Origin of the sequence: Pseudomonas sp. DWP3-1-3b3 (assembly GCF_049896305.1) — a bacterium.
GTDB classification, from domain to species: Bacteria; Pseudomonadota; Gammaproteobacteria; order Pseudomonadales; family Pseudomonadaceae; genus Aquipseudomonas; species Aquipseudomonas azotoformans_A.
The window spans coordinates 57,672-108,361 of the sequence record NZ_JAFCUA010000015.1; the positions used below are offsets into that span (position 1 = coordinate 57,672).

Consider the following 50,690-nt stretch of genomic DNA (forward strand, 5'->3'; position numbering starts at 1 on the left):
CACCGGCCAGTGGTGCGAGGATCGGCGCCAGGCCGGTGACCAGCATCAACTGGGAAAACGCCTTGGCCGAGCCGACCGCGTCGCATTTGTCGCTGACCACTGCGCGGGAAATCACCATGCCGGCGCAGCCGCCGAGGGCTTGCACGAAACGCGCAGCGATCAACCACTCCAGGGTCGGCGCAAAGGCGCAGGCAAATGAAGCCAGGGTAAACAGCGTGACACCACTGAGCAGCGGGCCGCGTCGCCCAAAGCGGTCAGCCAATGGGCCGTAGATCAATTGGCCGATGGCCAGGCCAGCGAAATACACCGCCAGGGTCAGCTGGATGTGTTTTTCATCGGTCGCGAAAGCCTTGGCCATGGCCGGGAAGCCGGGCAGGTAAAAGTCGATCGCCAACGGCGCGAAGGCGCTCAAGGCACCCAGAATCAGGATTATGCGAAGGTTCATCGGGCACCCAAGTGAGACGGCAGCCCGATAGTCTAGCCGCGCTTGGGTGCATTGAACACGATAGCTCGCTAACTATTTATTCGCGTCAGGCAAGCTTGGCGCTGTAACCCTCTTCAGTGATCGCCGCGATCACTTGTTCGGCAGACAGGCGGCTTTCGACGCCCACTTCCTTGGCCGCCAGGTCGACCTTCACGCTGGCCGCCGGGTCCTGGCTCTGCACGGCCTGGGTCACCGCTCGAACGCAATGGCCGCAGGTCATTCCTTCAACGCTGAATACTTGCATGACATGACTCCTTTGATGAGGTTGGACCCAGTCTCGACCTTGCCACGATGGCAAGGTCAAGTTCTGAAAACTTCTGCCGGGCTGGTATTTGGCCGCTTCTAAGGCCAAGCTTCACCCATCTTTGATTCACACCACGGAGCATTCGCCATGCGCTGGTCATTTTTTGCCCTTGCGGGCCTGATGAGCTTGTCGGCCGCCGTGCCTCAGGCCTTCGCCGCAGAAGACTATGCGGTGCTGATCATTTCCCGGGAACGCCTGGAAGTGCCGACCAACTGCGAGATCGGCCTGTACCTGAATGACCAACTCGCGGGCCGGCTGTTCCAGGAACAGGCTACATCGTTCAACTTACCGGCGGGAAATCTATCGTTGCGCCTGAAGCTGCTGCCGGGCCAATCCCCTGGCTGCCTGCCGGGGATGCTGGCGCCACCGGCGCAGAACATCACGCTCAAGGTCGGTGACGTGCGCAAATTGCGCATTGCCCAGGGCCCGGATGGGATGTACCTCAAAGCCGCCAAACTGGAATACTGAAGGCGCTTGACCTTCCCCACAGGTCAAGGTTGATCCTAGGGGCAACTTCTCTTGGAGGACTGCCCCATGAATGGATCCACCACCTTTGACCTGCCCATCAGCGGCATGACCTGCGCCAGCTGTGCCGGCCGGGTCGAGCGTGCGCTGGGCAAGGTGCCGGGGGTGCAACGCGTCAGCGTCAACCTGGCCAATGAGCGCGCCCATATCGAAGTACTCGGCCAGATGGACCCCGGCGTGTTGATCGCCGCCGTCGATAAAGCCGGCTATACCGCCACCCTGCCCCAGAGCGAAACCGCCACCGACACGGATCAAGCCCAGCGCCTGCACCGCGAGCGTTGGTCGCTGCTGCTGGCGATCCTGCTGGCATTGCCGCTGGTGCTGCCGATGCTGGTGGAACCGTTCGGCCTGCATTGGATGCTGCCCGCCTGGGTGCAGTTCGCCCTGGCCACCCCCGTACAATTCATCTTTGGCGCACGCTTTTATATCGCCGCCTGGAAAGCCGTGCGTGCCGGTGCTGGCAATATGGACCTGCTGGTGGCGATCGGCACCAGCGCCGGTTACGGCCTGAGTATTTATGAATGGCTCACGGCGCACCCTGGCATGGCGCCGCACCTGTACTTCGAAGCCTCGGCGGTAGTGATCGCCCTGGTGCTGCTCGGTAAATACCTGGAGAGCCGCGCCAAGCGCCAGACCGCCAGCGCTATCCGCGCCCTGGAAGCCTTGCGTCCAGAGCGGGCGACTCGGGTGATTGAAGGCCGTGAAGAAGATGTCGCCATCAATGCCCTGAAACTCAATGACCTGGTGCTGGTAAAACCCGGCGAACGCTTCCCGGTGGACGGTGAAGTCGTCGTGGGCCAAAGCCATGCCGACGAAGCCCTGATCAGTGGCGAGAGCCTGCCCGTACCGAAACAACCCGGCGATCAGGTGACCGGTGGCGCCATTAATGGCGAAGGCCGCCTGCTGGTACGCACCCTGGCCCTCGGCGCTGAAAGCGTACTGGCGCGGATCATCCGCCTGGTGGAAGACGCCCAGGCCGCCAAGGCACCGATCCAGAAACTGGTGGATAAAGTCAGCCAGGTATTCGTTCCGGCCGTGCTGGTGCTGGCGTTGGTGACCTTGGTGGGCTGGTGGCTGTATGGCGCGCCCCTGGAGACCGCGATCATCAATGCCGTCGCCGTGTTGGTGATCGCCTGCCCTTGCGCCCTGGGTCTGGCCACGCCGACCGCCATCATGGCCGGTACAGGCGTTGCCGCGCGCCACGGCATTTTGATCAAGGACGCAGAAGCCCTGGAACGCGCCCATGAAGTGAGCGCGGTGGTTTTCGACAAGACCGGCACCCTCACCTCCGGCGCGCCAAAAATTGCGCACCTGGCGGCCGTGGATGGCAATGAGGCCTTGCTGCTGCAGCAAGCCGGCGCGTTGCAACGGGGCAGTGAACACCCGCTGGCCAAAGCCGTGCTGGATGCCTGTGATGAAAAAGGGCTGAAGGTGGCTGACGTAACGGCGAGCCAATCCCTGACCGGACGCGGCATCGCCGGCACGCTGGAGGGTCTGCAACTGGCCCTGGGCAATCGTCGCCTGCTGGAAGAAAGCGGCTTGAACGCAGGCGAGTTGGCCGAATCAGCCAAGGCTTGGGAGGCCGAAGGCCGCACCTTGTCCTGGCTGATCGAGCAAGGCCCACAACCCCGTGTGCTTGGGCTGTTCGCCTTTGGCGACACGCTCAAACCCGGCGCGTTGGAAGCGGTGGAGCAACTCAAGGCTCAGCACATCAGCAGCCATTTGCTCACCGGTGATAATCGCGGCAGTGCCCGCGTGGTGGCCGAGGCGTTGGGTATCGACGACGTGCACGCCGAAGTACTGCCCGCCGACAAAGCCGCAACCGTTACCGAGTTGAAAAAAACCGGCGTGGTGGCCATGGTCGGTGACGGCATCAACGACGCCCCGGCCCTGGCCGCCGCTGATATCGGCATCGCCATGGGCGGCGGCACCGACGTGGCGATGCACGCCGCCGGCATCACCCTGATGCGCGGCGATCCGCGCCTGGTGCCGGCCGCTCTGGAGATCAGCCGCAAGACCTACGCCAAGATCCGCCAGAACCTGTTCTGGGCCTTTGTGTATAACCTGATCGGCATTCCCCTGGCGGCATTCGGCCTGCTCAACCCGGTGTTGGCCGGCGCGGCGATGGCCTTGTCCAGCGTCAGCGTGGTGAGTAATGCGTTACTGTTGAAGACGTGGAAGCCCAAGAACCTGGAGGATCAGCGCCCATGAACATCGGCCAAGCCGCACGCCAGAGCGGGTTGAGTGCCAAGATGATTCGCTACTACGAATCCATCGGCCTGCTCAAAGCCGCGCATCGTACCGACAGTGGCTATCGCGTATACGGGCAGGATGACTTGCACACCCTGGCGTTTATCAAGCGTTCGCGGGACCTGGGATTTTCACTGGAGGAAGTCGGCAAGCTGCTGACTCTGTGGCAGGACCGGCAACGGGCCAGCGCCGACGTAAAAGCCTTGGCGCGCCAGCATATCGATGAGCTGAACCAGAAGATTCTGGAGTTGGGGCAACTGCGCGATACCTTGCAGGACCTGGTAGAGCACTGCCAAGGCGATCATCGGCCGGATTGCCCGATCCTCAAGGAGTTGGCGTCGGGCGGTTGTTGCGCCTGATGGAATCTATCTGAATACATGCAAAACCACATGTGGGAGCGGGCTTGCTCGCGAAGGCGGTGGATCAGTCAGCTCATGCACCGACTGACACTCCGCTTTCGCGAGCAAGCCCGCTCCCACAGTTTTGATCTTCATCTACCCAAGAATCATTGCATCCAAGGCGGTGGCGGTGGCTCGTCCGGCACCTTGCTCGGTGGCGCATCATCCGCCGCGCGAATCGCCTGACGACGCTCCTCGTCCAGCCGTGCCGCTTCGATCTCGCGGATCACTCCGCCGACATCCGCCAGCTCTTCCGGCTCGTCGAACTCGCCGGTCAATACACTGGCCGGGTGCAGGGTGCCGGCTTCGTACAGTGCCCACATTTCCTTGGCGTACTTGGTCTTCTTCAGCTCCGGGGCAAAGCGCCCGAAGTAGGACGCCATGTTGCCCACATCGCGCTCCAGCATGCTGAAGGCGTGGTTGTTGCCCGCCGCATCCACCGCCTGGGGCAGGTCGATGATCACCGGGCCGGTCGGCGTGAGCAGCACGTTGAACTCGGACAGGTCACCGTGCACCAGGCCGGTACACAGCATCAACACGATCTGGGAAATCAGGAAGGCGTGGTATTCGCGCGCCTGGTCCGGTTCCAGCGTGACGTCGTTCAGACGCGGCGCCGCATCGCCGTACTCGTCGGCCACCAACTCCATCAGCAGCACGCCTTCGAGGAAGTCGAACGGCTGGGGCACGCGAACGCCCGCACCGGCCAGGCGGAACAGCGCCGCCACTTCGGCGTTCTGCCAGGCATCTTCGGTTTCTTTCTTGCCGAACTTGGAGCCCTTGGCCATGGCCCGGGCCTGCCGGCTGTTACGGACCTTACGGCCTTCCTGGTATTCGGATGCCTGACGAAAACTTCGTTTGTTCGCCTCCTTGTAAACCTTGGCGCAACGCAATTCGTTGCCGCAGCGCACCACATAAACAGCTGCTTCTTTACCACTCATGAGTGGGCGCAGCACTTCGTCGACCAGACCGTCTTCGATCAGGGGTTCAATGCGTTTAGGAGTCTTCATCAGCTTTTATTGTGGGTCCTTTATTACCAAATACGCGTATGGCACTCGTTATACGGCAATCAGCGCGTCGGTGGGAGGGGCTACCGACCGTTGATCACTCAAGAATGCAACCAATAGGCCAGTTTCAGCGTTCAATGATCGCCGTAACGCCCTGCCCGCCTGCCGCACAGATGGATATCAGCCCGCGGCCCTTGCCCGCCGCATCCAGCAACTTGGCCAGATTGGCGACGATACGTCCACCCGTGGCGGCAAACGGGTGTCCGGCGGCCAAGGAGCTGCCCTTTACATTGAGCCGGCTGCGGTCGATGGCGCCCAGGGGGGCGTCAAGCCCCAGACGTGTCTTGCAATAGTCCGCGTCTTCCCAGGCTTTAAGCGTGCACAACACTTGGGCAGCGAACGCTTCGTGGATCTCGTAGTAATCGAAGTCCTGCAACGTCAGACCGTTCCTCGCCAGCAAGCGCGGCACCGCATACACCGGCGCCATCAGCAGGCCTTCGGCACCGTTGACGAAATCCACTGCCGCCGCTTCGCCATCGCGCAAATACGCGAGGATCGGCAAACCGCGCTCCTTAGCCCAGGCTTCACTGCCCAAGAGCACCAGCGAGGCGCCATCGGTGAGCGGCGTCGAGTTGCCGGCGGTGAGCGTGCCTTTTTCGCTGCGCTCAAAAGCGGGCTTGAGGGCGGCGAGTTTTTCCAGGGTCAGGTCGGGGCGCAGGTTGTTGTCGCGGGTCAGGCCCAGAAACGGGGTGAGCAAATCGTTGTGCCAGCCTTCGGCGTAGGCGGCGGCCATTTTCTGGTGGCTTTCCAGGGCGAGCTGGTCCTGCTCGGCGCGGGGGATCTGCCAGGTTTGCGCCATCAATTCGCAGTGCTGGCCCATAGACAAACCGGTACGGGGTTCGCCGTTGCGCGGCAGTTCCGGCTTGAGGTGATGGGGACGAAGTTGTAACAGGACTTTTAATTTATCTGCCACGGATTTGCTGCGGTTGGCTTGCAACAGGATCTTACGCAGGCCTTCATTCACGCCAATGGGCGCGTCAGACGTCGTGTCCACCCCGCCGGCAATCCCGCATTCGATCTGGCCGAGGGCAATCTTGTTGGCCACCAGCAACGCTGCTTCCAGACCGGTGCCGCATGCCTGCTGGATATCATAGGCCGGGGTTTGCGGCGACAGGCGCGAACCGAGCACGCACTCGCGGGTCAGGTTGAAGTCGCGCGAATGCTTGAGCACCGCGCCAGCGGCCACCTCGCCCATGCGCAGGCCGTGCAGGTTGTAGCGTTCGATCAGGCCTTCCAGGGCGGCGGTCAGCATCGCCTGGTTGCTCGCCGTGGCGTAAGGGCCATTGGAGCGGGCAAACGGAATGCGGTTACCGCCGATGATCGCCACACGGCGCAATTGAGTCATGGAAAGCTCCCTTATGGTTATGGGTGGAATCATTCAGCCTAGCCTAGGCTCAATCGAACGAGTGCCACCCCGGGGTGGTCAACCCTTTGAACCCCAGCCTTCGGAGAGCGTTCCATGTCTGACCGTTATATCGACTTCGCCAACTCAAGCCTCGGCCATCGCCTGGTCGCCGCCCTTGGCCTGCCGTCACCGGTACGCCTGGAACGCTGGCAAGCCGGGCGCCTGCGTCCGGTGGAAGGTGCATTGCTGCTGAGCGGCGGCGCGCTGGCGAGCAACGTACAGGCGTTTGCCCACAAGCTTACCGACGCGATTTATACCTACGGCACCGAGACATCGACGTGGATCCCCGGACACGGTCCCAAGCTCAAGGCCGTGGTGTTCGACGCCAGCGAGTTGCAACACACCGATCAACTCAAACAGCTGCGCGAATTCTTCCAGCCGCTGCTGAAAAACCTGGATAACAGCGCGCACTTGGTGATCCTCGGCCGCGCGCCGGAAAGCCTCAGCGATCCCTTCGCCGCCAGCGCCCAGCGCGCCCTGGAAGGGTTCAGCCGTTCGCTGGCCAAGGAACTGCGCAATGGCGGCGTGTTGCAATTGCTCTACGTGGGCGACGGTGCCGAGGATCAATTGGAAGGTGCGTTGCGCTTCTTCCTCTCGCCCAAGAGCGCGTATATCTCCGGCCAGGTCATTCGCCTGGAAGCTTGCGCCACACCTGTCGAGGACTGGACGCGGCCCCTGGCCGGGCGCAAGGCGCTGGTCACCGGTGCTGCCCGAGGCATTGGTGCCTCCATCGCCGAAACCCTGGCCCGCGACGGTGCCGAAGTGATCCTGCTCGACGTGCCCCAGGCCAAGGCCGACCTCGAAGCCCTGGCTGCGCGCCTGGGGGCACGCACGGTCGCGCTGGATATCTGCGCCGCAGATGCCGCCAGCCAATTGATCGAACACCTGCCCGATGGCCTCGACATCCTAGTGCACAACGCCGGCATCACCCGTGACAAAACCCTGGCCAACATGACCCCGGAATACTGGGACGCGGTGCTGGCGGTGAACCTCAATGCGCCACAAGTACTGACCCAGGCGTTGCTCGACAGCGGCACCCTGCATGACAACGCCCGCGTGGTGTTGCTGGCGTCGATCAGCGGCATTGCCGGTAACCGTGGGCAGACCAACTATGCTGCGAGCAAGGCCGGATTGATCGGCCTCGCCCAAGCGTGGGCACCGCTGCTCAAGGCGCGCGGCATCAGCATCAATGCGGTGGCCCCCGGCTTTATCGAAACCCAGATGACTGCGCATATTCCATTTGCCTTGCGTGAGGCCGGACGGCGCATGAGTTCGCTGGGCCAGGGCGGCCTGCCGCAGGACGTCGCCGAAGCGGTGGCGTGGCTCGGCCAACCGGGCTCCGGTGCGGTCAGCGGGCAAGCGCTGCGGGTGTGTGGGCAAAGCCTCTTGGGAGCATAAGCATGCAATGGAAGACGCTAGGCACTACGCCATTCCTGCCGCCGCTGTATTGGCGTGCGGCGCTCAAACGCAAGATCACCGGTAACACGCTGCCCGAGCAGGGGTTGCGCTGCCGGGTGAGCATCGATCCCAAGCAGATGGCGGCGTATCGTAAGGTCTGCGGTTTTGCGCAGAGCCCGATCCTGCCGGCGACCTATCCGCATATCCTGGCGTTCGGGTTGCAGATGCGACTGCTCACCGACAACAGTTTTCCCTTCCCGCTGCTGGGGTTGATTCACCTGAGTAACCGCATCCGCATTCATCGCCCGCTCGGGGGGGTGAGTGAGTTGTCTGTCGGTGTCCACACGCAGAACCTCAGACCCCATCCCAAAGGCGCGACCTTTGACCTGATCACCACCGTCGAGGACTCACTCGGCCTGCTATGGGAAGCCGAAAGCCGCATGCTGTGCCGGGGCGTGAAGCTGGAAGGTGAACCCGAGGATGACACCCAACCCTGCCCCATCCAGGTCAACGAACTGACCCGCTGGAAAGCCCCCGCCGATATCGGCCGCCGTTATGCACGGGTTTCCGGCGACTACAACCCGATTCACCTCAGCGCCATCACCGCCAAGCTGTTCGGTTTCCCCCAGGCCATTGCCCACGGGCTGTGGAACAAGGCGCGCACCCTAGCCGCCCTTGGCGAACACTTGCCCGCCGCCAATATCGAGATCAGCGTCGAGTTCAGAAAACCCGTGCGCCTGCCCGGTGAAGTGACGTTATTGGCCAGCGCCGCCGGTTCCAGCGGTGAGTTATGGTTGAAAGGCGCTGGCGATATTGAACATATGGTAGGCAAGTGGCGGCCGATCGCCTGAAATAACTCGATTAATTGTATATATACACCCTAAGTACTAGCGGACTTTTTCAGGTCCGCTTTTTTATTCAAGTCACTGATAATCAAGATATATACATCTTGATACATCCCAGGCTTATACCCTTGGTATTAGTCACTTAAACGGTACACCTGCGCCGTATATAAATCGTTAATACCAAGTAGAGCATTGAGCGAAAGCACCGCCGGGGCTGTTATAGCCACACGGACAAACATATCGCTATCCCCAGAAATAGCGAGTGTTTGAAGACAACCAAGGTTGTACAGGTGCAAGGAACTCAATCATGAAAACTCAAGTCGTGTTTTGGAAAGCAAGTACCGCGCTGGCCCTGGCAGTAGCACTGGCACTCGGCGGCTGCAGCAGCGGTGGCGGTGGGCATCACAGTGGCGGATCTTCCGATGCCGGCGCTGGCGCAGGTGGTGGTACAGGCGGCGGTACCGGTGGCGGAACTGGTGGCGGCACCGACCCTGGCACCACCCCCGGCGGCGGCTCGACGCCATTGGTCACCGCCACGGTGGTCGACACCCTCGGCGATACCGTGACCGGCCTCGGCGGCACCGTGCGCAGCCTGGGCACCACCCTTGGCAGCCTGCCAATCGTGGGCGCCACTGCCGGTGGCCTGGTCAACGCGACCGGAAACGCCGTCGGCAGCATCGGCACTGGCCTTTCAGACGGCCTGGGTTCGCTGGGCACTGACAGCAATGCACTGGGCAAAACCGTCGCTGGCGTGGCCAACGGGGTTTCCGACCTGGGCGATGGCGTGACCGTCACCGGTACTAACGTTGCTACCCTGCTGGGCAATGTGCCTGTAGTCGGCGGCGCTGCACCGGTCGTCGGCAATGTGGTGGGCAAGGTCGGCAATGCCGTGACCATGCTCGGCGACACCCTCAGCACCGCCAGTACCACTGGCCCACTCGGTTCGGTCACCAACACCGTAGGCGCGAAAGTGTTGGTGCCGGTGGTCTCCCTGGTGGAAAACACCACCGGTAAAGTCGGCACCGCCACCGGTCTCGACAAGCCCGTGGGTGGCCTGCTGCAGAAAGTCGGCGATACCGTCGACGGCCTCGGCGATAAAGTCGCTGGCGCAGGCGGCACCGGCAACCCTGTGACCGGCGCCGTAGGCAACGTGCTCAATGGTGTCGGCACCGTGGTCGGCAAGGCCGGTGGTTATGTCGACCCGGATGCAGATAGCAATGGTGGCGGCAGCGGCGGTGGGACCGGCGGCGGCACTAACCCGCTGGGCTTGCCTGAACTCATCGGCGGCATCATCGCAGGCGCTGGCAGCGGCCTGGATGCGGGCAGCACCAATGGCGTGGTCAGTGCGACCGGCGTGACCGGCGTCAAAGCCGGCACCACCGTGGCCTCGCTGGGCACTCTCCTGGGTGGCAGCGGCACGCCCAACACGGCGGCAGGCGCCCCCGTTGCCGGGCTGACCAGCCAGATCGGCGGCGCACTCAACCCCGTCACCAGTGGCGTGCAGAGCTTGACCCAAAACGTCGGCAATGCCACTGGCCTGGGTGGCCCGGTCAACGGCCTGGTCACGAATGTCGGCGGCGCCGTCAGCGGCCTCGGCGGCAAAATCAGCGGCACCAATGCCAACCCGGTCACCAACGCCCTGGGCGGCACCGTGACCGCAGTGGGTGGCACCGTGGCGTCAATTGGCGGCCTGGTCACCGGTGGCACCAATACCGGCGGCGGCTTGCTCGGTGGTGGCCTCAATGTGGGTGCTGGTGCCTCGGCGGGCGCCGGGGCAGGCGCCAGTGCAAATGGTGGTCTTCTGGGCGGGCTGTTGGGTGGCCTGACCGGCAAAAAATAGAATTGCACCTGGCCGATTAGACGGCCTCACCTACAGCGCCTACGCTTGGTTGAGACGAGAGACCCCACTAAGTCTCTCGTCTTTTTTATGGGTCAGTGATCGATCCCTGAAAGTCCCCCGAACCGCGCCCCCAGAGCCCGGCGGGAATCTGCGAAACGCTGCAGCAATTTTGACCATGGAGTGTCCTATGCGCGCTTTGACGCCGTTGTTGTTGCTCACCCTCAGTGCTTACGCCCACGCCGATACCCTACCCAGTTTCCTCAACAGCAACGACACCATCCGCAACCTGCCCGTGCCCAACCTGCCCGCCGACGCCTACCGACCGGCCGCCACACCGACCCAGGTTCCGGTGCCAGCGGCGACCGCCGGGCAACCGCTGCTGATGGACACCAAAGTGACCATCCGCAAACTGCAGATCGACGGCGGCACGGTGTACCCGCTCAAGGAAGTCGCCCAGGTTTTCGAGCCGCTGATTGGCCATGAAACCAACCTGGCGCAACTGATCGAAGCCACCCGCAGCATTACCCGCCGTTACCAAGAGGACGGCTACCTGCTGTCCTATGCCTACCTGCCGGAGCAACGCTTCGAAGGTGGCCTGGTACACGTGGTGTTGGTGGAGGGTTATATCCGCGATTACCAAGTGCAAGGCGACACCGGTTCGGTCTCGTCCTACATCGACAAGCTGGCGGAAAAACTCAAGGCCGAGCGCCCGCTCACGCGCAAGACATTCGAACGCTACACCACGCTGATGAGCGCCATCCCTGGCCTCACCGTGCAAGCCCTGGTGCCGCCACCCAACACCACCGATGGCGGCGCGCATATGCAGGTCACTGCCAGCCGCAAACCCTTTACCACCAGCATGAGCCTCAATGAAGCCAACCGCGGCGGCACCCAGGCGCTGCTGACCGCCACCAGCAACTCGTGGACGTCCATGGGCGAACAACTGAGCGTCAGCGGCCTGTTCCCACCGGGCGAAGACAAAGAGCATTACTACCGCGCGAGCTACAGCCAATTCATCAACGCCGAGGGCACCCAACTTGCGCTCTCGGGCGAACGCTACCGCGCCGATCCCAAGACCGGGCTGCAATTGGGCGACGGCCTGGAACTCAAGCCACACCAGGAAATCGACCGTTACTCCATTGGTCTCAGCCACCCCTTTATCGCCTCGCCCAGCGAGTCATTGAGCCTGGGCACGCGCCTCTACGCCGTCGACCAGACCAACCGCTACAAGATCGACGGTTTCCCGCAACGCTTTGAACTGGAAACAGACCTGCGCGCCCTGGCATTCGAAGGTGACTGGCGCAAGGCCGACACCACGCAGTTGCGCATCATCAGCGGTGGCATCTACCAAGGCATCAATGGCCTGGGCGCCAAGGCCCGCACGGATTTCGGCGGCCTCAAGCAGGACCTCGACTTCTTCCGCCTGCGCCTGTCCGGCGTGCAGAGCAACAAGCTGTTCGATAACTGGCAAGGCGTGCTATCCGGCGCGCTCTACTGGAGCAACGATTACTTGCCCGACAGCGAACGCGCCACCTTCGGCGGGCAAAGCTTCGGCCGCGGCTATCCGGATGACCAGGGCACCGGCGACAAGGGCTGGGGCCTGGCCTACGAGGTCAACTACAGCTACAACCGCGCCGGCGACTGGGTGAGGATCCTGCAACCCTACGTGGTGTTCGACCGCGCCAAGACCTGGTTCAACGACGTGCCGGTCAAAGGCAACGACCTGTCATCGGCGGCGCTGGGCCTGCGCTTTGGTGATGCCAAGTACTACAACATCGCGCTGGAAGTCGCCAAGCCGATGTCGGACGTGGCATTGGACAGCTACGATCGGCGGCCGCGGTATTCGTTGAGTTTCAGCTACCAGTTGTAACCGGACCCTGTAGGCGCCTGGGATAGCGGCGCCTACAGTCTGGTTTTGGGGAGAGGAAACAGGTTGTTCAAGGTATCGATCAACCGCACCAGGTAGATCGGTTTGCGAAACAGGTCCAGCACCTGCAGGCGCAGCATGTCGCTCACATCATCCATTTCCGCATGGCCCGACATCACAATCACCGGCAGGTGTGAGCGTGAGGTGTGTTCGCGCAGGCGCTTGATCAAGGAAATGCCACTTTCCTCGGGCATGCGCAGGTCCGTGATGACCAGCGCGATGTCCGGGTGAAGTGTCAGTTCTTGCAGGGCGAAGGTGACGGAAGTGGCAGTGAAACAGACAAATCCCTCGTTTTCGAGGGATTCGGCGAGTTCGATAAGAGCATCCTCTTCGTCGTCCACCAATAGAATTTGCTGGCGTGAAGAAGACGCGCTCATGGCATTACCTGCAAAAGGGGATAGTCATAACGGCAGCCAAAAATCAATCAAGTCCCCGTCGGCATGCCGGAAGACATGTTAGTGAAGATTGTCTTTATCTTAGTTCCCAGCCCGGTCCCGGCACCCACAATAACGAGCGCGACTAACGCCACGACAATGGCGTACTCAATACCTGAAGCTCCCTCTTTGCGGCTGAAGAAAAGTTGCGTATGGACATAAAGTTTCAACACCAGGTCAAGGAACATAAGACTTCTCCCTAAAACGCCACTGGAAGCCGGAACGGCTCTAGTACCAGATGATCGCGGCGTGCTACTAGAGCATTGTCAACAAACCTCAGCCTCACAACTGTAATAACGGATTAATCACAAAGTATTAGTCGTAACGTTGACGCCATAAACCCCCACCCTGAAAGGCTGCTTTTATAGTTCAGATAAATTTTTCCTGGGGTAATGGCATTTCGTCCTAGCTGAGCTACCTTCAAATAGCCAAATCGTTAGATGTTCATCACAGCCAGGTTGCGGATTAACCCATTCGAATTAATCGGGTGTGCAGTGCAACGGGAAAGGGAGAGCCGTCATGAACAGTCGCATCAGCATGGTCCTGGCCGGCTTGCTGCTGATCGGGGCCTTGATCGCCGGGTACTGGGGGCTTGTTCTGAGTCGCGCACCGGAGCCTGTCGCAGCCCCTGCCACACCTGTCGTTTCTGTTGATCACACTGCCGCTGCCGTTGAAGACCCAACCCGCCAACCGGTGGTGGTCTTGGTGCATGACGTGCCTGCCTTTATGCCACTGACCGCCGCCGACCTGGCCGTCGAAAAACTGCTCACCGCCCCCGCCGGCAGCCTGACCCAGCTCGACCAGGCCATCGGCCGCACGCCCCTGCGCACACTGGGTGCGGGCACATGGCTCACCGAAGAAAGCTTCAGCGCCGGCGGCCCGCTCGCGCGCATGATCCGCCCGAACGAGCGCGCCCTGGCCGTAGCGGTGGATGAAGTGAGCGGCGCCGGAGGTCAATTGACGCCCGGCGACTACGTGGATGTGCTGCTGTTCCTGCGCCAGGATACCGACAACGCCGAACAGTCGGCGCAGATCGTTCTTCCGGCCATGCGCCTGCTCAGCGTCGGTGACCAATTGGGCCTGGCCAACGATGGCAAACCTGCGGTTCCTCCTCCGGCCACGCCTGAAGAACGCGTCCAAGCTGCCCAACGCCGAGCCGGCGCACGCACCGTGGTGCTGGCCGTGCCGGAGCCACTGTTAAGCCGCCTGATGCTCGCGGCCCAAGCCGGTGTGTTGCGCCTGGCCGTGCGCAGCGCCGAGGAGCAACTGCTCAGCCGCTACTGGGCCGGGGAAAGCGATGCGTCAGAGCGATTGGAAAGCGCCAACCGCGACCTCTACCAATTCACCCAACTGGCCCTGGTCGGCCCGCCCAAACGCGTCGCCCAAACCTCCACCGCTGGGCCCGGCGTACGCCGTGGCATTGAAGTGATTCGCGGCGCCCAAGCGGCGCCACAAACTCCGTGATCGAGCAAGGATGCCTTGAATGAGCCATCGCTACGCACCCCTGTTCACGCAACTGGCCTGGGCCCTGATGCTGTCGAGCCTGCCGGTCGGCATGGCCGTGGCGGCGCCGGGCAACTGCAGCGCCTTGGGCCAGTTGCCCGCCGTGGTCGAGGTGGGAGAAGGCCTGCAACAAGAGCTGCAATCGCCAGTAGCCATCACACGCCTGGCCATCGGCGACCCGAAAGTCGCCGATGTGCGGGTCAATGGCGACCGCAATTTTCTGCTGACCGGTGTCTCGTCCGGCGCCACCAGCCTGATGGTGTGGACCGCCTGCGCCAGCACGCCGCGCCAGAGCATGGTGTTCGTCAAGGGCAAGGCGACGTCGGCGTTGACCAGCTTGTCGCTGTCGCCGTCGGAAGACCCGTCGCTGCCCAGCCAGGTGCAGACGGATATCCGCTTTGTCGAGGTCAGTCGTACCAAACTCAAGGAAGCCAGCACTCGGCTGCTGGGCACGGGCGCGAACTTTTTCCTCGGTAGCCCCAACCTGTTGTCTCCCTCGGAAGGCGTGTTCAAACTGCCGGTGAACACCGAAAGCTTCAACGTCGGCTTTGGCGGCGGTCGGGTCAAAGCCATGATCAACGCCCTGGAACGCAGCGGCTTTGCCTACACCTTGGCGCGCCCGAGCCTGGTGGCCATGAGCGGCCAGAGCGCCTCTTTCCTGGCGGGCGGCGAGGTGCCGATCCCGGTGCCCAGCGCCGGCAGCGACACCATTTCCATCGAATACAAGGAGTTCGGCATCCGCCTGACCCTGACCCCCACGGTGATTGACCGCAATCGTATTTCCCTCAAGGTGGCGCCAGAGGTTAGCGAGCTGGACTACAGCAACGCCGTGCAGATCCAAGGCATCCAGGTGCCCGCCCTGACGGTGCGCCGCACCGACACCAGCGTGTCCCTGGCCGATGGCGAGAGTTTTGTGATCAGCGGCCTGATCAGCAGCAACAACCGCTCCACCATCAACAAGTTTCCAGGGCTGGGTGACATCCCGATCCTCGGTGCGTTTTTCCGCGACTCCAACATCAGCCGCGAAGAAAAAGAACTGTTGATGATCGTCACGCCGCACCTGGTGCAACCCTTGGCGGCCAATGCCCAACTGCCCTCCTTGCCGGGCGAGAAACTGCGCAGCTACGACCCGAACTGGTTCCGCTTGTTCTTCCTGGAAAACGGCAACTTCGACCGTCGCAGTGGACTTTCCCAATGAGCGATAGCCTGAGCCAGACCTTCCTCGCCATCACCCGCAACACCACTGACCTGGAGTGGCTGCAGGGCGCCCTGGCGCCCCTGGGCCAAGTCGTCAGCGCAGGCACCGGCAGCCTCGACGAACTGCTGGCGCTGGTGGACGTGACCTTCGCCAACCTGGTGTTCGTCGGCCTGGACCGCGAAAACGTCGTGGCCCAGAGCGCACTCATCGAAGGCGCACTGGAAGCCAAGCCGATGCTCGCCGTGGTCGCCCTGGGCGATGGCATGGACAACCAGTTGGTCCTGAATGCGATGCGCGCCGGCGCCCGCGATTTCGTCGCCTACGGTTCGCGCTCCAGTGAAGTGGCGGGCCTGGTGCGACGCTTGAGCAAGCGCCTGCCCACCGTCACGCCCAACACACAGCTGGGCGGCCTGACCGTATTGTTTGGCACCCAGAGCAATGCCGATGGCGCAATGTTGGCCACCCACCTGGCGCTGGTCGTACAGAAAAGCGGCCAGCAAACCCTGCTGCTCGACCTCGGCCTGCCGCGCAGCGACAGCCTGGCCCTGCTGGGCCTGGAAAGCACCTTCAATTTCGGCGATGCGTTGCGGCATTTGCGCCGCCTCGATACCACCCTGATCAACAGCGCCTTCACCACGGCCCTGGGCGGGCTGCGCATCCTGGCCTACGCCACCGGTGACGAACCGCTCAAACTCACCAGTGCCGCCGAACTGTTCATGTTGCTCAGTGCGCTGCGCCAACATTTCCAGCACATCGTTGTGAACATTACCGGGCAACCCGACAGCGAAGCCCTGCGCACCTTTGTCAGCCACTGCGACAAGCTGCTGTGGTGCACCGACCAGAGCGTGTTGGACTGTCGCCGCAACCTGGCGATACTCAACCGTTGGCGCGAAAAAGGCATGAAACTCGATCACGCCAAGCTGGTGGTGGACCGCTATATCAAGGCGTGCGCACCCGACACCGAAGCCCTGGAAAAAAGCTTCGGCCTTGAGTGCATCGCCGTGCTTCCCCTGAGCGCCGAGCTGCGCCTGAATGTGAAAAACCAGGGCCAGACCCTGTTTGCCCTGGCCCCGCGTGAACCCTTGACCCAAGCCGTGCGCACCTTGGGCGAGCGCCTGGCGAAGCGATCCGAAGGCTTGGCAAAACCTTCAATGCGCTGGTTTGAACGCATCCTGGGGTCGGGACGATGAACGGCGAAAAACTGTTTGGCGGCCCGGCCCGCACTGCCGGTGGCAACAGCGATCACGATGGCTTGAAGCTGGTGCTGCACCGCTACATCATCGACGCCATCGAGGAGTCGGGTAAGAACCTGCTCGAAGGCACGCGCCAGTCCCTGGCGCAATTTGTCATCGACAAGGTCTCCGAATACATCACGCGCATGCGCCTGGCGATCTCGCGTTATGAGATGGAGCGCCTGGCCGAAGAAATCGTTGACGAACTCACCGGCTTCGGCCCGCTGGAAGTGCTGCTGCGTGACCCCTCGGTGACGGAAATCCTGGTCAACGGGCCACATCGGGTGTTTATCGAACGCGATGGCCTGCTACACCAGAGTGACCTGCGCTTTATCGACGACCACCACGTGGAGCGTGTGATGCAACGCATCCTCGCGCCGCTGGGCCGGCGCCTGGATGAGTCCTCACCGATGGTGGATGCGCGCTTGCCCGATGGCAGCCGGGTCAACGCGATCATCCCGCCGATTGCCCTGGATGGCCCGTGCCTGTCGATCCGGAAATTCCGCAAGGACATGCTCAAGAGCAGCGACTTGGTCGCCATGCAGACCATTGATCAAAGCATCTTCGAATTTTTCCAGGAGGCCGTGGGCAAGCGCTGCAATATCTTGATCAGCGGCGGCACCGGCACCGGCAAGACCACACTGCTGAACATCCTCAGCCAGTTGATCAACCCCCATGAACGCCTGGTGACCATCGAAGACGTCGCCGAACTGCAACTGGGCCATCCCCATGTGGTGCGCCTGGAAACCCGTCCGCCGAACGCCGAGGGCCATGGTGAAGTGCGCTCCAGCGACCTGATCCGCAACGCCCTGCGGATGCGCCCGGACCGCATCATCCTCGGGGAAATCCGTGGCGTGGAAGTGCTCGACGTGATGACGGCCATGAACACCGGCCACGACGGCTCCATGAGCACCGTGCACGCCAACAATGCCCAGGATGCGTTGCTGCGCCTGGAAACCCTGGTGGGCCTGACCGGCCGCGTGGTCGCCGAAAAAACCCTGCGCCAGATGATCTGCGCTGCGCTGGACGTGATCATCCAACTGACGCGCATGCCTGATGGCCGTCGCTGCGTCAGCGAAGTCGTGGAAGTGGTCGGCGTGCGCGAAGACGTGTATGTCACCAACACCCTGTTCCGCCTGGACCGGCGCACCGGCTTCGGTTTCCTGCGCGAGGCCATCAACCCGGCGGGCGACAAACTGCGCCGCGAATCGGCCTTGCAGTCATAGGGAGCGCGTGATGCTAGGACCGGTGTTGTTGCTTGTTTGCCTGCTGCTGATCGGCCTGTCGTTCTGGCAACTTCAGCATGGCCTGCGCAAGGCCCAGACCGACCGCGTACTGGAACGCCTCGGCCAGGGCCAGCCCGAAGCACAGGACGTCAACACCACGTGGACGGGCCTTGAGCGGATGTTTCAGCGTGCCGGGTTGGGCAAACCCACCGACCGCCTTGGCCTGTGGGTGAGCGCCTGGGTGATCGGCGCATTGTTGGGCTGGTTGCTCGCCGACGGCTTGGGCCTGATCGCAATGATCGTGGCCCCCCCCCTGTTCCTGCGGGTGTACATCAGCTGGCGTTATCAACGCCGCGTACAACGCATGGTCGAGCAACTGCCGCAGTTGCTCGACCACAGCGTGCGCAGCCTCAAATCCGGCAGAACCTTGGCCGATGCCGTATTGGGCGGCGTCGAGAGCACTGAAAACCCGCTCAAGGAAGCCATGGGCCGTGTGCAGCGCAACGTGCGCATGGGCGTCAGCCTGCCGGACTCGGTCAGCGACTTTGCCGAGTTCTACGAACAGGACGAATTCCGCCTGTTCGCCTTGGGCTTGAAGGTCAACCACCGCTATGGCGGCAATGCCAGTGAGCTGCTGGAAAACCTGATCAAGATGATCCGCGAACGGGAACAGGGCGCCCGTCAACTCAAGGCCATGACCGGCGAAACCCGCATGACCGCCTACGTGCTCGGCGGGCTGCCGATACTGATCGTGGGCTACTTCATCATCGTCAATCCCGATTACCTGATGACCATGTGGAACGACGGCACGGGGCGCATCATGCTGTTCAGCGCGCTGGCCATGGACATCAGCGGCACCTTGCTCATGTGGCGCATGCTGAGGAGTGTGTGAGATGGCCCTGCTGGCCTGTGCCTTGTTGTTACTCGCCGCCCTGGTCTTGGTGGGCGGCCAGTTGTTCGAAAACCGCCGGCGTGATCGCCAGGTAGCTGAACGCCTGCAAGGGCGCATGGGTGGCGATGCCAAATTCGGTACGCTGTTGCGCCAACTCGGCGCAAGCAGCCTGGCGCAGCGCTCGGTCAGCCTGGACAACGAGACCCAGGTGTTGCTCAACCGCATCGGTTGGCGCAAGGCCAGCCAACGCTCGATGTTTGCGGCCTTTCAGATCGGCTTGCCGATCGTTCTCTTGGGCCTGACCTTCCTCGGCCAGCAGATTTTTTTCCCTGACATGGACCCCGCCTGGATTGCGCCCCTGTTTGGCCTGGGCATCGGCTACCTGCTGCCCAAACGCGTGCTGGCCGCCGCCGCCAAGCATCGTCAGCAGGCCATCGCCAAAGAGATCTCAACCTTCATTCCGCTGCTGCGCATCCTCTTCGAATCGGGCATGGCAGTTGAACAGTCATTGCGCGTAATGGGCACCGAAGCCCAACGCTTGCTCCCTCACCTCACCCACGAATTGCGCCTGATCCTGGCACGGGTCGACTCCGGGTTGGAGCTGGGCGAAGAACTCGGCAAGACCGTGCGCGTGTTGGAGGTGGATGAATTCACGGACACCTGCATCATTCTCCAACAATTGATCCAGCAGGGCGGCGGCGCGATGAAGTCCTTGCTGGCGCTCAAGCAACTGCTCGACGACCGCCGCCTGACCCGCCTGCAGGAATACATTTCGAAGATGTCGGCAAAGATGTCAGTGGTGATGATGGTGTTTCTGTTCCCTGCGTTGCTGATCGTGCTCGGCGGCCCGGCCTTTATCGGCATCGCCCGTGCGTTGGTCCATTTTTGAGGAGACGTTGATGAAAGTACTGATTGCCGGCATGGCCTTGCTGATGCTCGGCGGCTGCGCCACCAACGGCCAATCGCCCTGGGCCGCGCTGACCTCGCCGGGCAGTTGCGCCAAGCCGAGTTCGGAGCAGGAACTGGCGCTCAACCTGTCCGATGATTTAGCCAACGAAGGCAAGCTGCACGCCAGCCTGGCGAACCTGCAGAACCTGCCCGACGCCTTGCCTCAGGTGCGTCAACGCAAGGCCCGCACGTACCGCCTGCTCGGGCGCAGTGAAGCCGAGCCGCTGTACCGCAGCCTGCTCGGCACCTGCATGACCGCCGAGGGTGAGCACGGCCTGGGGCAGCTGGCGGTCGCCAAGGGCGACAACGGCCTGGCCATGACTCACCTGCAACGGGCGGCGCAGCTGGCGCCCACCGACGAAAAGATCCGCAATGACTTGGGTGTGGTGTACCTCAACCAATTGCGCGTGGAAGACGCTCGCTTTGAGTTCATGACCGCCATCGAACTCAAGCAGGGCGACCCGTTGGCCGCCGTCAACCTGGTAACGCTGTTGATCTATCAGGATGACTGGGGGCAAGCGGCCAAAGTGGTCAGCCAACTGGGCCTGAGCCGCGAGCAAGTCACGGACGCCCAGGCCCGTGCGGAAAAACTCAAGGGTGCCCGCACGGCGGCGCGCAAAGTCGCGACAGTCCGCGATGGCCTGCCGGTGAGCCTCAAGTAAGGAGTGATCGATGAAAGCACATTACCTGATCGGGCTGGCGCTGTTACCACTGGGTGCCATGGCCATCGAACCCGGCCCGTCATCACCGCAGCAGGCGGAAACGGAAAACTGGATGGCGTTGCAGATCAATGGGCGGGCCGCTTCGCCGACGCCGCAAAGGGCCACGCCCGCGGAACGGGAGCAGTCCTTGCAGCGTTGGCTGGACAGTCACAAGCATCCAATTCCGGAGTTTTATGAATCGGAGTCGGGTGGGGGTTCTAAAGGCGGCAAGAGCCAGTGACGCTCAATGGGCGGTCACCCGCTGGCGCATCGCCGAGTTGCTCGGCGACAAGGCCAGTGCCAGTTGGGTGCGGTTATGCATATGGGTCAGGCGCAATACCTGGGACACGTACAGCTTGACGGTGTTCTCGGTAATCCCCAGTTCGCAGGCGATCTGGTAGTTGGTCTGGCCCTTGCCCACCAGGCGCGCAACGTCCAGCTGACGCGGCGATAGCTGATTGAAGATGCTCGGGATTTCCACCGGGCTGGCTTCTTCGACCACCAGCTCAGTCTCATCCGCCAAGCTGGCACCCGGGCTACGGCGCACTCTGTCGAGGTCCTGGTACAGGTCATTGATGGATTCGGACAGGTATTGCAGCTTCTGGTTCAGGTGCCCCAGTTGCAGGTCTTTCTGCCGTTCCTCCAAGGCGGCTTCCTGGCGCTGGAGGCCTTCGAGCAACTCGTCGAGATTGATCGGTTTCTGGTAGTAGTCCGAGATCCCCGCGCGCAGGGCCTTGATCACGTCCTGTTTGTCGGCGCGTCCGGTGAGCATGATCGCCTCGAATGCCCGTTGCTTGCCCGCCACCTTCTGCATGGCCTGCACCAGCTCGATGCCGTCCATGTCCGGCATGTGCAGGTCGCACAGCACCAGGCCGATCTCGGCGTCTTCGCTGAAGCGCTTCAAGGCGTGTCGGCTGGACTCACACGGGACGCAGCGGTAACCACTGCTTTCAAGAAATTCGCAGAGCTCTTCAACGATCAACGGTTGATCGTCGACCACGAGCACTTTCACCGCCGAGGTAAGCTTGTTCACGCGTTACTCCATGCCTGGCCAGCCAAAAGATTGACCTATCCATTTTGACGAAGAATCCTATGCATCCACTCAATAAACCTAGACCTACTTTCCGACTATGTACATAGCGATAGAGGCCTTGTGCGACTAATGGATCCAAAGCCAGTACAGCACAAACCCTGTCAATACAAAGGGGGCATAAGGCTGCTTTGTTGACACGCCTGGTGACGATACCTCGCGGCGCACGCTAAGCCGTTGATGGATAAGCACCCAGACGCCCTGGAACACGGCAGCACCGATCAACGACCACAACAAGACATCCAGATTGCTCGCCAGGGCCAGGGCGGCCAGCAGCTTCACATCCCCCGCGCCAAAGCGGCCCAGCGCATACCCCGGCAAGGTCAGCAACAGCGCCACGGCGAAGGCCCAGCCCCCATCGGTGGCGGGCGCCCCCAACCAGGTCGCACCCGTCCACATCAGGTAGATCAACGCCAACAACGCCGCCCCCAGGGTCAAGCTGTTGGCGATTTGCCGTTGACGCATGTCCTGCAACGCGCAGAGTCCCAACCAGAGCAGTATCACCACGCTATGGATCACGTAAAAAACATCCCTTTTCGCTGAATGATTCTATGCTGATATCAAGTAGTAGCCGTCAGGGTAGACGCAGTCATGAAAACAGGCCTGCCTGGAAAGCAAAAAGGTGCAGCCGCGATTGAGTTCGCCCTGGTCTTCGGGATCTTTTTTGCGGTGTTTTATGGCTTGATCAGCTATAGCCTGCCGCTGCTGATGTTGCAGTCGTTCAACCAGGCGGCGGCGGAAGGCGTGCGCCAGGCGATGTCGGTGGACCCGGTGGCCGCTGGCACCGCTTATCCCACGCAGGTGACCACACTCGCCAAGACAACGGCAAAAAACCAGCTGAAGTGGATCCCGGCCAGTTTCCAGTTTTCGGACGACCTGATCACTGCCACCTACACCGGCAACACGCTGACCGTTTCGATCAAGTACCCCACCAGCCGCCTCTATTCGGTGTTCCCGGCGCTGGTGTTGCCGGTCATCGGCACCGTGCCGAATCTGCCGGCCAACCTGTTGGTCAGTTCGAGTCTGCAGCTTTGACCTCGGGGGACAAGCTCTTCGGGCGCCTGCTCGGCCGCAGCAGCGCGCTCGCACTCGATACGCCCGGCGCCCCTGTGCCAGGGCTGCACCTGCTACTGGATGCTCAGGGCCGTGTGCTGGACTTCAGTGGCACCCTGCGCGCACTGCTCGCCCCCCATGATTCACGCCCCTTGCTGCGCGAGTTGTTGTGCGCCAGCAGCGCCTTGAGCATCGAAGGCCAGCCCGCCGACTGGCAACACCAGAGCCTGGACCTGGACTTCCAGGGCGTCGCCGGCCGGCCCCTGCACACCCGGGGCTGGATCGAGCCCGAAGACGACGGCTGGCGCTTGCACCTGCAAGACGTCAGCGACTTGCTGGCCGGTAGACAACTGGCCCAGCATCGCGAGCAGAACCATCAGTTGGCCTGCCAGATGAGCGAGCAGTTGCGGGTGTGCAGCCTGACCCGCCTGCCCGAGGTGTTCAACGAGCACCTGCGCAGCCTGGCCCAGCGCTGGCACATCCCCTGCGTGGCCATGGCCTTGCTCGACGAAGAAAACCAGGGCTGGCGGATCTACAACCACTACGCCGCCCACGATGCACCCGCCTTGTGGCAGACCGGCCAGCACCTGGGCACCAGCCTGGACAGTGCCAACGGCAACACGCCGTTGAGCCTGGCCGAGGAGCGCAGCGACAACCCGCGCCTGCACAGCATTTTCGGCAATGCCGATGGGTTCCTGGTGCCTTATCGTGACAGCCAGGGCGTTGCCGCCTGGTTGCTCTGCGGCTTCTACAGCGGTCAGCAACATACCAACGAGCGGGACTGGCTGAACCTCACCGCCGCCCTCGCCGCCCCGCTGTTGAGCCGACTGCGCGAGCAACGCAACCATCAACAGCTCGACCGTATGGAAGCCCTGCAAGGCCTGCTCGGCACCGGCTGGTGGGAACTGCTGCCGGCCACCCAGGAGATCCAACTGGCCCCGCAGCTGCTGCACAGCCTCAGCCAGGATGACGGCCCAACCCGCCAGCCGTTGGACCAATGGCTTGAACTGATCCACCCCGCCGACCGCCAGGCGTTCAACAGCCGTTTGCACGACCTGCAAGCCCTGGGCAAACCCTTGATGACCAGCGTGCGCCTGCAACGCACCGACGCCGAGCACAACCCCCTGTGGTATCGCGTCCAGGGCCAGGTGCTGGGCGTGGGCGATCACCGGCGCTGGATTGGCTTCATGCTCGACATCAGCGACATCAAGAACCAGCAACTGCAAGCCGCCGCCGCCCATGCGCGCCTGGACAACCTGATCGCCAGCTCGCCAGCGGTGATCTATGTGCAACGCTATGTCAGCGGCGCCCTGCACCCGGCGTTCTTCAGCGACAGCCTGCTGCCGCTGCTGGGTTGGACCCTGGCCGACTGCACCCCAGACAATCTGGCCTCGTTGATCCACCCCGACGACCGCGAACTGTACTTCGAGCGCAGCCGCCAGTTACTGCGCGAAGGCAACGTGCGCAGCCGTTACCGCCTGCGGGACAAACAAGGCCATTACCATTGGCTGCTGGACGAAGCCAAACTGTTGCGCGATGACCTCGGCCTGCCGGTCGAAGCCGTCGGGCTGTGGCTGGACGTCACCGAGGCGACCCTGGCCGCCGAGCAGATCAAACAGAGCGAAGAGCGCTACCGCATCCTGGTCGAAGACTCCCCGGCGATGATCTGCCGCTATCGCCCGGACCTGACCCTGACCTTCGGCAACACACCGCTGGCCAACTACCTGGAATGCCCGCCGGCGCAACTGCCGGGGCTGAACCTGGGGCACTGGCTGTCGGACGAACAACGCCTGGCCTTTGTGCAACGCATCGAACAATTGACCCCGGAATTCCCGGTCAGCACCGCCGAGATCAGTCTGGAACTGCCCGGCCGCGAACATGCCTGGTGGGTGTGGTCGGACCGGGGCGTGTTCGACGAACAGGGCACGCTGGTGGAGGTGCAAGCGGTGGGCCGCGACAACACCGAAGTGCGCCGCTCCCAGCAGCAACTGACCCAAAGCGCCAAGATGGCCACCCTCGGCGAAATGGCCACCGGCCTGGCCCATGAGATCAACCAGCCGCTGAACGTGATGCGCATGGCCATCGTCAATGTGCTCAAGCGCCTGGGTAACGGCGATGCGCAGATCGACTACCTAACCGAAAAGCTCCAGCGCATCGACACCCAGGTACAGCGCGCGGCACGTGTCGTGGACCACATGCGCGTGTTCGGCCGCCGCTCGGAAATCGAACAACAGCCCTTCGACCCGTCACAGGCGGTGGAAGGCACCCTGTCGCTGCTCGGCGAAGGCCTGCGCGGCAAAGGCGTGGAGCTGCGCATCACGCCTTCGGGCTTCACGGTGCAGGTCAAAGGTCATGTCGACCAGCTTGAGCAAGTGCTGATCAACCTGATGGTCAACGCCCGTGATGCGCTGCTGAGCAAACGGGAAAAGGATCCTGGGTTCCGCCCGTGGATCGCCCTGCACTGCGAGCATGACAGCCGACATGTGCGCATCTGGGTGGAGGACAACGGCGGCGGCATTGACCCACGGTTGCTGGAGCGGATTTTCGAGCCGTTCTTCACCACCAAGCCGATCGGCGTGGGCACCGGCTTGGGTTTGTCAGTGAGTTACGGGATCGTGGAAAACATGGGCGGGCGCCTCAGCGTCGCCAATGGCGAGCACGGCGCGAGGTTTTGTGTGGAGTTGCCGGTAAGTTAAATCACCAGGTAGGCGCGGCCCATGTGGCAACTGAGGTTGGCGCCGACTTCGGCGTTGCCCAGGCTGATGCCCAATGCCGAGAGCAGTGTGTTGACGATGGGGTCGAGTATCGGCGACAGGACGTTTTGGACAAGGCTGACCACCGAACTGATGATGGTCGCCAACGCGCTGGTCACGGTGCCGTTCGCCGGGTTGGGTGTGCTGCCGCTGGGCGGCACGTAGGTGACCTGCAGACCGTTCAGCGTATCCCCCAGGCTATAAAGGATATCGGCGGTGCCTGGCGCGTTCTTGTAGGTCGGCGTCGTGTTCATTTCTGCCACGGGTAAAAACAGCATCGAGTTGGTTTGCGCGGCGACGGTAGACAGCGCCTTCAAATTCAACCCCCCGCCTACGCCCGCTGTACGCGGACCACAGATCAGCGTCAGCACAATGCAATAGCGTTCGCCGAAGTCGATCAGCCTGACCGGTTGCACCGTGACGGGGGCTGATGAAGAAAACGCAGCAACCGGATCCACGTAACCCACGCCCAATGTGGCCAACGAGGTGGTGGTCTTTACCGTCAACGACTTGGTGGCAGGCGTGGCGCAGCTGTAGTCCGTGACATAGCTTTGCGCACTGGCCGCCTCGATATAAATGGACAGGGTTTGGTTGATGTCGACATCCGTGACATTACACGCCACCAGGCACAAGACACCGCCGACCACGGCCGGAATGTTCAGGTTCAACAGGCCGCTGACCACCTTCGACACCGGCGTCCCCAGCCCGGAAAGAATCGACGTGACACCCGAAACCACCTTGATGATCGGCGCATCAATGGTGACCAATGTGCGTACCTGCGCCGTTCGCACAAAAATCTGATCCGTTTGCGGGTTATTCAAAAGCCCCGCCTTGGCCTTGGCCGGATTGCCAATCGCCGACAGTTGCGGTGGCTCGATGACTTTGGTCTGGATCGAAACGGTGCCCACCAGCGGAATATTGACCTTGGCTGCCGCACTCACCGCATTCTTGCTACTGGAGAGCTGCGCCACGGTCTCCAGCAACTGAAACAACTGCACACTGGTATTCAAGGCCGCCGCCGGCGTTCCGGTGGCGACTTTCAGCAAGTCTCCGACCTTCAGCAACTGGGTGTTCGGCGCGATGGCGTTCACGGTAATCAGATCGTTGATGACCGCCGTGGCGACCGCGCCGTTTTTTTGCAGAACCTTCACGGCGGCGTCGAGCAACTGACTGGCGGAGACAGCAGTGCTCAGCAGCGCGTCGTAGTCCCCCGCCTTTACGTTCAATTGAATCGCCAACTGATCCAGATAGCTGAGCAGGTTCACGTTCGTCGTCAGCAAGCCATTCCAGCCCGCTGCCGTCAGCGACAGGCTACCGCCCAACAGATTGCCGATGACCATGTTCAGCAACGGGGAGTTGGCCGAATTCACGGAGGCCAGGCTGCTGCGAATCGTCAGTTGCGCCACCGGTGGCGCAGTCGCAGCCACGGCGGTGGCACTCAATATCGTCTGGGTGGCAACCGGTGCACCGCTGAACATGTTCCAGATACCACTGGCGAGACTGGTCATGACACTGCGCGTTGCGACCACGCGTATGGCGTCGTTCTTGGTCGCATCAGCGACGAACACACGGATATTGCTGGCATTGGTGGGCAAGGTGCCACAGGTCACGGCCAGGCCCCGACTGTTGTCGCCGGCGACCACGGTAAAACCGTTGCGCGCGGCGTTTTCCTTGGCGTAGTCATTGGCCGTGGTGGAGGGCGTGCACAGGCCGCCACGACCGGCGGCTTCCAACGCGGCGGTGTCGGCGATGGACTGCAACCGGCGCTTTTCCAGGTACAGGCGCCCGCTGTCCACCGCCAGCAGCATGAACACCATGGCCACCGCCAGGGTGCCTGCCGCCATCAAGCCAATCGCACCACGCTGCCGGGAACCAAGTCGGGGAGACATCAGGCACTCCTTAGCGCTTACTCTCCATTGTTGGGTTGGAGTGTAGACAAGGCTTCAGATGCGCGCTGGCCAGTCGCCACATTGGCGACTGGCGGAAGGTATTTCTAGTGCGGTGGGTAGCTGGAAAGGACGCGGGTGACGGTGGTGCGGATGGCTTTGTCGCGGTCCTGGGGGTTGGGCGAGGTGGCCATCATCTGTTCGTCGCTGCCGCGCCACACCAGCTTGCCGTCCTTGCCGTCGAGCAGGTCGATCTGAATGGTGGCGACTTTGTAGGTGATGTTGCGCGTTTCGTTGTACATCGGCGCGCCCCAATAACCGTTCCACGGGCCGCCCCAGGCGCCGCCGTAGTTGGTGGTGACTTGTTGCTGGCGGTCTTCGACGATGAGGTAGGCCTGTACATTCAAGTCAGCCTTGCTGCCCGGCGCCACTGGGCGCAGGCCGCGCTGGTCGAGTTGCTCGCCGACGGCCTGGCGGATGCGCTGTTCGGTGAGGTCACTCTTGATGCGCGGATCATCCGGACGGTATTGCAGCGCCGGGTCTTTCCAGGCCCAACTGCGGTAGGCCCCGAAGTCCCGGCTGGCGTCAAAATCGTGGTTGACCTGGCTGGTCTGGCAACCGCCCAGCAGCACTACAACAGCAAGCGTAGCGATACGACGAAACATGGTTTATCTCCAAAGAGCGACCCGCGCTAAAGATGAGAATAGCTGTTAACTGGGAGGATACGCCGTCATTGCCTTTTGCACCGCCTGGCGCAAGGCATCTCCCCGCTCACTGAGGCTTCCCTGGCTGCCGGTTTCCGCACTGGCACTCCACACCGGCTGGCCGGTGCGGGCATCGAACAGGTTGACGCGAACCACCACGACCTGCACTTCATAGGTGCGCACGATCGGCACCGAGTTGTACATGCCGTAACCATTGCCATAGCGGTTGTAGCCGCCGTAACCGTAGCCGTAGTCATCCTGGACCTGCTTGAGGCGCTTCTCCAGGCGCACATCGGCGCTGACAAACAGGTCCGCCGGGCGATTGTCATGCAAGGGGCGCAGCCCGCGTTGGTCAAGGGCACCGCTGACCGCTTCGGCAATCTGCGCCGAATCCGCCCAGGCCGTGCCCGCCGGCAACTGGCCGTTGCGCCAGGCCCAATTGCGGTAGGCGCCGTAGTCGCGCACGGGCGCCGGGTAGGCGCTGGCATCAAAGGTATTGGCCGCCTGGGGCGGCGCCGGAGGAATCGGCGCCGAAGCGGCAACATAGGGGTTCGGGCTGGAACACGCGCCCAAACCGAGGGACAACAGGATCAAACAGAGACGACGCATTTCGACCTCCGCAGACTGGGCCGCTTAAACCGGACGGCAGATCCAGTGCAAATAACGCCCAAGTCCGGCAAAGCTTGGGTGACGACGGTGAGCGAGTTCCATCTCCAAAAGGTCCTGCAAATTGGCGCGGGCCTGGAATTCCACCGGCATATAGTCGTGGAACACCCGCACGCCGCTTTGGCTTTCGACCTGCCAAAGGCCATCGAGTTGCGCCGCCAACTCACGGGGATCGAGGGGTTGTTGCGGCGTCAGGCTCTGCTTTTCGCCGGCCATGTCGTTCTTGCGCATTTTGCGGAAGTGGCCTTTGAGCAGGTTGCGGTAAATCAGCGCATCACGGTTGTAGAACGCCAGCGACAGCCAGCCGCCGGGCACCGTGAGCTGGTGCAGCACCGGCAGGATCGCGTGGGGCTCGGCCAGCCATTCCAGCACGGCGTGGCACAGCACCAGGTCGTAGGGTTCGGTGAGTTGGCCGAGCAGGTCTTGCCAGGGCGCATGAATAAACGTGGCGGTTTGCCCGGCATCCGCGAAGCGTTGACGGGCGCCTTCCAACATCGGCTCAGCGGGCTCGGCCAGGGTGACCTCATGGCCTTGCTCGGCCAACCACAGCGACATATGGCCCAGGCCCGCGCCGATATCCAGCACGCGCAAAGGGCGTTTCGGCAGGGCCTCGGTCAGGTCGGCCTGGAGCACTGCCAGGCGAATCGCGCCTTTGGCTCCGCCGTAGATTTTCTCGGCGAAACGCGTGGCCAGTTGGTCGAAATGACGATCACTCATGGGCAAACCGCCGTTCACTGTCGGCCAACTTGGCGCGTACCACCTCGTTCATGTCCAAGCCCAACTCGCTGCACAGCAACAGCAGGTACAGCACGATATCGCCGACTTCCTGCCCGGCATGGGCAAGTGTGTCGGCCGGCAGTTGGCGCGACTGGTCTTCGGTCAGCCATTGGAAGATTTCCACCAGCTCGGCCATTTCCACGCTGGCGGCCATGGCCAGGTTTTTCGGGCTGTGGAATTGTTTCCAATTGTTGGTATCGCGGATGCGGTGCAGGCGTTCGGTGAGGTGTTCGAGGTTCATGCGGCGGGCTCCTGAAGGTGGATAGCTTCGGGCCGAAAGCGCCGGAAGGCAAGTTAATCCACCACACTGAATTCGATCCTGGCCGTCTGCCCCGCCTCGTCCAACACACTCAGCTGGTAGCGGCCCAGGTGCTCGAAACTGGTGTTGATAAAGTCCTGGTTGGCGCTGTCCCCCAGCGGCGCGCCATTGAGGAACCACCAGCGTCGCCCGCTCCCTCCCAAGGCGGAGATTTTCAGGCGCAGGGCCTGTTGGCTGGCGGCGGGCAGGCGCAGTTGGTCACCTTCGCGCACGCCGACAATCGACAACGGCGACGACGCGGCCAATGCCGGAGGCGGGCATTCGGGATCGGCGGCCGGGATACGCGCTTCACGGCGCTCGACCCGTGGCAGCCAGGGTTCCAGCGGCGCGGGCCACAGGGCGATGTTTTTCGGCTCGGCGCCGGGGCAATGGGCGTCGACCCGCAAGCCCTTGGCATTGACCCACACGCTTTCCATCAAACCCACGCTCAACGGCTGGTCCAGTGCCTGCAAGGTGGGCGGCGTGGTGTTATCCAGGGTCCAGGCAAAGCGCTGGCGCCGGCAATTGGGGTCACTGCGGCTCATGGGCTGGCCCAGCGGCCAGCAGATCGCTGCCACGCCGACATTGGCCGGCACCGGTTTGACGGGGGCGCTGATGCCGCGCTGGCTGTCGCGGTTGGTCAGCACGTCATGCACCTGCAACATCAACGGCGCGGCCGAGGCCAGCCCGAACTGGCCCGGCACCGGCGTGCCGTCCGGGCGGCCGATCCACACGCCGATCAAATAACGCGGGCCCACGCCGATGGCCCAGGCATCGCGAAAACCGTAGCTGGTGCCGGTTTTCCAGGCCAGTACCGGGCGTTGCGCCAGTTCGGCACGCGGGTCACGGTCGGGCCGCGCCTGGCCGCTGAGGATGCGCCGCACAATCCAGGCGGACCCTGGCGACAGTAACGGCCGTTCCCTGAGCGTATCGTCCGGCTGCAATCGAATAGTGGCGCTCCTGCCATCGCGAGCGAAGGCGCTGTAGCCGCTCACCAGGTCTTCGAGGCGACTGCCTGCGCCGCCCAGGATCAACGCCAGGTTCGGTTCGGCCAACGCCGGCAGCGCCAACGGCACACCGCCGATGCGCATTTGCGCAGCAAAGCGCTTGGGCCCATAGGCCTCCAGCAACTGCACCGCCGGCAGGTTGAGCGAACTCGACAGTGCCGTACTCGCCGGCACTGCACCGGTAAACCCCATGGAGAAGTTACCCGGCCGGTAATCGCCATAACGCCGAGGCACATCCTGCAATAAGGATTCGGAGTGGATCAGCCCATCATCCAGGGCCATGCCATAGAGGAATGGTTTCAGGGTGGAACCCGGCGAACGCAAGGCGCTGATCATGTCCACATGGCCGAAGCGCTTGGCATCGTTGATATCCACCGAGCCAAGGTAAGCGCGCACGGCCATGCTTTCCTCTTCCACCACCAGGATCGCGGCGGACGTGTGCTCCGGCAGCCGCGCGCGCCAACCCAGCAGCAGGTCTTCAAGACGGCGTTGCAACGTGGCATCCAGAGTGGTGCGGATCAGCGGCGGGCTGTCGGGGCGGTTCAGGCGACGCGCGAGCAGGGGCGCCAGGCTCGGCTCCAGGCGTGGGGCGAGCAGCAACGGTTCTTCCAGGGCCTCATCGACGGCCGATTGTGGCCACACCTGAAACTCCGCGAGGCGGCGCAGCACTTTGTCGCGGGCTTGCTGCGCACGTTGGGGATGGCGATCCGGGCGCAAACGGCTGGGCGCCTGGGGCAGAACGGCGAGCAAGGCGGCTTCGGCGTGGGTCAGTTGCGCAGGGGATTTGCCCAGGTAGGCCCAACTGGCCGCCGCCACACCCTGCAACGTACCGCCGAACGGTGCGCGGTTCAGGTAGAGGTTGAGGATTTCGCCCTTGGACAGGTGCCATTCCAACTGCGCCGTGCGCCACAACTGACGCAACTTGCCGTGGAAGGTGCGCGAATGCGGATCCAGCAACCGCGCCACCTGCATCGACAAAGTGCTGCCGCCCGACACCACCCGCGCACCCGTGAGGTTCTGCCAGGTCGCCCGCGCCAGCGCCAGCGGATTCACGCCGGGATGCTGGTAGAACCAACGGTCCTCATACGTCAGCAGCGCGTCCAGGTAATACGGCGATACTTCGCTGGTTTGCACCGGGTAGCGCCACACGCCATTGGCATCGGCAAACCGCCACAACGGCGTGCCATCCTCGGCCAGTACCACCCGCGCCAGATCATCCTTGGGCAAGGGGAGCGGCCAGATGCGGTCGGCCAGCCACAGCAAGGCCACCAACAACAACAGGCCGGCCAAGGTCCAACGGGCAACTAAACGCAAACTCAAACGGGCAAACCTCTATGCTGGTAGGGAACTAGCCTGTTGCAATAACAACCAAAGGCACAGATACGCCCACCTTCTCATCAGGACACACATATGCAGGTAGAAAGCTTTTTCGGCTGGTTGGGCCAGGCGCTCGGTTCCATCATCCGTTTTATCGTCGACGGGCTCAGCGGCCTGTTCGGTGCGCTGACCAATGCCGGTGGCAACTTTATCGATGGCCTGTCCCGCACCTTGGGCATGGACACCTCGGTCATCAGCATCATCACCCTGATCATCGGCCTGATGCTGCTGTACTCGGCGGTGCGCGCCTTTATGCGGGCGTCGATCATCATGGGGATTATCTGGTTGCTGTTGGGCCTGTGGCTACTGAGCTGGGTTGTGCATTAACTAACGGGGCCATGACGAACATGGCCCCGTTTTACATTAACGCCCCTTGATCACCAGATCCGCCGGCGTTTCGCCCACCGCCTGCCAGTTCGGCCGGTACATAGACTCCACTTGCGGCGGTGGCACACGGTAAGTACCTGGTGTCACGGCACGCGCCAGGTACAGCAGGTGCGTGGTGCCGGAGCCCTCCAGGTTGATCGCCGCCACGTAACGGTCATCACGGAACTCCTGGTGCTTGAGCGATGCGTTCTGCATCGACTCACGCCACTCCTTCACTTGGCTGCTGGCGTTTTCCAGGCTGGCGGCGCTTTGCGCCAGGTTCTGGTTCTCCAGCTCCAGGCCCGCCGGCAACAGGTCCACCACCAACGCATCCGGCACCCGCTGCTTGGCACTCACCGCCAAATGCACCAGCACCAGATCGCCACTGTTGAGGCTGCGCAGGTTCAACGGCTGGCCGTTCATGCCCAGGTATTCGCGGCGGATGTTCAGGTTGTCGCCACCCGGTGCCGGTGGCACCTGTGGATATCCCGAAATCGTCAATTGCTGGTACACCGGCGTCTCACCCTGATTGCTCAAGGTCAGATCACTGGACAGCCACTTGCCCTCCAACTCCAGCGTCGACTGCTGATTGTTCAGTTCCTGCACACCGCCACTGCCCGTCAATGACACTTGCCAGTTCGCATCAGGCTTGGCAAACCCAAGGCGCCCGGCCAGGAACAGCGAGTTACGCTCCTGGGTCGACAGGTACGGGCTAGCCGCCAGTTGATCCGACAGCGTGAACAAGCGCTCCTCGCGCTTGCCCTTGGCCAAGTCGTTCTCTTCCAGCAGCGCCAGGATCATCGCCTGGTCGCGCAACGGGCTACCGTAATCGGCCAGCCATTCATTGGCATTGCGCTGCGCCGCCAGGCCGGCGAGCAACGCCTGGTCCGCACGCGGCTGGTCACCCATCTTCTGCAACGCGATGGCCAACTGCACCAGCGGCAGACCGGAGCGCGCATCGCTGCGGCGTTCGAAGATGCTGCGCAACGCGCCCAACGGCGCCTGCTGACTGCGCGCCAGCACCATGCCCGCGTAGGCCTGCACGGCAAAGCGGGTGTGGTCGGCATTGTCGCTGTAGTCGACGTCGATCAGGTTGCGTTCCTGCACGTAGCGCAGCAGACGCTCGCTGGCCTTTTTCAAGGCTTCAGGCGGCACCGCGAAACCCTGGTCGCGAGCGCGCAGCAGGAAGTCGGTGACGTAAGCCGTCAGCCAATATTCCTCTTCGCCATCCGCGCCCCACAACCCGAAGCTGCCGTTGTAGCGCTGCATGCCCAGCAGGCGTTCGATGCCCAGCTCGATCTTGCGTTTGCGTTCGCTGTCCGACTCACCTTTGATCGACAGGCGCTTGAGCAATGCATCGTCGGCATACAGCGACGGGTACAGGCCGCTCGCGGTCTGCTCCAGGCAACCGTAAGGGTAGGCCTTGAGCGCACTGATCTGCGCACCGAGGTTCAGCGGCGGTCTACTCGACAGGCTCAGCAGCGCCTGGCGTCCCGAGGCGTCGAACTGATCCAGCGTCCCCGCCGGCAAGCTCCACGGTTGATCCTTCAGCACCGCGCGATAGTGCTTGAGCAGCGCCGGATAGGCCGGGCGCACGCCCAGGGTCCATTCGCGCGTAAACGGCGGCAGGTTCTCACCCGGCAGATCCAGGCCATTCACCGTCACCTTGACCTTGCCCTGCCCCAACCCGCCCCAGGCTTTCACCGGGATACGCAGGGTGGTGCGCTGGCCTTGTTTCAGCTCGACGCTTTGCGCGCCGCCGTTGACCAGCTCCAACTGCCCGTCGGCACTCAGTTGCACATCGAGTTTCTGCGGTTTGCCCGACAGGTTGGACAGGTCCAGCGCCAACGTGGTCTGGTCGCCACCCGCCATGAAGCGCGGCGCCGACAGCTCGGCAATCAGCGGTGCGGCAATCACCGTCTTGGCCTCGGCCATGCCGTAGCGATCGTCGCTCCAGGCCTGGGCCATCAGGCGCAGTTCGCCGTTGAAGTCGGGAATATTGACGCTGACTTCGCCCTCGCCTTGCTCGTTCAACGTCACGGGGGCGCTTTGCAGGGCGACGATGGTCACGCTGGTGTCCGGGCGCTTGCCACCCTTGGCGAGTGCCGCGTCGCCACCAAATGCCAGGCTGGCCAATCGGCCCTGGCCGGCTTCGATCAACTGACCGTAGATATCGAATTGGTCCACACCGTAGGCCTTGCGCCCGAACAGGCTGGAATACGGATCCGGCGTCGGGTATTCAGTGATATTCAGAATGCCCACGTCTACCGCCGCCACCAGCACATGCACCTGCTTCGGCACGCTGCCATCGGCATTCTTGGCGGCGATTTTCACGGTGAGCGGCTGTTTGGGGCGCATTTTTTCCGGCGCGCTGAGGGTCACGCCGAGTTTGCGCTGGGTGCGATCCAGCGGCAGGTGCAGCAGGCCCACCGCCCGTTTGGGCGTGATGTTGGCTTTACGCTCGCCAGGACGAATCACCAAGGCGCTGACATACAAATCATGGCGCGACCATTTCGGATCAAGCTTCACCGCGAAGCTCTTGCCTTCAGCCGGCACCTCGATTTCCTGCCACCACAGCGGGCCTTCGGCGGACTCCACCAACAGGTAGCCCTTACCGGCCGCCGGCGGCGTGACGGTCACATTGGCCGTATCGCCATCGCCGTAGGCCGGTTTATCCAGCGCCAGCTTGACCTGATCGGGTCGCACGGCGCCGCCTTCAGTGTTGTCCTGGGCCTGGTAGCCGGCCCAGAAACGCAGGCTGCTGACCAAGCCGGTCTGCGGGTCTTCGACCTCGACGCGGTACGGGCCCCACTCCACCTGAAAGCTGACTTTGGCGGTGTCGCCCGCCTTGATGTTCAGGGTCTGTTCGTCGAGGTTGAGGAATTTCTCGTTGAAGTGATAGCTCCAGCCGTCATTCTCGGAGTAGTTCCAGTAGTAGTCGCGGCGCTCACGCACCAGGCGCACCTTGAGGTTTGGCGCGGCGAGCTTCTGCCCGTCCTGATTGGCCAGCAGCACTTCGAATTCCGCCGGGCCGTCGCCGTTGGTTTCCTTGCCGTCAAACAGTCCGCGCAGGCCCGGCAGTTGCTCGGCGGGCCAGATCGGCTGCACCAGGCGCCGGGTGATCGGCCGTCCGCCCGACTCTTGCAGGCTGGCCTGCACGATCAGTTGCAGCGGCGACTTGGCCTCGGCCCATTTGCTTTCCAGGGTCAGCGCTTCCTGGCCCTTGGCGTCGAGCACGCTTTCTTCCAGTTCGAAATCCTGGCTCAGCTCTTCTTCGGTGACGGAGCCGAACTGATAGCCCGGCAGCGACTTGACCGCTTCGCGCAACGGCCGCACATAGACTTGGCCGCTGACGCGATTGCCCGAGGCAGGCGCGCCGTACAGGTAACGGCCGTTGACCTGGATCACCGCGTCGTCCGCCGGCTTCAGCGGGGTGTCGCTGCCCTTGAGTTCCAGCGCCAGGCGCTCGGGCAGGAAGTCTTCTACAAGGAATTCATACAGCTGCGGTTTGCCATCGCCCAGGTCAAACACCAACTGCCAGCGCCCGGTCGGTGCTTCGCCAGCCAATTGCAGTTGATATTGATAAAGGCCAGAGGCGTCGGCATCCCAGACGAATTTGCGGCTGACCTGCTCATCCGGTCGACGCACTTCGACGCTCACCGGCTGCGGCTTGACGGCATTGCCGTCCTTGTCCCGCAGCAGGGCATTGAGCAGCACGGTTTCGCCAGGGCGATACAGGTCACGCGGGCCGAATACAAAGAACTGCAAAGGGTGGGAGGGTTGGCCGCCGATGTCGAACTCGGCCAGGTCCAGCGCCGCGCTGTCGAGGCGCAACATACTGGTCTGTTCACCTTGCTTGGCGAGCAACACCTGGGCCTTTTTCGGCAATGGCAACTCGGCGTGGCCGCCCTTCTCGGTCTTGCCCTGGCCCAACACACGGCCTTCGGCGTCGAGTACTTCAAGGTCGACGCCATCCAGCGCCTTGCCGCCTTCCAGCGCCTGGGTAAACACGTCCAGGCGATTGGCGTAACGGTGCACCGACAGGCCGATATCGCTCAGGGTAAACAGCGTGGCCGGTTGGGAATAGTTGTAGGTGCCCGAAGCCCGCATCACCGCCAGGTACACGCCGGGCTGTTGCAATTGCTTGAGGCCGGCGATCGGCAGCAGCAGGGTTTCACGGGTGTTGCGCGCCGGGTTCAGGTCGAAACGGCCACCGTAGACCAGGTCGGCCAACGGCAGCAGTTCGCGGGATTCATAGCTTTGCAGGCTGGTGTTGCGGCCCCACTGCGCGAGGAAGGTGGGCAGGGATTCGGGCTTGATGCGGAAGAATTCGACGTCGATCTTGTCGACGTTCAGCGCGATCACCGGCAGGCCTTCGGCCAGGCGCGTCGGCAGCAAGGTGCCACGGCTGGCAAAGCCGACAGTGGCTTGCAGGTCGCGGGTTTCCACGCGCGCGCTGTATTCGGCGGCGAGGGTATTGTCGTTGACCGCCTTCACACCGGCGTCGACCGTGAGCACCAGCTTGCGCTGCGGTTCCAGGTGGCGCAGGCGCAGTTCCATCAGGTTGTCGGAAATTTCCCAGGCGCCATCGACCTTGCCGGACTTGCTGTCCACCAAGTGCAGTTTGTCGGCGAATTTCTGATCGGGATCCAACGGAATGGAAAAGCTCACGGAGAGCGTGCTGGCGCCGTCGAGCTGCACTTCGGACACGTCCACCACGCTCAACTCGCGCCCGGCGTAACGCTGTTTTAGCGCCGCCACATCCACCACGGCCTTGGCCGGTTTGGGCGCAACCGTCGCCGCCGCGGGCGCGGTCGGGGCAGCCGGTTTATCGGAGGAATCGCAGGCGCTCAGCAGGGCCAGCGCGCAAGCCAGGAACAGTCCTTTGTTAAGCATGGGGCACTCGTAGTGGGAGGGGCCGAGGGGTGAACTATATATCAGCCCGCGTGGGGCCGATGAGGTGCTGGTCACATTGACCGACGGAGGGTGGTTTGGTTCTGCCGCGCTGCCAATGCCCGGTTACAATGCCGCTCCTCTGAAGGAGCCTGCATGCCCACCTTACTCACTGACTGGCGCCATCGCCCCACCCACCGCCGCGTCTGGGCCCTGGCCGCGCCGATGATCCTGTCGAATATTTCGGTGCCGTTGGTGGCGCTGGTCGACAGCATGGTCATCGGCCACCTGCCCCACGCCCACCAGTTGGGCGCCGTCGCGGTCGGCGCCAGCCTGTACACCTTCCTCGCCTGGGCCATGGGTTTCCTGCGCATGGGTTCCACCGGTTTCGCCGCCCAGGCTGCCGGACGCAATGATGGGGCGGCGCTGCGGCAAATCCTCCTGCAAGGCCTGTTGCTCGCACTGGGCCTGGCGATGCTCTTGGGTACGGTGGGCATTCCGCTGAGCCATCTGGCCTTGGAGTGGATGCAGCCCTCTCCCGAACTCAATCAACTGACCCAGGATTTTTTCCACACCCGCCTGTTCGGTCTGCCCGCCGCATTGGCCAGCTACGCATTGGTCGGCTGGTTTCTCGGTACACAAAATGCGCGGGCGCCGTTAGCGATCCTGCTGACCACCAACCTGGTCAACATCGCGTTGAACCTGTGGTTCGTCCTCGGCCTGGATTGGGGTGTGGTCGGCTCGGCGCGTGCGTCCGTGGTGGCGGAATGGACCGGCGCTTTGCTCGGCCTGGCCATGACGCAAAAAGCCCTGCGCGCCTACCCTGGCCACATCGCCTGGGCGGCGCTGAAGCTGTGGGAAAGTTGGCGCCCGCTGCTGGCGGTCAACCGCGACATTTTCATCCGCAGCCTCGCACTGCAATCGGTGTTTTTCATGATCACGGTGCAAGGCGCGCGCCTGGGCGACGCCACCGTGGCCGCCAACGCGCTGCTGCTCAACGGCCTGTTGCTGGCCGCCCACGCCTTGGATGGATTGGCCCATGCGGTGGAAGCCCTGTGCGGCCACGCCATTGGTGCCCATGACCGCCAGGCCTTGCGTCGTTCATTGGTGGTGGCCGGCGGCTGGTCATTGATCGCCAGCGTTGGCTTTGCGCTACTGTTCACCGTCGGCGGCCACCTGTTTATCGCCATGCAGACCGACATCCCCAGCGTGCGCGAAACCGCCGACCTCTACCTGCCTTACCTGGCGATACTGCCGCTGATTGCGGTGTGGAGTTACTTGCTGGACGGCTTGTTCATCGGCGCCACTCGCGCGCGGGAGATGCGCAATGGCATGCTGCTGACCGTCTTGCTGACACTGCCCTTCGCCTGGGCGTTGCAGGGTTTGGGCAACCACGGGCTGTGGATAACCTTCCTTCTATTTATGGCCCTGCGCAGCCTTACCTTGTGGGCGATTGCCTGGCGCTTGAACCGGCAGGACCAGTGGCTTGGATAAACGCGGTGACACGGTCCAGTACCGGCGCCAACCAACGCAAAGGTCTGGCGATCGCCCCCACCAGCGTCTGGTGGTTGGTCTTGCCGAAATAGACTTCCTCCACCGGCACACCCGCCGCGCGTAATTGCTGAGCCAGCCCGCCGGTGTTGCGTTTGGGGTTGACGAGCTTGTCATCCGTCGAGGCGATCAAGAGGCTGGGCGGTGCGTCGCGGCTGACGTGGTTGATCGGCTGGGAATCCGGCGGTGAATCGGGGAAGAAAAACACCGGTTTCACGTCAGGGTTTTCAATCGGCAGAAAGTCATAGGGCCCGGCCAGGCCGATCCAGCCTGTGAAGATTGACGGCGTCAGGCCAACCTCTTTCAGCCAACGCGCATCCAGCGCCAGCATCGACGCGTTATACGCGCCGGAGCTATGCCCCATGACATAGAGCTGTTGGGGATCACCACCGTATTGGGCGATGTGTTGATAGGTCCAGGCAACGGCGTGGGCGTTGTCTTGGAGGAAGGCGGGATACCGCACTTGCGGGTAAAGCCGGTAATCAGCGATCACCACCACGATGCCGTGTGAGGCCAGGGCTTCGCCGACGAAACCATAGTCTTCCCTGGATCCGCTGTTCCAGCTGCCGCCGTAGAAAAACACCACGACTGGAGCATTGGAGATAGCCGGGGCAGGTCGGTAGATATCGAGCTTTTGCCGGGGATCATCGCCGTAGGCGATGGTCGAGGTTTTGGTGAAGGTGTTGGTGGGGGTGAGTGCGTTGAGCACTTTGATGGGCGAGCAGGCCGCAAGGCATGCCGCGACGACCAGGGTGAACGCTTGCAAGAATACTCTCGACATCGCCAACCCCTTATACGTGTGAAGACAGACTAATGTGGTGAGCGGGCTTGCCCCGCGCGAGGCCAGCTCGCTCACCACAAAGACCGAGTTTTACGCGGTTACGAGGACAGATACGAAGAACGCGTCAGGCCCAGACGCAACGCGTCCAGGAACTGGGTACGCTCCGAAGCACTGATCTTCGCGCCCGCACACTTGTCACGGTAATGCGTCATCAACTCCTCCGGCGACAAGTGCACATAGCGCAGCATGTCTTCGATGGTGTCGTGGGTCTCGATACCGGCGCTGTACACCGAACCGTCTTCACGCTGGTAGATGTTCACCGAGTCGGTGTCACCGAACAGGTTGTGCATGTCGCCCAGGATTTCCTGGTAAGCACCGACCAGGAAGATACCCAGCAGGTAGTCTTCACCTTCGTTCAAGCCGTGCACTGGCAGGCTGGTCTCGATGGACTGCTCGTCGACGTACTGCTTGATCTTGCCGTCGGAGTCGCAGGTCAGGTCTTGCAGCACGGCGCGGCGCAGCGGCTCTTCATCGAGGCGGTGCAGCGGCAGGATCGGCAATACCTGGCCGATGGCCCAGGTGTCCGGCAGGCTCTGGAACACCGAGAAGTTGCAGATGTACTTGTCGGCCAGCTTGTCGTTGAGTTCGTCCAGTACCTGGCGGTGCGAGCGCTGGCGGGCCTTGAGCGAGTTGTGCAGGCGGCGGCACACGGCGAAGTAGCACTGCTCGGCCAGGGCTTTCTCGGCCAGGGTCAGCTTGCCGTCGGCGTACTGGGTGGCCACGTCGCTCATGTAGTGAGTGGCGCGCCAGTAGGTTTCGGTGACCATCTCGATGTCGGTCGGACCCAGCAGGTCCACCAGCCATTGCACGGTTTCCGGCAGGGCTTCTTTATTCTCGATCACCGGAATTTCGTCGTTGTGTTTCTCGACGTCGGTGACCTGCACCACCAGCATGGCGTGATGGGCGGTCAGGGAACGGCCGCTTTCGGAGAAGATGTTCGGGTGCGGCAGGCTCTGCGCGTCGCAGAATTCCTTGAGCATGCCCACGACCACGCCGGCGTAGTCGTCCATGTCGTAGTTGATCGAGCTGGCGTTACGCGAGTGCGTACCGTCGTAGTCCACACCCAGGCCACCGCCGACGTCGATGTGGTCCACCGGCAGGCCAAGGTTGCGCAGCTCGCCGTAGTAACGGATGGCTTCCTTGAAACCGTGCTGGTAGTCCGCCAGGTTGGCGATCTGCGAGCCCATGTGGAAGTGCAGCAGGCGGATGCCCTGGTCCAGGCCCGCCGCGCGGAAGCGCTCGACCACCGACAACAGTTGCGCCGCCGACAGGCCGAACTTGGATTTCTCGCCCCCGGTGTCCGCCCACTTGCTCGATGCCAGCGACGACAAACGTACGCGCAGGCCAACCTGTGGCTTGACCTTGAGGCTGGCGGCTTCTTCGATCACCAGTTCAACTTCGGATTCTTTCTCGATCACGATGAACACGTTGTGGCCGAGTTTCTGGCCCATCAGCGCGAGGCGGATGAACTCACGGTCCTTGTAACCGTTGCAGACGATGGTGCCGCCCTTCGGCGCCAGGGCCAACACGGCCAGCAGCTCAGGCTTGGAGCCGGCTTCCAGGCCGATGGACACGTTTTGGGTGGCGATGATGTTCTCGATCACCGCTTCCTGCTGGTTCACCTTGATCGGGTACAGCGCGGTGTACTTGCTCTGGTATTCCAGACGCTCGATGTTCGCATCAAAAGCGCCGGTCAGCTGGCGTACACGGTCTTGCAGGATGTCGGGGAAGCGCACCAGCAACGGCAACGACAGGCCGCTTTTGCGCAACTCGTCGACCTGTTCGTACAGGTCGACCGGCGTGCTGTTCGGGCCGTTCGGACGGACTTCAACGCGACCGGCATCATTGATCGCGAAATACCCGGCCCCCCAATGGCGAATCCCGTAAACACTGCGGCTGTCCGCAACTGTCCATTGGCTGCCATCGTCTTTGCGTGTGCGTCGTACGGACATCGAAGTCCCCTATAAATGAAGTCGAAGGCACCGCCCCTATCAGAGGCTGGCGCAGTCTAAAGAATGAAAATGACGATTTGCCTGCGTGCAAGGTAGGACCCCACGCGCAGGACAGAGTTTAGACACAGGTCGGGAAGAGGCTTTCAGCCGCCGGACTTCTTGGCCTTGTACCCGAGCTTGATCAGCTCGGCCAACAGCAACTCGACGTGATCGCCCTGGATCTCGATGACGCCGTCTTTCAACGCGCCTCCGGTGCCACAGCGTTTTTTCAGCGTCGTGGCCAGTTCCTTCAGGGCTTCTTCGGCCAACGGCACGCCGGTGATGGTGGTCACCGTCTTGCCGCCACGGCCTTTGCTCTCGCGGCGTACGCGGGCAATACCATCGCCTTCAGGGATCAGGGTCTGTTTGCAGGTACACGAATCCACGGGCTGACGACAGTCCGGGCAGTGTCGACCTGCGTCGGTGGAAAATACCAGGCCACCAAGGGCGGCGAAGGATGCGGCTTTTTTGGCCACCGGCAATCCTCTTGGGAGGATGAAGACTGATCGGCACCCGCAAAGCGGTGAACCGACCGCGAAGCCCCACTCAGGCAGGGGCAGCGCTACCGGACCGCCAAGGCGGTTCGGGTGAAAAGTCGCGCAGTGTAACCACAAAAAGCCGACTTGCTAAGAGTCAAATGGCGCCAATTTATGCAACTTTAGCGACGCGAGGCCAGATAACGCCGCAACCCTTCCTGGGCATCCGGGCAGTAAGGCTTTTGCACAGCCTCCTGCAGGACTGTTTCAAGGGGTAAAAAGCGCGCCTCCATGACCTCTTCCGGCTGTAGACGCAGTGGCCCGTCCCAGACGGCAGAGTAGGAGGTGCACCAGAGCCGGCTGTCGCCATCTTCGAAATAGAAGTGGTCATGTTCGACTAATTCCACGCCACCGACACCCAACTCCTCTTCCAGCTCGCGCGCTGCCGACACGGCATACGACTCTCCCTGCGCCACCATGCCGCCCGCCGCCGTGTCCCAGAAACCGGGATACAACGCCTTGCTCAGGGTGCGCCGATGCACACACAGCTCACCCTTGGAGTTGAACAGGAATATGAAGGTGCAACGGCCAATCAGGCCGCGCTGGCGAAGGTCGGACCGCACAAGGTGGCCGAGCAGGTGGTCCTGCTCGTCGACCCAGCAGATCAGTTCAGCATCGGAAGCCGCGCGGTGTGCGGCCTCCTTTTGAGTAGCGTCCATCATCAACCCTGGTTGAGGAGCTGACGCAAGTCGATCACTGCAGCGTTGGCCCGGGAAATGTAGTTGGCCATCACCAGCGAATGATTCGCCAGTACCCCGAAGCCACTGCCGTTAAGAATCATAGGACTCCAAACCGGTTCCTGCGAGGCTTCCAGCTCACGAATGATCTGGCGCACGCTGACCGTGGCGTTCTTCTTGGCCAGTACATCGGCAAAATCGACTTCAATGGCGCGCAGCAAGTGCGACAAGGCCCAAGCCTGGCCACGGGCTTCGTAGAACACGTTGTCGATCTGCATCCATGGGGTTTCCACCACTTCCTCATCGACCTGCGGCACTTCACCCGGCGCCAGGGCTTCGGTTTTCAGTGCGGTGTTCAGTTTCACCCGGCCAACGCTGGCCGACAGGCGTTGCGACAACGAACCCAAGCGCGTAGCGACGTCGCCCAGCCAGTTGTTCAGGTTGTCGGCACGCGCATAGAACAGCGCGCCGCGCTGGTTCGGGTCGGACAGACGCGCTTCGTAACGGCTCAGGGAATTGATGCCTTCCTGGTATTCCGACTCACTGGACGGCAGCACCCAGCTCTTGTTGTCGAAGTTGAAGCGTGGCTCGGCCTTGGCCAAGTCCGCGTCTTCGGCCGACTGCGACTGTGAGCGGGCGAAGTCTTTACGCAGGGCGCGGGTCAGGTCGCGCACCTGCACCAGCACGCCGTATTCCCAGCTCGGCATGTTGTCCATCCACAGGCCTGGCGGGAAGCGGTCGTTGGAAATGTAGCCACCGGGCTTGTTCAGCAAGGTGCCGACCACGGTCTTGAGGGTTTCGACCGTGGTGTAGCCCACCACCATCTGCTTGCCTTCCTTCTCGGCGGCCAGCTGCGCGTTCTGCTGCACCGGAAACAGCGCCGGCTCTTCGCTCCAGTACCAACCCAGGGCGCCGGTGACCAACAGGTACAGGCCGAGCACACTGAGCACGGCACGGCTCATCAGCACGGTACGAAAATAGCCGCGGTTGGCCGACTTGGGCTCAGGCGCGGGGCCTTTGGCGCTGCCTGCACGGTTTTTCCAGTCCAGCATGGCGATATCCTTTCAATCACTTGAGTTCATGCACTTGAATTGATGGCGTGCGTTCAAACACTCCGACCACAACCCTACCCCATCGTGCCCACCCTTGCGGGGCTTTTCGCCAAACTGGCGCACAGGGGACGTTCGACTATAAAGGATGCACGCTTTTTACGCAGCGCGACCCTCCAGTCAGCAACTGAATGCGACGGGCACGCAGTTTATTGACGTATGACACTCATCCCATCGGAAAGAGGTGCTAGCATAGAGCCATCAGTCGACCTCAGCATGCACCCTAACTAGTAGTCAGGATATGACCGAGCCAGAAGACCCCAGCCGTGAGCGCCTCAAGCAGCATTTTGCCCAGCGGGTAATTCATCAGGCACGTCAAATTCTTGAGATCTGGCAGCGCCTGCAACGCAGCGAATGGTCCGGCGCCGACCTGTCCGAACTCAGCGAGGCCAATTTGCGCCTGCTGCGTTTTGCCGAGCGCTTCGAACAGCCCGAACACGGCCAGTTGGCGCGTCATATCGGTGAATCCCTCAAGGCGGTGGACGAAAACCGTGGCCGCTTGAGCAGCCACCTGATCACCGAACTCAACCGCTTGATGCAGCGCCTGTCCCGTACCGGCCTGCGCCAGGGCGACCAGCTCGAACAAACCTTCCTGCCGCCCATGCGCAAGCCGATCTACGTGATGCTGGCCGATCACGACCGCGCCGAGCGGCTGGCCAAGCAGCTGGAATTCTTTGGCATGAGCGCTCAGTCCCTCGACAGCGTGGCGGCCTTTCGCGCATCAATGGCCGAGCGCCTGCCTTCGGCGATTGTGATGGACGTGGACTTCTGTGGCACCGGCCTGGGCCTCAAGCTCGCCGCCGAAGCCCAGGAAGGCCTGGAGCAAAAGCTGCCGCTGCTGTTTTTCAGCTTGCACGAAACGGACACCCCGACCCGCCTGGCCGCCGTGCGCGCTGGCGGCCAGGAATTCCTCACCGGCACGCTGGAAGCCTCCAGCCTGCTGGAAAAGATCGAAGTGCTGACCTGCGTCGCCCAGTACGAACCGTACAAGGTGCTGATCATCGACGACTCCCGGGCCCAGGCGCTGCACACCGAGCGCCTGCTCAACAGCGCCGGCATCGTCACCCGCACGCTGATCGAACCGATCCAGGCCATGGCCGAACTGGCGGATTTCCAGCCTGACCTGATCATCCTCGACATGTACATGCCCGCCTGTACCGGCACTGAACTGGCCAAGGTCATCCGTCATAACGACCGTTATGTGAGCGTGCCGATCATTTACCTGTCGGCCGAAGACGATCTGGATAAACAGCTGGACGCCATGAGCGAAGGCGGCGACGACTTTCTCACCAAGCCGATCAAGCCGCGCCACCTGATCACCACCGTGCGCAACCGCGCCGCGCGTGCGCGCAACCTCAAGGCGCGGATGGTGCGCGACAGCCTGACCGGCCTGTACAACCACACCCACATCCTGCAATTGCTCGAAGACTGCAGCTTCCGCGCGCGCCGCGAGAACAAGCCGTTGAGCTTTGCCATGCTCGATATCGACCACTTCAAGCGGGTCAACGATAGCCACGGTCACCCCATGGGCGACCGTGTGATCAAGAGCCTGGCGCTGTTTCTCAAGCAGCGCCTGCGCAAGACTGATTACATCGGGCGCTACGGCGGTGAAGAGTTCGCCATTGTGATGCCGGACACCGACCTGGAATCGGCGTGCAAAGTGCTGGATGAAATCCGTGGGCGCTTTGCCGAAATCCACTACCCCGCCCAACCCCAGGATTTGTGGTGCACCTTCAGCGCCGGGCTGGTGGAGCTGTGCGACGGTTCCGACAGCCTGATGATGGCGGCCCAGGCCGACGAGGCGCTGTACCGCGCCAAGGATGCGGGACGCAACCGCGTGCAAGCCGCGCGCACGTCAAAGCAAAGTGCCACCTTTTCACCAGATTCCACTGATTCGGTCATAACCCTGTAATGAAAACGCAATAACTTCAGGCACTTATCTTTTGCTGTCGGTTGAAACCACGCATGCGCCTGAAGCTGCTGACCAATCTCAATACCCTTCTTCTGGTGGCCGTGTGCCTGGCGCTGGGCGCGACCCTGTGGTGGTCGCAGCGGGCGCTGGAACGGCCGTATTTGCTGATGGAGCGCTACCTGGGGTTGTCCCAGACGTTCCAGAACCAGGCCGCGCGCAATATCGACGACTACCTGTCCAGCGGCGACGCCCTGCGCTTGAGCAGCGCCAGCCAGAGCCTGGAAAGCCTGTTGCAGCATCTGGATGAGTTGCCGGCGGACCTCGCGCAAAACCTGCGCCCGAGCCTGGTGGACCTGGATGCGTTCAGCAAGACTGACTTGCTGGCGGCCGGCAAACTGGCCGGCGACCCGCAAGCCTTGTTACTGCAGGCCGAGCGCGAGTTGGGCGCGAACCTGGAGCAATTGAGTCAGTACGCCATCGGTGTGAACTCCGCTGAAGCAGCCCGTTATCTGCCGCCTTTGCTGGCGGCGTCGCAGCACCTCGGCAAACTGTCCCTGGCCCGCGACAAACTGGTGAGCAGCGGGCGCGCGGAACTGGCCGATGATGTGGAGCGCGAAGTCGGCAACATTCGCAGCCAAGCCGATATGCTGGAACAGCTGCCGTTGCTGGGTGTGAAAGCCAGTGCCGAATCCAGCGCCGACGACTTTTCCGCGCTGATGGGCCTGGAGAACACCGAGAAAACCGAAGCCCAGGACACAGGCGTCGACCTCAAGCGTGAACTCAACAGCCTGCTCACCCGCTACCCCGCCGAACTCAAGCGCACCCGCGAACAGATCCAGCAACGCACCGACCTGGCCGCCAAGACCCACCAGAAAATCGACACCGTGCAGCAAGCCATCGCCGGTCTGGAACCCGTAGTGCGCGCACAGCACGGCAAGATCCAGGGCGAAGTGCGTCTGATGCAAGGCGTGATGATCGGCCTGATCCTGCTGATCGCGCTGCTGATCGACACCCTGCAACGCCGCCTGGCACGGGTGCTGACCAACCTGGCACCGGCCCTGTCGACCTGGGCCGAGGGCGATTTCAGCCAGCCGATTGCCCTGGGCAAGACCAACCGCGAGCTACACGACATTGAAGCCTCCCTGAACCGTCTACGGGCTTACCTGGTGGATTTGGTCGGCACCATTCGCGGCAATGCCGAGGAAGTCGCCGGCAGCAGCCGTGCGCTGGCCGAACTGAGCAGCGGCCTGCACGACGGCGCCGAACGCCAGGCCGGGGATACCGCGCAGATCCGTGATTCGCTGGGTGAACTGGAAGCGACCATCCAGCAAGTGGCGGGCGATGCCAGCCAGGCGGCGGGCGCCAGTCGCAGTGCTGGTCAGGCAGTGGAGCAAGGCCAACGCGTGATCGGCCTGAGCCTGACCGGGCTGCATGCCCTGGTGGGCGAAGTACAGCAGAATGCGCAGATGATCGAAAAACTCGCCGAAGAGTCCGCCACCATCGGCGGCGTGCTGACGGTGATCCGCTCGATTGCCGACCAGACCAACCTGCTCGCCCTCAACGCCGCCATCGAGGCCGCCCGCGCCGGTGAGGCCGGACGTGGTTTTGCCGTGGTGGCCGACGAAGTCCGCTCCCTGGCCCAACGCACCGCCGGCGCCACCGCAGAGATCCAGACCCTGATCGCCGGCCTGCAAAGCGCCGCCCATCAATCGGTGCAAGGCATGCGTGCCCAGGTCGAGCACGCCGAGGCCACCGCCCAGCAAGCCCAAGCAGCGGACGGCGCGCTGGATGAGATCGTCGGGGCTATCCAGACCATTTCCGACACCGCCGTGCGTATCGCCGATGTGACGGCACAGCAGAGTGGCGCCGTCAGTGAGATTCGCGACAACAGCGAGCGGATTCACCAATTGGGTGAGGACAACTTGCTGCGAATCGGCCAAGGCCGCAGCCAAGGTGAGCACTTGCTGGTGCTGGGCGGGCAGCTCAACACCGCCGTGCAGGCGTTTCGTGTGTAACTGACCGAATCCGGCCTCACAGTCACAAATTTCGCGCTATCCTCGCTAATCGTGCTGCCTACTGCATAGAACTGGACAGTCACAAAGGCTTTGCGGCATAGTCGCCGGGTTCTGCCGTACCCACATCAATAACAAGGAACAGCCGATGGCGACCTTACTGGTTCTTCACGGACCCAACCTGAACCTGCTCGGCACCCGTGAACCGGGCGTCTACGGGGCAGTCACCCTGGACCAGATCAACCTCGACCTGGAACGCAGGGCGCGTGAAGCCGGCCACCATCTGCTCTACCTGCAAAGCAATGCCGAGTACGAATTGATTGATCGCATCCATGCCGCGCGTGGCGAAGGCGTGGACTTTATCCTGATCAATCCCGCCGCTTTTACACACACAAGCGTTGCATTACGTGACGCATTGCTGGCGGTGAGCATCCCATTCATCGAAGTGCATTTGTCGAACGTGCACAAACGCGAAGCTTTCCGCCATCACTCCTACTTCTCCGACGTAGCGGTAGGTGTGATCTGCGGCCTTGGCGCCAGCGGTTACCGACTGGCCCTGGAGGCCGCCCTGGAACAACTTGAACAACCGGCCAAGCGCCCCTGACCGACCCTTGGGAGTTGATGATTCATGGATATCCGTAAAGTTAAGAAACTGATCGAACTGCTGGAAGAATCCGGTATCGACGAGCTGGAAATCAAGGAAGGCGAAGAGTCCGTACGGATCAGCCGCCACAGCAAGACCCCGGCCCAACAGTTCTACGCGCCACAGATGCAAGCACCGGCGCCGGCTGCTGCTCCAGCCGCCGCACCTGCTGCTGCCGCTGCACCTGCCGCTCCAGCGGCTCCTGCGCTGAACGGTTTCGTGGTCAAGTCGCCAATGGTCGGTACCTTCTACCGCACCCCGGCACCGACCTCGCCTGCCTTCGTTGAAGTCGGCGCAACCGTGAAAGTGGGCGACACCATCTGCATCGTGGAAGCGATGAAGATGATGAACCACATCACCGCGGAAAAAGCCGGCGTCATCGAATCCATCCTGGTAGAAAACGGTCAGCCGGTTGAGTACGACCAGCCGCTGTTCACCATCGTTTGAACCGCGGAGCGCCTTCGATGTTGAAACCTGCGAAGAAACTGCAAAAAGTCCTGATCGCCAACCGCGGCGAGATCGCGCTGCGTATCCTGCGCGCCTGTAAGGAAGAGGGCATCAAGACCGTCGCTGTTTACTCGACGGCCGATACCGAATTGATGCACGTGAAACTGGCGGACGAAAGCATCTGCATCGGCCCGCCACTGGCCACGAACTCGTACCTGAAAGTCTCGAACATCATCGCGGCCGCGGAAGTGACCGGCGCTGATGGCATCCACCCTGGCTACGGCTTCCTCGCGGAAAACGCCGATTTCGCCGAACAGGTGGAAAAATCCGGGTTTGCCTTCATCGGCCCGAAAGCCGAAACCATTCGCCTGATGGGTGACAAGGTTTCGGCCAAGGACGCCATGATCGCGGCCGGCGTGCCAACCGTTCCTGGCTCCGACGGCCCGCTGCCGGAAGACGAGGAAACCGCTCTGCGCATTGGTCGCGAAGTCGGCTACCCGGTGATCATCAAGGCCGCCGGTGGCGGTGGTGGTCGCGGCATGCGCGTGGTGCACAAGGAAGAAGACCTGATCGAAGCGGCCAAGCAGACTCGCTCCGAAGCGGGCGCCTGGTTCGGCAACCCGATGGTCTACCTGGAGAAGTACCTGACCAACCCACGTCACGTGGAAGTGCAGGTGCTGTCCGACGGCCAAGGCCACGCCATCCACCTGGGCGACCGCGATTGCTCGCTGCAACGTCGTCACCAGAAGGTGTTGGAAGAAGCGCCGGCACCGGGCCTGGATGAAAAAGCGCGTCAGGAAGTACTGGCTCGTTGCGTCAAGGCGTGCATCGACATCAACTACCGTGGCGCGGGCACTTTCGAGTTCCTGTACGAGAACGGTCGTTTCTACTTCATCGAGATGAACACTCGCGTGCAGGTAGAGCACCCGGTATCGGAGATGGTCACCGGTATCGACATCGTCAAGGAGATGCTCAGCATCGCCGCCGGCAACCCGCTGTCCTTCACCCAGGACGACGTGAAGATGCACGGCCACTCCCTGGAGTGCCGCATCAACGCCGAAGACCCGAAAACCTTTATCCCGAGCCCTGGCCTGGTCAAGCATTTCCACGCGCCCGGCGGTAACGGCGTACGTGTGGATTCGCACCTGTACAGCGGCTACAAGGTTCCGTCCAACTACGACTCGCTGATCGGCAAGCTGATCACCTGGGGCGCCACCCGCGACGAGGCCATGGCCCGTATGCGCAACGCCCTGGACGAAATCGTGGTTGACGGCATCAAGACCAACATCCCGCTGCACCGGGACCTGGTCCGCGATGAAGGCTTCTGCGAAGGTGGTGTGAACATTCACTACCTGGAACACAAGCTGGCTAACCAGTAAGTGCTCCACCCAACAAAGCCGCCTTCGGGCGGTTTTGTTGTTTGTGGGATACAAAAGACACCACAAAATAGTGTGGGAGATTCTATGTTGCAGGGGAACCCTGCAACCTTAAATTCGGCTGGTATTCGCTCTGATTTTTCATAAGCGC

At 62.4% G+C, this 50,690-nt stretch carries 44 protein-coding genes (1 of these 44 only partly in view); 24 read left to right on the plus strand and 20 right to left on the minus strand.

Annotation, left to right across the window (positions count from 1 at the left end):
• A protein-coding gene (locus ACP7BX_RS28875; RefSeq protein WP_426131489.1) for a Bcr/CflA family multidrug efflux MFS transporter crosses the window boundary here: on the minus strand, positions 1 to 445 show its 5' portion. The gene continues 749 nt to the left of window position 1, outside the view; 445 of the gene's 1,194 nt are visible here — the first part of the coding sequence; the start codon lies at positions 443 to 445; its stop codon lies beyond the left edge, outside the window.
• An 85-nt stretch (positions 446 to 530) separates the two neighbouring features.
• Positions 531 to 728: a heavy-metal-associated domain-containing protein gene (locus tag ACP7BX_RS28880; RefSeq protein WP_177051418.1), complete on the minus strand. Its 198-nt coding sequence runs from the start codon at positions 726 to 728 to the stop codon at positions 531 to 533.
• A gap of 147 nt (positions 729 to 875) precedes the next feature.
• Here ACP7BX_RS28880 and ACP7BX_RS28885 point away from each other — a divergent pair, with 147 nt between their 5' ends.
• The 3 genes from ACP7BX_RS28885 (at position 876) to cueR (ending at position 3,922) form a co-directional block, all read left to right on the plus strand.
• Complete coding sequence (locus tag ACP7BX_RS28885) at positions 876 to 1,256, plus strand: hypothetical protein (RefSeq protein WP_426131491.1); 381 nt, start codon at positions 876 to 878, stop codon at positions 1,254 to 1,256.
• A gap of 66 nt (positions 1,257 to 1,322) precedes the next feature.
• Positions 1,323 to 3,524, plus strand: a complete 2,202-nt coding sequence (locus tag ACP7BX_RS28890; protein WP_426131493.1) for a heavy metal translocating P-type ATPase — start codon at positions 1,323 to 1,325, stop codon at positions 3,522 to 3,524.
• Positions 3,521 to 3,922, plus strand: coding sequence for a Cu(I)-responsive transcriptional regulator (cueR, locus tag ACP7BX_RS28895; RefSeq protein WP_314531744.1), 402 nt, complete (start codon positions 3,521 to 3,523; stop codon positions 3,920 to 3,922). The genes ACP7BX_RS28890 and cueR overlap by 4 nt, the downstream gene beginning before the upstream one ends.
• A 146-nt stretch (positions 3,923 to 4,068) precedes the next feature.
• Here the strand turns inward: cueR and ACP7BX_RS28900 are convergent, their stop codons facing one another.
• Together ACP7BX_RS28900 and ACP7BX_RS28905 are read right to left on the minus strand one after the other, a co-directional pair.
• Positions 4,069 to 4,968 (minus strand): PA4780 family RIO1-like protein kinase, encoded by a 900-nt coding sequence (locus ACP7BX_RS28900; protein ID WP_016977033.1) that lies wholly within the window; start codon positions 4,966 to 4,968, stop codon positions 4,069 to 4,071.
• A 124-nt stretch (positions 4,969 to 5,092) separates the two neighbouring features.
• A complete protein-coding gene (locus tag ACP7BX_RS28905) occupies positions 5,093 to 6,370 on the minus strand; it encodes an acetyl-CoA C-acetyltransferase (RefSeq protein ID WP_314531748.1) in 1,278 nt (425 codons plus the stop codon).
• Between the two features lie 114 nt (positions 6,371 to 6,484).
• On the opposite strand from ACP7BX_RS28905, the gene ACP7BX_RS28910 reads away from it, so the two are divergent.
• The 4 genes from ACP7BX_RS28910 (at position 6,485) to ACP7BX_RS28925 (ending at position 12,383) form a co-directional block, all read left to right on the plus strand.
• Entirely contained in the window at positions 6,485 to 7,828 is a 1,344-nt protein-coding gene (locus ACP7BX_RS28910) for a 3-oxoacyl-ACP reductase (protein WP_426131496.1), read from the plus strand.
• Positions 7,829 to 7,830: 2 nt separating this feature from the next.
• Positions 7,831 to 8,679, plus strand: a complete 849-nt coding sequence (locus ACP7BX_RS28915) for a MaoC family dehydratase (RefSeq protein ID WP_426131498.1) — start codon at positions 7,831 to 7,833, stop codon at positions 8,677 to 8,679.
• 301 nt (positions 8,680 to 8,980) lie between these two features.
• Complete coding sequence (locus tag ACP7BX_RS28920; protein ID WP_426131500.1) at positions 8,981 to 10,513, plus strand: collagen-like triple helix repeat-containing protein; 1,533 nt, start codon at positions 8,981 to 8,983, stop codon at positions 10,511 to 10,513.
• A gap of 187 nt (positions 10,514 to 10,700) precedes the next feature.
• On the plus strand, positions 10,701 to 12,383 hold the full coding sequence (locus ACP7BX_RS28925; RefSeq protein ID WP_426131502.1) for a ShlB/FhaC/HecB family hemolysin secretion/activation protein: 1,683 nt from the start codon (positions 10,701 to 10,703) through the stop codon (positions 12,381 to 12,383).
• Between the two features lie 32 nt (positions 12,384 to 12,415).
• Here ACP7BX_RS28925 and ACP7BX_RS28930 read toward each other — a convergent pair whose 3' ends face one another.
• Both ACP7BX_RS28930 and ACP7BX_RS28935 read right to left on the minus strand, forming a co-directional pair.
• Positions 12,416 to 12,817 carry a response regulator gene (locus tag ACP7BX_RS28930; protein WP_269132756.1) on the minus strand — a complete coding sequence of 134 codons (402 nt, stop codon included), beginning with the start codon at positions 12,815 to 12,817 and terminating at the stop codon, positions 12,416 to 12,418.
• A gap of 47 nt (positions 12,818 to 12,864) precedes the next feature.
• Positions 12,865 to 13,062: a Flp family type IVb pilin gene (locus tag ACP7BX_RS28935; RefSeq protein ID WP_269132754.1), complete on the minus strand. Its 198-nt coding sequence runs from the start codon at positions 13,060 to 13,062 to the stop codon at positions 12,865 to 12,867.
• 331 nt (positions 13,063 to 13,393) lie between these two features.
• On the opposite strand from ACP7BX_RS28935, the gene cpaB reads away from it, so the two are divergent.
• The 8 genes from cpaB to ACP7BX_RS28975 are packed head-to-tail and all read left to right on the plus strand — an operon-like array spanning position 13,394 to position 20,815.
• Entirely contained in the window at positions 13,394 to 14,338 is a 945-nt protein-coding gene (gene cpaB / locus ACP7BX_RS28940) for a Flp pilus assembly protein CpaB (RefSeq protein ID WP_426131505.1), read from the plus strand.
• Positions 14,339 to 14,357: 19 nt separating this feature from the next.
• Positions 14,358 to 15,575, plus strand: a complete 1,218-nt coding sequence (locus ACP7BX_RS28945; RefSeq protein WP_314531776.1) for a type II and III secretion system protein family protein — start codon at positions 14,358 to 14,360, stop codon at positions 15,573 to 15,575.
• Complete coding sequence (locus ACP7BX_RS28950) at positions 15,572 to 16,765, plus strand: pilus assembly protein (RefSeq protein ID WP_269132752.1); 1,194 nt, start codon at positions 15,572 to 15,574, stop codon at positions 16,763 to 16,765. Before ACP7BX_RS28945 ends, ACP7BX_RS28950 begins: the two co-directional genes overlap by 4 nt.
• A complete protein-coding gene (locus ACP7BX_RS28955; protein WP_033897322.1) occupies positions 16,762 to 18,033 on the plus strand; it encodes a CpaF family protein in 1,272 nt (423 codons plus the stop codon). The genes ACP7BX_RS28950 and ACP7BX_RS28955 overlap by 4 nt, the downstream gene beginning before the upstream one ends.
• Before the next feature lie 10 nt (positions 18,034 to 18,043).
• Complete coding sequence (locus ACP7BX_RS28960) at positions 18,044 to 18,925, plus strand: type II secretion system F family protein (RefSeq protein ID WP_426131508.1); 882 nt, start codon at positions 18,044 to 18,046, stop codon at positions 18,923 to 18,925.
• A 1-nt stretch (position 18,926) separates the two neighbouring features.
• A complete protein-coding gene (locus tag ACP7BX_RS28965; RefSeq protein ID WP_426131510.1) occupies positions 18,927 to 19,814 on the plus strand; it encodes a type II secretion system F family protein in 888 nt (295 codons plus the stop codon).
• Between the two features lie 10 nt (positions 19,815 to 19,824).
• Positions 19,825 to 20,535: a tetratricopeptide repeat protein gene (locus ACP7BX_RS28970; protein WP_426131512.1), complete on the plus strand. Its 711-nt coding sequence runs from the start codon at positions 19,825 to 19,827 to the stop codon at positions 20,533 to 20,535.
• Between the two features lie 10 nt (positions 20,536 to 20,545).
• Positions 20,546 to 20,815, plus strand: a complete 270-nt coding sequence (locus ACP7BX_RS28975; RefSeq protein WP_061435169.1) for a DUF3613 domain-containing protein — start codon at positions 20,546 to 20,548, stop codon at positions 20,813 to 20,815.
• A 3-nt stretch (positions 20,816 to 20,818) separates the two neighbouring features.
• Here the strand turns inward: ACP7BX_RS28975 and ACP7BX_RS28980 are convergent, their stop codons facing one another.
• Together ACP7BX_RS28980 and ACP7BX_RS28985 are read right to left on the minus strand one after the other, a co-directional pair.
• Positions 20,819 to 21,607, minus strand: coding sequence for a response regulator transcription factor (locus tag ACP7BX_RS28980; protein WP_426131514.1), 789 nt, complete (start codon positions 21,605 to 21,607; stop codon positions 20,819 to 20,821).
• A 126-nt stretch (positions 21,608 to 21,733) separates the two neighbouring features.
• Positions 21,734 to 22,183: a prepilin peptidase gene (locus ACP7BX_RS28985; protein ID WP_426131516.1), complete on the minus strand. Its 450-nt coding sequence runs from the start codon at positions 22,181 to 22,183 to the stop codon at positions 21,734 to 21,736.
• A gap of 72 nt (positions 22,184 to 22,255) precedes the next feature.
• On the opposite strand from ACP7BX_RS28985, the gene ACP7BX_RS28990 reads away from it, so the two are divergent.
• Both ACP7BX_RS28990 and ACP7BX_RS28995 read left to right on the plus strand, forming a co-directional pair.
• Positions 22,256 to 22,699, plus strand: coding sequence for a TadE/TadG family type IV pilus assembly protein (locus ACP7BX_RS28990; protein WP_033897329.1), 444 nt, complete (start codon positions 22,256 to 22,258; stop codon positions 22,697 to 22,699).
• Positions 22,696 to 25,413: an ATP-binding protein gene (locus tag ACP7BX_RS28995; RefSeq protein WP_426131519.1), complete on the plus strand. Its 2,718-nt coding sequence runs from the start codon at positions 22,696 to 22,698 to the stop codon at positions 25,411 to 25,413. The genes ACP7BX_RS28990 and ACP7BX_RS28995 overlap by 4 nt, the downstream gene beginning before the upstream one ends.
• On the opposite strand, the gene ACP7BX_RS29000 is transcribed toward ACP7BX_RS28995, so the two are convergent.
• The 6 genes from ACP7BX_RS29000 to pbpC all read right to left on the minus strand — a co-directional run bounded on the left by ACP7BX_RS29000 (position 25,410) and on the right by pbpC (position 32,128).
• Entirely contained in the window at positions 25,410 to 27,359 is a 1,950-nt protein-coding gene (locus ACP7BX_RS29000) for a pilus assembly protein TadG-related protein (RefSeq protein ID WP_426131521.1), read from the minus strand. The two genes, ACP7BX_RS28995 and ACP7BX_RS29000, sit on opposite strands and share 4 nt — an antisense overlap.
• Positions 27,360 to 27,463: 104 nt before the next feature.
• Positions 27,464 to 28,021, minus strand: coding sequence for a DUF4136 domain-containing protein (locus ACP7BX_RS29005; RefSeq protein ID WP_314531808.1), 558 nt, complete (start codon positions 28,019 to 28,021; stop codon positions 27,464 to 27,466).
• A gap of 45 nt (positions 28,022 to 28,066) precedes the next feature.
• Positions 28,067 to 28,669: a DUF4136 domain-containing protein gene (locus tag ACP7BX_RS29010; protein ID WP_016977011.1), complete on the minus strand. Its 603-nt coding sequence runs from the start codon at positions 28,667 to 28,669 to the stop codon at positions 28,067 to 28,069.
• 24 nt (positions 28,670 to 28,693) lie between these two features.
• The gene (locus ACP7BX_RS29015) at positions 28,694 to 29,443 is read right to left on the minus strand and encodes a methyltransferase (protein WP_033897334.1); all 750 of its coding nucleotides are present in this window, start codon (positions 29,441 to 29,443) and stop codon (positions 28,694 to 28,696) included.
• On the minus strand, positions 29,436 to 29,744 hold the full coding sequence (locus ACP7BX_RS29020) for a MazG-like family protein (protein WP_038843772.1): 309 nt from the start codon (positions 29,742 to 29,744) through the stop codon (positions 29,436 to 29,438). Before ACP7BX_RS29020 ends, ACP7BX_RS29015 begins: the two co-directional genes overlap by 8 nt.
• A gap of 53 nt (positions 29,745 to 29,797) precedes the next feature.
• Entirely contained in the window at positions 29,798 to 32,128 is a 2,331-nt protein-coding gene (pbpC, locus tag ACP7BX_RS29025) for a peptidoglycan glycosyltransferase PbpC (RefSeq protein WP_426131524.1), read from the minus strand.
• Between the two features lie 90 nt (positions 32,129 to 32,218).
• Here pbpC and ACP7BX_RS29030 point away from each other — a divergent pair, with 90 nt between their 5' ends.
• Positions 32,219 to 32,512 (plus strand): hypothetical protein, encoded by a 294-nt coding sequence (locus ACP7BX_RS29030; protein ID WP_426131526.1) that lies wholly within the window; start codon positions 32,219 to 32,221, stop codon positions 32,510 to 32,512.
• 36 nt (positions 32,513 to 32,548) lie between these two features.
• On the opposite strand, the gene ACP7BX_RS29035 is transcribed toward ACP7BX_RS29030, so the two are convergent.
• A complete protein-coding gene (locus tag ACP7BX_RS29035) occupies positions 32,549 to 37,447 on the minus strand; it encodes an alpha-2-macroglobulin (protein WP_426131528.1) in 4,899 nt (1,632 codons plus the stop codon).
• Between the two features lie 153 nt (positions 37,448 to 37,600).
• On the opposite strand from ACP7BX_RS29035, the gene ACP7BX_RS29040 reads away from it, so the two are divergent.
• Positions 37,601 to 38,938, plus strand: a complete 1,338-nt coding sequence (locus ACP7BX_RS29040; RefSeq protein WP_426131530.1) for an MATE family efflux transporter — start codon at positions 37,601 to 37,603, stop codon at positions 38,936 to 38,938.
• Here ACP7BX_RS29040 and ACP7BX_RS29045 read toward each other — a convergent pair.
• The 5 genes from ACP7BX_RS29045 to ACP7BX_RS29065 all read right to left on the minus strand — a co-directional run bounded on the left by ACP7BX_RS29045 (position 38,883) and on the right by ACP7BX_RS29065 (position 44,002).
• Positions 38,883 to 39,776: an alpha/beta hydrolase gene (locus tag ACP7BX_RS29045; RefSeq protein ID WP_426131532.1), complete on the minus strand. Its 894-nt coding sequence runs from the start codon at positions 39,774 to 39,776 to the stop codon at positions 38,883 to 38,885. The genes ACP7BX_RS29040 and ACP7BX_RS29045 overlap by 56 nt on opposite strands.
• A gap of 98 nt (positions 39,777 to 39,874) precedes the next feature.
• A complete protein-coding gene (gene speA / locus ACP7BX_RS29050; protein ID WP_426131534.1) occupies positions 39,875 to 41,788 on the minus strand; it encodes an arginine decarboxylase in 1,914 nt (637 codons plus the stop codon).
• Between the two features lie 143 nt (positions 41,789 to 41,931).
• A complete protein-coding gene (locus ACP7BX_RS29055) occupies positions 41,932 to 42,303 on the minus strand; it encodes a translation initiation factor Sui1 (protein WP_012722004.1) in 372 nt (123 codons plus the stop codon).
• A 182-nt stretch (positions 42,304 to 42,485) separates the two neighbouring features.
• Complete coding sequence (locus ACP7BX_RS29060; RefSeq protein WP_426131536.1) at positions 42,486 to 43,022, minus strand: NUDIX hydrolase; 537 nt, start codon at positions 43,020 to 43,022, stop codon at positions 42,486 to 42,488.
• Positions 43,023 to 43,024: 2 nt separating this feature from the next.
• Positions 43,025 to 44,002 carry a DUF2333 family protein gene (locus ACP7BX_RS29065; protein ID WP_370468598.1) on the minus strand — a complete coding sequence of 326 codons (978 nt, stop codon included), beginning with the start codon at positions 44,000 to 44,002 and terminating at the stop codon, positions 43,025 to 43,027.
• Between the two features lie 388 nt (positions 44,003 to 44,390).
• Between ACP7BX_RS29065 and ACP7BX_RS29070 the strand changes: the two genes are divergently transcribed.
• From ACP7BX_RS29070 to accC, 5 genes are all read left to right on the plus strand, one after another.
• The gene (locus ACP7BX_RS29070; protein ID WP_426131538.1) at positions 44,391 to 46,061 is read left to right on the plus strand and encodes a diguanylate cyclase; all 1,671 of its coding nucleotides are present in this window, start codon (positions 44,391 to 44,393) and stop codon (positions 46,059 to 46,061) included.
• 1,466 nt (positions 46,062 to 47,527) lie between these two features.
• Positions 47,528 to 48,076 carry a methyl-accepting chemotaxis protein gene (locus tag ACP7BX_RS29075; RefSeq protein ID WP_405045891.1) on the plus strand — a complete coding sequence of 183 codons (549 nt, stop codon included), beginning with the start codon at positions 47,528 to 47,530 and terminating at the stop codon, positions 48,074 to 48,076.
• 145 nt (positions 48,077 to 48,221) lie between these two features.
• Positions 48,222 to 48,677, plus strand: coding sequence for a type II 3-dehydroquinate dehydratase (gene aroQ, locus ACP7BX_RS29080; RefSeq protein WP_010213488.1), 456 nt, complete (start codon positions 48,222 to 48,224; stop codon positions 48,675 to 48,677).
• Positions 48,678 to 48,701: 24 nt separating this feature from the next.
• A complete protein-coding gene (gene accB, locus ACP7BX_RS29085) occupies positions 48,702 to 49,163 on the plus strand; it encodes an acetyl-CoA carboxylase biotin carboxyl carrier protein (protein ID WP_017136744.1) in 462 nt (153 codons plus the stop codon).
• 17 nt (positions 49,164 to 49,180) lie between these two features.
• Positions 49,181 to 50,542, plus strand: coding sequence for an acetyl-CoA carboxylase biotin carboxylase subunit (gene accC, locus ACP7BX_RS29090; RefSeq protein WP_010213490.1), 1,362 nt, complete (start codon positions 49,181 to 49,183; stop codon positions 50,540 to 50,542).
• Positions 50,543 to 50,690 lie beyond the last annotated feature (148 nt).

What these genes read in the sequence shown, in the direction of transcription:
- ACP7BX_RS29000 (WP_426131521.1), bottom strand. Translation starts at nt 27,359, where the DNA reads ATGTCTCCCCGACTTGGTTCCCGGCAGCGTGGTGCGATTGGCTTGATG.
- ACP7BX_RS28915 (WP_426131498.1), top strand. Translation starts at nt 7,831, where the DNA reads ATGCAATGGAAGACGCTAGGCACTACGCCATTCCTGCCGCCGCTGTAT.
- ACP7BX_RS28960 (WP_426131508.1), top strand. Translation starts at nt 18,044, where the DNA reads ATGCTAGGACCGGTGTTGTTGCTTGTTTGCCTGCTGCTGATCGGCCTG.
- ACP7BX_RS29045 (WP_426131532.1), bottom strand. Translation starts at nt 39,776, where the DNA reads ATGTCGAGAGTATTCTTGCAAGCGTTCACCCTGGTCGTCGCGGCATGC.
- ACP7BX_RS28970 (WP_426131512.1), top strand. Translation starts at nt 19,825, where the DNA reads ATGAAAGTACTGATTGCCGGCATGGCCTTGCTGATGCTCGGCGGCTGC.
- ACP7BX_RS28935 (WP_269132754.1), bottom strand. Translation starts at nt 13,062, where the DNA reads ATGTTCCTTGACCTGGTGTTGAAACTTTATGTCCATACGCAACTTTTC.
- speA (WP_426131534.1), bottom strand. Translation starts at nt 41,788, where the DNA reads ATGTCCGTACGACGCACACGCAAAGACGATGGCAGCCAATGGACAGTT.
- cpaB (WP_426131505.1), top strand. Translation starts at nt 13,394, where the DNA reads ATGAACAGTCGCATCAGCATGGTCCTGGCCGGCTTGCTGCTGATCGGG.
- ACP7BX_RS28945 (WP_314531776.1), top strand. Translation starts at nt 14,358, where the DNA reads ATGAGCCATCGCTACGCACCCCTGTTCACGCAACTGGCCTGGGCCCTG.
- ACP7BX_RS29065 (WP_370468598.1), bottom strand. Translation starts at nt 44,002, where the DNA reads ATGAGCCGTGCCGTGCTCAGTGTGCTCGGCCTGTACCTGTTGGTCACC.
- ACP7BX_RS28950 (WP_269132752.1), top strand. Translation starts at nt 15,572, where the DNA reads ATGAGCGATAGCCTGAGCCAGACCTTCCTCGCCATCACCCGCAACACC.
- ACP7BX_RS28890 (WP_426131493.1), top strand. Translation starts at nt 1,323, where the DNA reads ATGAATGGATCCACCACCTTTGACCTGCCCATCAGCGGCATGACCTGC.
- accC (WP_010213490.1), top strand. Translation starts at nt 49,181, where the DNA reads ATGTTGAAACCTGCGAAGAAACTGCAAAAAGTCCTGATCGCCAACCGC.
- ACP7BX_RS29030 (WP_426131526.1), top strand. Translation starts at nt 32,219, where the DNA reads ATGCAGGTAGAAAGCTTTTTCGGCTGGTTGGGCCAGGCGCTCGGTTCC.
- ACP7BX_RS29005 (WP_314531808.1), bottom strand. Translation starts at nt 28,021, where the DNA reads ATGTTTCGTCGTATCGCTACGCTTGCTGTTGTAGTGCTGCTGGGCGGT.
- ACP7BX_RS28930 (WP_269132756.1), bottom strand. Translation starts at nt 12,817, where the DNA reads ATGAGCGCGTCTTCTTCACGCCAGCAAATTCTATTGGTGGACGACGAA.
- ACP7BX_RS28885 (WP_426131491.1), top strand. Translation starts at nt 876, where the DNA reads ATGCGCTGGTCATTTTTTGCCCTTGCGGGCCTGATGAGCTTGTCGGCC.
- ACP7BX_RS29040 (WP_426131530.1), top strand. Translation starts at nt 37,601, where the DNA reads ATGCCCACCTTACTCACTGACTGGCGCCATCGCCCCACCCACCGCCGC.
- ACP7BX_RS28910 (WP_426131496.1), top strand. Translation starts at nt 6,485, where the DNA reads ATGTCTGACCGTTATATCGACTTCGCCAACTCAAGCCTCGGCCATCGC.
- ACP7BX_RS29010 (WP_016977011.1), bottom strand. Translation starts at nt 28,669, where the DNA reads ATGCGTCGTCTCTGTTTGATCCTGTTGTCCCTCGGTTTGGGCGCGTGT.
- ACP7BX_RS28955 (WP_033897322.1), top strand. Translation starts at nt 16,762, where the DNA reads ATGAACGGCGAAAAACTGTTTGGCGGCCCGGCCCGCACTGCCGGTGGC.
- ACP7BX_RS28920 (WP_426131500.1), top strand. Translation starts at nt 8,981, where the DNA reads ATGAAAACTCAAGTCGTGTTTTGGAAAGCAAGTACCGCGCTGGCCCTG.
- ACP7BX_RS29070 (WP_426131538.1), top strand. Translation starts at nt 44,391, where the DNA reads ATGACCGAGCCAGAAGACCCCAGCCGTGAGCGCCTCAAGCAGCATTTT.
- ACP7BX_RS28905 (WP_314531748.1), bottom strand. Translation starts at nt 6,370, where the DNA reads ATGACTCAATTGCGCCGTGTGGCGATCATCGGCGGTAACCGCATTCCG.
- ACP7BX_RS28975 (WP_061435169.1), top strand. Translation starts at nt 20,546, where the DNA reads ATGAAAGCACATTACCTGATCGGGCTGGCGCTGTTACCACTGGGTGCC.
- ACP7BX_RS29060 (WP_426131536.1), bottom strand. Translation starts at nt 43,022, where the DNA reads ATGGACGCTACTCAAAAGGAGGCCGCACACCGCGCGGCTTCCGATGCT.
- ACP7BX_RS29015 (WP_033897334.1), bottom strand. Translation starts at nt 29,443, where the DNA reads ATGAGTGATCGTCATTTCGACCAACTGGCCACGCGTTTCGCCGAGAAA.
- ACP7BX_RS29075 (WP_405045891.1), top strand. Translation starts at nt 47,528, where the DNA reads ATGATCGAAAAACTCGCCGAAGAGTCCGCCACCATCGGCGGCGTGCTG.
- ACP7BX_RS29035 (WP_426131528.1), bottom strand. Translation starts at nt 37,447, where the DNA reads ATGCTTAACAAAGGACTGTTCCTGGCTTGCGCGCTGGCCCTGCTGAGC.
- aroQ (WP_010213488.1), top strand. Translation starts at nt 48,222, where the DNA reads ATGGCGACCTTACTGGTTCTTCACGGACCCAACCTGAACCTGCTCGGC.
- ACP7BX_RS28900 (WP_016977033.1), bottom strand. Translation starts at nt 4,968, where the DNA reads ATGAAGACTCCTAAACGCATTGAACCCCTGATCGAAGACGGTCTGGTC.
- ACP7BX_RS28925 (WP_426131502.1), top strand. Translation starts at nt 10,701, where the DNA reads ATGCGCGCTTTGACGCCGTTGTTGTTGCTCACCCTCAGTGCTTACGCC.
- cueR (WP_314531744.1), top strand. Translation starts at nt 3,521, where the DNA reads ATGAACATCGGCCAAGCCGCACGCCAGAGCGGGTTGAGTGCCAAGATG.
- accB (WP_017136744.1), top strand. Translation starts at nt 48,702, where the DNA reads ATGGATATCCGTAAAGTTAAGAAACTGATCGAACTGCTGGAAGAATCC.
- ACP7BX_RS29020 (WP_038843772.1), bottom strand. Translation starts at nt 29,744, where the DNA reads ATGAACCTCGAACACCTCACCGAACGCCTGCACCGCATCCGCGATACC.
- ACP7BX_RS28990 (WP_033897329.1), top strand. Translation starts at nt 22,256, where the DNA reads ATGAAAACAGGCCTGCCTGGAAAGCAAAAAGGTGCAGCCGCGATTGAG.
- ACP7BX_RS28965 (WP_426131510.1), top strand. Translation starts at nt 18,927, where the DNA reads ATGGCCCTGCTGGCCTGTGCCTTGTTGTTACTCGCCGCCCTGGTCTTG.
- ACP7BX_RS28880 (WP_177051418.1), bottom strand. Translation starts at nt 728, where the DNA reads ATGCAAGTATTCAGCGTTGAAGGAATGACCTGCGGCCATTGCGTTCGA.